Source organism: Ruegeria sp. K11, from assembly GCF_056531905.1.
Map to the genome: position 1 here is coordinate 223,414 of NZ_JBQFMP010000005.1, position 52,509 is coordinate 275,922.

Genomic DNA, 52,509 nt, shown 5'->3' on the forward strand with positions numbered 1-52,509 from the left:
TCAGTGGTGGACGATACCGAGATGGGCGTGACCGATGTGGTGCGCGGGTCGGACCATGTGACCAATACGGCAACGCAAATACAGATTATCGAGACTCTGGGCGGCACTTGCCCCCGCTTCGCACACCATTCGCTGCTGACCGGTCCGCAGGGCGAGGCTCTGTCTAAACGTCTGGGCACGCTGGCACTGCGGGATCTGCGGGAACAGGGTGTGCAGCCGCTGGCGCTGCTGAGCCTGATGGCGCGGTTGGGGTCGTCTGATCCGGTCGAATTGCGCTCGGACATGGCCGAACTGATCGATGGGTTTGACATCAACCGTTTTGGGGCGGCGCCGACCAAGTTCGACGTGCAGGACCTGTTCCCGCTCACGGCCAGGCATCTGCAGTCACTGCCGCTGGCAGAAGTGGCCGAAGCCGTCGCTGACGCAGGTGTTCCCGCCGATCTGGCCGAGCCGTTCTGGACTATGGCGCGCGAAAACATCACCACTTTGGCGGATCTCAAAGGCTGGTGGGAGCTGTGCCGCGATGGCGCAGAACCGCTGATTGCGGACGAGGATCGTGACTTCATCGCGGAGGCTATTGCGTTGCTGCCTGAGGGTCCCTTCGACGGCGAGACCTGGGGCAATTGGACCAAGGCGGTGAAAGAGGCGACGGGCCGAAAGGGCAAGGGCTTGTTCATGCCGCTGCGCAAGGCGCTGACCGGAATGGAGCGCGGGCCGGAGATGGCGGTTTTATTGCCGTTGTTGCAGGTCATCCGCGCGCGCGGATGACAGACGCGCCGTGCGGCGCGTGCCTCCGGCGGAGGTATTTTTGAACAGAAGAAGGGCAGCGGTGTCTCTGCCCATCCGTTATTCTGGCTGAATGATGCGGGTGGGCAACGTCTGCAAGCGGGCGTCGACAAAGCGACGCTCGGCGTCGGTTAACTGTTGGTGGCGTGGATAGCGGGGGTTGCTGCGGTCATTGATGATCGGTGTCTCCCAACCTTCGGTGGTGGCAAAAAACCGGTCTGCGCCATCCTCGCCGAACGCGTGCAGATAACCCTGGACCACCACGTCGAGATAGCTGAGCACCAGGGGGTGCCGATCTGTCGGCGAGGTGTGGCGCGCGGTTGGTACGGCGTAGACTGCGATTTCGACATCATGGGTCAGCGGGTGCGTGACCGACTGGGTCGCGGGGACCCGGTCATATGCCCATTCCCGTTCATCAAGCGCAGCCCAGTCGTTCTTTGGGACATGAGCAATCATGCCTTCGATTTCAGTGTCTTGGTCGGGGATCGCGGTCAGGAAGGCAACCGGGCGCAGGTCCGTGTGTCGCCAGGCACGCCGCCAGCCTTTCAGTTTGGCCGGTCGCGGGTCGGGAAAGTCGTGGGTCGCGAGGTTCACGAGGCTGCCGTAGCCAAAAAAGTAAGGGTCTGCCATAAGCCTCTGCGTCCTTTGATCACGATTGATGTATGTCAAACCGCTTTTTTGCCAAACATGCAATAAGATCGCATCTTGAAATTTGGGAGGTCATCATGCGGATCACCAAAAGGACGAATATAGCGGTGCGCCTGCTAATGTATTGTGCGGCGCATCAGGACCGGCTTGTCACCAAATCCGAAATTGCGGAAGTGTGCAACATCTCGGAAAACCATCTGGCGCAGGTGATCAACCAACTGAGTCAACTGGAGTATCTGAGCACGCAGCGGGGCCGCAATGGCGGTATGACTCTGGCGCGCGATGCGGATCAGATTCGCATCGGGTCTGTGTTCCGGCACGTGGAGGGCGCGCTGCCCATTGCCGAGTGTTTTGCGGACGCCGACAACACATGTCCACTGACAGATGCCTGCCGGTTGCGGCTGGCTCTGCAGGATGCGGCTGAGGTATTCTATGCCTCGCTGGACGAGATTACGCTGGACGCGTTGGTGTGCGACAACGACCAGTTGCTGCGGATTCTGCAACCGGTGGCTTGCGTGCGCTGAACTTAGTCGCTGGCCCGCAGAATCCGCGCCGGACGAACGGCCAGCGGGCGCAAGGCGAAAGCAAGTCCTGCGCCCAGCGTGACCAGAATGCCAGCCAACACAATTGTCACGGCCGATCGCCATATGATGGTGAAGTCAGTCTCGAAAATATTGGTCGCCACGGCCCAGCCGCCCAATATGCCCGTCAAAAGTGCGACACAACCCGCAGCGGCGCCCAGCAAGACAGCACGCAGCGCAAAGCTCAGCAGGATACGGGGACGGTTTGCGCCCAGTGTTTTCAGGATAGCTGCCTCGTACCGGCGGGCAGGTTCGCCTGCAGCGGCGGCGCCGATCAGCACCAGAAATCCGGTCAGCAGCGACACGCCCGCACCGTAGGAGGTGGCGGCCGCCACTCCGGCCAACAGGTCTGATACCCGGTCAATCGCGTCCCGCACCCGGATTGCTGTAATGTTTGGGTATTGCCCCGCCAAATCGCTTAGAATGGCGGCTTCGGCCTGTTCTTCGGCATAGACTGTCGCGATGAAGCTATGGGGGGCTCCGGCCAAGGCTGATGGGTTCATCGACATGACAAAGCCCATGCCTGCCGTGGAAAAATCGACCTCGCGGGTCGACGTCAGCGTGGCGGTGATGTCGCGGCCCAGAATGTTCACGGTTAGCTGGTCGCCGATGTTTAGACCCATCTCCTCGGCCTCTTCTGCGGCAAAGCTGACTTGCGGAGCGCCTGCGTAGTCCTGTGGCCACCATGTGCCATCGATGATGCGTGTTGTATCGGACGGCTGCGCGGAGTAGGTGACGCCCCGGTCGCCATCCAGAACCCAGTGATCCCCCGCCACGTCCCGGGCCGGCTGGTCGTTGATCCGGGTGATGATGCCCCGCAACATGGGTGCGCTTTCGATACGACTGACCTGGGGGTCCGTGCTCAGCCGTTCCATGAAGCCGGGCATCTGATCCTTCTGGATGTCGATGAAAAAATACGAGGGGGCCACATCGGGCAGGTTTCCCGAAATCGCGTTGCGCAAGGTGCCGTCAATCTGGCCGACCGCCGCCAGCACAGACAGGCCCAGACCAAGCGACAAAACGACAGATGCCGCGCCCTCGCGCGTGTCCGAGATCGCCACAAGCGCCCAGCGCAGGGCCGGGCGGCCCCGGGCCCACGGGGCGCAGGCGCGCGACAGGCGGCGAATACCGTAAGCCGAAAGTGCCAGCAGGATCAGGGCCCCCACCAACCCGCCGCTGGTCCACAGGGTCAATTTGACCGAGCCGCTGAACCAGGCCGCTGCCGCGATCAGGATCGAAAGACCGGCGGCAGTTGCCAGCAGATAAACGAACCGCGGCAGTGGGCTGGCCGTGGACAGCGCATCGCGGAACAGCGTTGCGGCGCGCACTTCTTCAGTTCTGGCCAGCGGCCAGAGGGTGAATAGAAAAGCGGTCAACAGACCATAAAGGGCGGCCTCGGCCAGAGGTTGAAGATACAGGGAAAACACCGCCGGAACCGGCAGGCGGCTTTCGATGACGGGGGCCAGCAGAAGCGGCAAAACTCCACCTAGCGCCAATCCGATGACAACCCCGATGACGGACAAGACACCGATCTGGATCACATAGGTCTGGAAGATGGTGATCCGGTCGGCGCCTATTGTGCGCAAAGTGGCGATGGTTTCGGTCTTTTGTGACAGGTAGGCGCGCACGGCTGCGGATACACCGATTCCACCAACGGCGAGACCTGACAGCCCCACCAGTACCAGAAAGGCGCTGAGGCGGGTTACGAACTCGGCGATACCAGGCGCACCATTGCGGGCATCCGTCCAGCGCATGCCGGTCCCGTCAAACGCCTGCGCTGCCCGGGCTGACAGCGCCGCCAGATCGGTGCCGGACGGCAGATCAAGCCGGTATTTGGTCGAAAACAGGGTGCCGGGTTCCAACAGGCCCGAGGTCCCAAGGTCCCGTGTGCGCACCAGCGTGCGGGGGCCAAGGCCGAAGCCATCGGCGGCCCCGTCGGGCTCATGCTCCAAGGCAGCCATCAGTACAAAGGTCTGTGCGCCAAGGGTAAAACGATCTCCGACCGACAGGCTCAGGCGGTCGATCAGGGCCTGATCCATCGCAGCGCCGGGCAAGCCTTCTGCTCCGGCAAACGTTGCGTCCAACCCGATATCGGGTGTCAGTTCTGCGGTGCCAAGTAACGGATAGGCGTCATCTACCGATTTCACCTGCGTCAGCGCGCGTTGGGCATCCGGACCTTCGCCCACAACGGCCATCGAGCGGAAATCGACCACCTCGGACACGTGTTGCGCAATCTGCGCCATCCACGCGCGTTCCTGATCGTCGGCGAACCGGTATGTGAATTCCAGCTGCGCGTCTCCGCCCAGCAAAGACGCGCCCTCCTGTGCAAGCCCGGTTTGGATCGCAAAGCGTACCGACCCGACGGCGGCGATGGCGGCGACACCCAAGGCGAGACAGGCCAGAAACACCCAAAACCCGCGCAAGCCGCCGCGCAGTTCGCGCCGGGCCAGCCGCCCTGCCAGGCGCAGGCTCATTCGGCGGCCTCGGCCCGGATCTCGTCGGCAATACGCCCGTCGCGCAGTCGCACGACGCGGTCACATTTCTGCGCCAGTGAATGGCTGTGAGTGACAAGCACAAGTGTCGCCCCGTGCTTGTCGCGCAGGCCAAACAACAGATCGACAATCGCTGCCCCGTTGGCCTCATCCAGATTGCCCGTTGGTTCATCGGCCAGCAGAATTCTGGGGCGCGGGGCCGAGGCGCGTGCCAGGGCGACACGCTGTTGTTCCCCGCCCGAAAGCTGCGCAGGATAATGGTCGCTGCGATGCGACAGGCCGACATTGGCCAGCTCGTCAGTTGCCCGATCAAACGCATCCTTGTGACCGGCCAGCTCAAGCGGAGTGGCAACGTTTTCCAACGCGGTCATGGTGGGGATCAGGTGGAAGTTCTGGAACACGACACCCATCGCGTCGCGCCGAAACCGGGCCAGCGCGTCCTCGTCCATCCGGGTCAGATCCTGACCCAATGCGCTGACGCTGCCGCCTGTGGCCTGTTCCAGCCCGCCCATCAACATCAGCAGGGACGATTTGCCGGACCCGGACGGCCCGACCAGTCCCAAACTCTCGCCTTCTTTTACCGTCAGCGAAATGTCGTGCAGAATATCCACCCGTCCGGCATTGCCATCCAGCGACAAAGCGGCATTCTCTAAGGTCAGAACAGAAGCTGTCATGTTTTGGTCCGAAAGGAGTACGGTCCCTTGGGATATGGCGCAGAAAGAAACGTGCGCAAGGCTTTGCTCTCTGGCGTGTTGATCTGTTGCGGTTTTGCCGCCACAGCCGAGCCGGTCGTGGTTGCCGCGCTGGGGGATTCGCTGACGCAAGGCTTTGGCTTGCCCGAACAGGATGGGTTTGTGCCCCAGCTGCAGCGCTGGCTTGAGGCCGAAGGTGCGGATGTCAGGCTGATCAATGCAGGCGTGTCCGGCGACTCCACGGCGGGTGGTGCCGCACGGGTGGACTGGACCCTGACGCCTGATGTGGACGGGATGATCGTGGCTCTGGGCGGCAATGACCTGTTGCGGGGGATCGATCCGGCGGTGTCGCGCGCCAACCTGGAATCGATCCTGACGGCGGCTGACGCGAAAAACGTCGATGTATTGCTGGTTGGCATGCAGGCGCCGGGCAATTACGGGGCCGACTACAAGCAGCGATTCGACGCCATGTATCCCGATCTGGCGCAGAGTTTCGGTACGCTCTATGCCCAGAGTTTCTTTTCCGGCCTGACTGCAGATGGTGATCCGCAAGCCGCGCAGACATACATGCAGCCGGATGGCATTCATCCCAATGCACAAGGGGTGGCGCTGATCGTCGAGGCGCTGGGCCCTCTGGTGTTATCGCTTGTCACGCAGGTCAACAATTAAGAGGACGCGATGCCCGGACGGTTATTCCTGACGAGACCCATAAAGGACATCGCAAAAATTCTGGGTGTTTCCGGTGAAGTTGCGCCGCAGCCACCCCGCAGGAACATCCAGCCGGGACAAGAGGTGATGGTTCTGAACCCGGACGGGCTAATACCGATGCGCTGGGGCATGATCCCGGTTGGGCGCGTCAACGCACGCGGGCGACCGGTGATGGAGACGATCATCAACGCCCGCTCGGAAACGCTGTTTGACAAAAGCGCGTTCGAAGGTGTTCGGCGCGCAATCATTCCCGTCGACGGCTGGTACGAATGGACAGGTGAAAAGCGCCGTAAAACGGCCTGGCGTATCCGCGCGTCGGATGGTTCGCCTTTGCTGTTTGCGGCGATCTCTGACACGTGGGCTGCTCCGGGTGGGCATCGGGTCGATCAGGTCGCGGCGGTGACTTGCGAGCCAAATTCCGACGTCCAGCCAATCCATCACCGCATGGGCGTGTTGCTGGAACGGGACGCCGTTCAGACTTGGCTGACGGGAACCGAGACCCAGGCAAAAGATGTGGTCCGCCCATGGCCCGACGGTCGCCTGACGATTGACAAGGCGGATGATGTGGATTGGGCCGCGCCCTAGACCACAGTCACAACGGTTCCGATAGGCACCCGGTTATAGAGGTCGATCACATGCTCGTTCAGCATCCGGATACACCCGTTCGATGCGGCACGCCCGATGGTCTGGGGTTGCGTGGTGCCATGAATACGGAAATAGGTATCAACCCCGTTTTGGAACAGATAAAGCGCCCGTGCGCCCAGTGGATTGTCTCCGCCTCCGGGCTGCACATAGTCATTGTCTTTGAAACGGGCATAGGTGACGGGTTCCCGTTCGATCATCTCATCTGTAGGCCGCCACGTTGGCCACTCTTTCTTGACGTCAATGGTCGCGGTTCCGGTGAACTCCAACCCGGCACGCCCGACGCCGCAGCCATATCGGACCGCTTTGCGCGGCTCGGTGACATAGTACAGGTAGAATGAACGCGGAACGACCAGCAGCTGACCCGGTTGGAACTGCTTCTTGATCCGCACGAATTGAGGTGTCGGATCGTATTCGACCGCCTTCTTGGCGCTGGCGATACCCGGTAACAGACTGGCAGCTGTTCCGGCCAGGAAAATACGCCGTGTGAACATGGGTTGGCTCCCCTAAAAGACCAAATAAATCATGACGCTAGTTTTGAAATGATAGCGGATTTGGTCAATCACCGGGGAAAGATAACCCAAAAGTGATGTATTCCCAATGTCACACAGTTGCTTTGGGTTTTGGGATAGGGCGGGAAAAATCCCGCCCTTTGAACAGCTTAGGCCAGCTGGATGTTGTCGGCGCTTTCGCGGCCGTCACGACCGGCGCGCAGCTCGTACGTGACTTTCTGGTTGTCGGCCAGACCGGTGAGGCCCGAACGCTCGACAGCCGAGATGTGCACGAACACGTCTTTGCCGCCTTCTTCCGGTGCAATAAAGCCGAAGCCTTTGGTGGTGTTAAACCATTTTACGGTGCCTGCGGGCATATCCGTTTCTCCTGTTTAAGTGCTGCCCACGGTGTTGCGGCAGCCCGGCGTCGTTGTCTGGATCGATAGACTGAGCGCCGTAATAGGAGACAGTAGGTCGAAAAAGAATAACGTAAGCAAGCCCGGTATGGCACCGCGCACTCGCTGTGACAAGAGAGATGCGCGCTCTTTCAAGTGGTTTTGAGCGTGTTCACGCCGTCCACCTCACTGATTTTGGGCCGCTTTGCCGAGCCCCCTCGGGGCCCGGCCGCTGCTTTGTGCGCACTGTCAGCCGAACACCCGACCCAGCGCACCGTCAACCGCGTCAGTGATCTGGTCGATATCATCCGCCGTTGCGATCAATGCGGGCGAGAAGCACAATGTGTTGTTCTTGCCCGGGACCGAGCGGTTGGTCACGCCGATGATTACGCCTTGCGCCATGCAATCGGCTACGACCGCCTGCGCCTGCTTCTCGTGTACCGGATCACGGGTCTCACGATCCGATACCAGCTCGGCACCCAGAAACAGGCCCTTGCCGCGTACATCGCCGATGACCTTGTGCTTTTCCATCAGCGCATGAAGATTGCCCATCATGCGCGCGCCCATGTCGGTGCAGTTCTGCAGCAGGTTTTCGTCCTCGATGATGCGCATATTCTCAATCGCGGCCGCCGGACCGGCGGTGCAGCCGCCAAAGGTCGAGATATCACGGAAATAATTCATCGGGTCGTCTGCGTTGTCCTTGAACATGTCAAAGATTTCCTCGGTCGTGACCAGACAGGCAATCGCCGCATAGCCCGAGGCGACACCCTTTGCCATGGTCACAAAGTCTGGCTTCACACCGTATTGCTGATAGCCAAACCATGTGCCGGTGCGGCCAACCCCGCAGACGACCTCGTCAATGTGCAGAAGGATATCGTATTTCTTGCAGATCTCCTGCACGCGCTGCCAATAGCCCTCGGGCGCTTCAATGACGCCGCCACCTGCCGTGACCGGCTCAAGGCACAGGGCGCCAACAGTATCGGGGCCTTCGCGCAGGATGACCTCTTCGATCTGATCGGCGGCCCATTCGCCGAAATTCTCTTCGGGTGCGCCATCCAGCTCATGTTTGCGGTATTCCATGCAATGGGGCACGCGCACGAAATCCGGCGCGAAGGGGCCGTATTGCGCGTTGCGTTCCTCCTGACCGCCCGCCGACATCGCCGCCAGAGTCGAGCCGTGATAGTCGCGGTCGCGGTACAGGATCTTGGTCTTCTTGCCGCCGTATTTCTTGTGGGCAATCTGGCGGACCATCTTGAAGGCTTTCTCATTCGCCTCAGAGCCGGAGTTCATGTAGTAGACCCGGCTCATCCCCGGCATCTTGCTGATCAGTTTTTCGGCAAAGATCGACCCGGGGATCGAGCCCGCCGACTGGGCGAAATAGCACAGTTTCATCAGTTGGTCATAGACGGCCTTGCAGATCGATTCGCGGCCATAGCCCACATTCACCGTCCAGACCCCGCCAGAAACGGCATCCAGATGCTCTTTGCCTTTCTGATCCCAGACGCGCATGCCCTTGCCTTCGACAATGATGCGCGGGTCGTTGGTTTCAAAAGGTTTATGCTGGATCAGGTGGTGCCAGATATGGGCGCGGTCGGCTTCGACCACGCGGGATAGATCGTTTTCGTTGAACGTGCCGTCCATGACATGTCCTTTCAGAATTTTGCGGTGTTCGGGCGTAAATGCCGCGCCGTCCGGCCAGTGATTTCGATGGCACAGATCACCGCGAATGATTGGTCGGAGATAGGGCCAGATTGCACTATCGCATAGCACCAGTCCACGGAAAAACAGTTCGAGAAAGACGCTGCTGCCGGGGCTGCGGGCACAAGGTCGTACGGGATATCTGCGGTGCAGAGAAGTCGCTCAACTGTCCGGTTTGTCGAATATTGTGAGGTCAAGATCCAGCATCTCGCCCATCCAGATCGCCCGATCACGGTGATCTGCCAGATGATCTCCTGTCTCGGGGTGGGTGAAGATCGTCAGGGCCTGCCGGTTCAGCATCAGCCAGGGGATCACCTGATCGAACGCCTCGGGTGCAAAGGCCAACTGACAGCTCCAGCGTGGATGCGGTCCGACGTTCCGGGCATGCATCCGCCCCATCTCGACCGCGAACAGCTGTGCCGCTTGCTCGCATATCTGTTGCGCCAAATTCTGAGTGTCGGCATCGAAGTAGACGTGTGCATGGTAGCCGGTGATCTGGATCATCTAAAACCTCGCTGCTGTTTCCGGCAGCTTAGACCAGGATCGAACCCTCATAAATACGCAGCCAGTCACAGAGCTTGTGCGATGGCTCAGGCCGGAGCGTGCAAATCCGGATGCGCAGCCTGAAAGGCCGGGTGAGCAGTGCAAGTTATTTCGACCTTCTGAATACGCGGCAAACCATCCAGATCGACCCCCCAGCGGCGCGCATTGTATAGCTGGGGCATGAGGCAAAGATCAGCGAGCCCGGGCTGGCCTCCGGCGCAGAACGGGGCTGGTTCAAAACCGTCAAGCAACGCTTCGAAAGCCAGAAGGCCAGGGCGGATGAAATGGCGCATCCAGTCGCCCGGCATGTCGCCTGCCCCTTGTGCCAAGGCCGTGGCGTGCCTGGCGACCGAAAGGTTGCAGACCGGATGCACATCCACAGCGACGCTGTGCGCCAGCGCCTGAACCGCGGCCCGTTTTGCCGGATCATCAGGCAAAAGGCCCATCTGTCTGGTCTGATCCAGATACTCCAGAATCGCCAGCGATTGAGTCAGTCGCAGCCCATCTATGTCCAGGACCGGAACCAGTCCTTGCGGGTTGCGTGACAAGTGGTCGGCCGTGCGATGGGTGCCGGCAACCAGATCGACCGAGACGGGGCGATAGGCGATGCCCGCAAGGTTCAGCGCGATCCTTACGCGGTAGCTGGCAGAGGATCGCCAATAGTCATAAAGAACCACATCCGACATTTGAGGCTCAGCCTGCATCGTCGGACAAGGCGGCTGCTTTCAGCGCCTGTTTCAGAACGTTGCCGTCGCCAATATGGTTGGCAAGAACCAGCAGAAGCCGGGCGTTCAACGCATCACCCAGAGCTTTGTCCAGCCCTTCATGCGCCGCCAGCAGGTCAGCATAGAAATCATCGGCGTTGTCCAGGTTTGGTGTAAGGATCAGATCGGCCATGGTGCTTACTCCTTGCCCGTGGCCCGGCGGACCGCGTGACGGAATGCGTTTTCTTCATATGTATCGCGGCGGGCGGCCACATGCTGGTCGGGGCGGATCAGATAAACCGCGCTGGTGGCATTGCCGAGATAGCGATGCTTCAGTTCCAGCGTCGGGTCGTCTTTCACCGACAAGGCGACGCGGTTGACCGTGATCCCGTCCACTTCGATCTCGTCCGGCGCATCGGCGTCAATGGTCAACAACGTGAACTTGCCCGACAGATTGGGCAACAGGAACCCGTCACCCACCGGCGCATCCGGGCAGGCCGAGCCCGGGCGGGTGATTGCTGGCCCGTCCAGCGCATCGGCAGAGTTCAGCACCGAGCCATCATAGGTGCAAGGTACGCTCAGCCGTCCGGAATTGACCAGAGGACGGGCGAAATCATAATGCTCGCTGAGGTCCAGAACCGCGTCGCGCAGAAGACGGGACATTTCCGATTTCGGCGTTATGAAATCAGTGGAACGGGTAGAGTTCAGAATATTCTCGTCCGCGCCCACGATCCGCTCGGCATTGTAGCTGTCCAGCAGGGTTTCGGGGGCTTTTCCATCCAGAACGAGTTTCAGTTTCCAGCACAGATTATCCGTGTCCTGCAGGCCGGAATTCGCCCCGCGCGCGCCAAAGGGGCTGACCTGATGGGCGCTGTCGCCTGCAAACAGGACCCGGCCGTGGCGAAAATCCTCCATCCGGCGGCATTGGAAAGTGTAGATGCTGACCCACTCAAGCTCGAACTCGACATCGTCGCCCAGCATCGCCTTGAGGCGGGGGATCACGTTTTCGGGGCGCTTTTCACGCTCTTTGTCGATGTCCCAGCCCAACTGCAGGTCAATACGCCAGATATTGTCGGGCTGTTTGTGCAGCAGCGCCGATTGCCCCTTGTTGAAAGGCGGATCGAACCAGAACCAGCGTTCGGTCGGAAAATCGGCCTCCATGATGACATCGGCGATCAGGAAATTGTCTTCGAACACGCGGCCCACGAAATCCAGACCCAGCATGCGGCGGGTTGGCGAGTTCGCCCCGTCGCAGGCGATCAGCCAATCAGCCTCGATCGTGTACGAGCCTTCGGGCGTTTCGACTTCGAGCTTGACGTGATCGTCATGAGTGCCGATCGCCTCGACCTTGTTGCGCCCCCGGATTTCCAACGGCGCGCCTGCGTCCTGCAATGCGCGAATGCGGTCGACCAGAACCTGTTCGAAATAATATTGCTGAAGGTTGATGAAAGCGGGGTTCGCATAGCCGTCATCGGGTTGTAGGTTGAACTGATAGACATCGCGGTCGTCAAAGAACACCTTGCCCACATTCCACTGAACGCCTTTTTCGACCATCGGCTGGCCCGCGCCCAAACGGTCGGCAATATCAAGCGTGCGTTGCGAGAAGCAGATCGCGCGGCTGCCGAAGCTGACTTTGTCATTGTCATCGAGAACAACCACTTCGACCCCCTGCTGCGCCAGATCGATGGCTGCAGCCAGACCAACCGGACCTGCACCAATGACGATAACCTTGTGTCGGACGGGGGTCGGTGCATCCTGATCCGGGCTACGTGTGTAGCTATAGAGTGGCACTTCGAAAATCTTGTTCATGGGCTCTCTCCCCAATTCTGATGCGCACGCGGCGCAGACATCCGATCCCCGACCAGTGATAGCCGCAGGTTCAACCTTATGGTTTCATCGATTTCAGGCGGGCAAAACGATCTGGATCAAATCCGCCCGCTTTTCCTTAGTCTTGCAGGGCCTCCCACATCTCAAGATCGCGCTGCGCGGTCCAGATGCGAGGGGTGTCGATGCCGCGCGCCTCGTCATAGGCGCGGGCGACGTTGAAGGGCAAACAGTGTTCGTAAATCGCGTAGTCGGCAAATTTCGGATCGCATTCGGCGCGTACTGCGTCCCAGGCTTCCTTCAGGCTGCCACCGCGCGCCGCGACTTTTGCTGCCGGCCGGTAGGTGCTTTCCACGAAATCGCGGGTGTTTTCGATGGCCGCGTTGACCATGTCCTTGCCGATCAGAGCGTCTCCGCGCCCCGGCGCGATGGCGTCCACGTCGAACCATTTGATCTCGTCCAGCGTGTCCCCCCAGTCACTGAAATGCCCGTCGCCGCAATAGCAGGCCGAGTGGTATTCGACGATGTCACCGGTGAACATGACGTTCTGATCGGGCACATAAATCACGATATCGCCTGCGGTGTGGGCACGACCCAGATGCATCAGGTCGATCCGGCGGTTGCCCAGATAAACGGTCATCGTGTCGCTGAATGTGGTGGTGGGCCATGTAAGGCCCGGGATGCTTTCATGTCCTTGGAACAGACGAGGGAAACGCTGGAATTCACTGTCCCAATCCTCTTGTCCGCGTTCGACCACCATCGCGCGGGCCATGTCCGACATCAGAATCTGTTGCGCGCCAAACGCGCTGGCGCCCAGCACACGGACGGCGTGGTAATGGGTCAGCGCCACGTGCGTGATCGGCTTGTCCGTCACCGATCGGACACATTCGATCACCTTGTTGGCCAGACGCGGTGTTGCCTGCGCTTCGACAATCATCACGCTATCATCACCGATAATGACGCCCGAGTTCGGGTCGCCTTCGGCGGTGAAGGCGTAAAGGCCCTCGCCCACCTCGGTGAAGCTGATGTTTTTTTCTGACATGTCCCCCTGGGACGCGAATGCCTTGGCCATGTTGGGTCCGTCCTTGTTTGGTTGCGCCGGTGGTACGTGCGGGACGCCTCCGGCGGGAGTATTTGGGAAAAGATGAAGGGCTGGTTCTATCTTTCGTAAGGGTTTTCGAGAGCGGGCAGGACCGAGCCGGTGCAATCGCCGAAGCCGATCGTGTAGCCATCGCCATATGCGGCGCCCTGCAGGGTCAGTGTGTCGCCATCTTCGATGAAGCTGCGGCTTTCGCCGGTATCGAGCATCAGTGGTTCTTTGCCGCCCCAGCTGAGTTCCAGCAACGAGCCGCGTTCGGGTTTGGTCGGGCCGGAGATGGTGCCGGACCCGAGCAGGTCGCCTGTGTTCATCGGGCAGCCCGAGGTGGTGTGATGGGCCAGTTGCTGGGCCGCGGAATAGTACATCTCGCGGTAGTTTGTCTGTATGATTGTGCTGGCGGCTTTGCCGTCAGGTGCCATGGTGACCTTGAGGTCGATGTCATAGAGCATCGGGCCACAGTCTTTCAGATGGTCCAGCAACTCGAATTCGCGTGTGGGTGTGTCGCAGCGGAACGGCTCAAGCGCGGCTTTGGTCACGATCCACGGGCTGACGGATGTGGCTGTGGCCTTGGCCTGGAACGGGCCGAGGGGCTGGTATTCCCAGGCCTGAATGTCGCGGGCGGACCAGTCGTTCAGCAGGACATAGCCGAAGATGTTGTTATCCGCCTCTTGCACCGAGATTGGTCCGTCCGAGGGGGTTCCGACGATTGCGCCCATTTCCAGTTCGATGTCGAACCGGCGGCAGGGCAGAAAAGCCGGGCGATCGTAATCGGGGGATTTCAGCTGGCCCCAAGGGCGGCGAATGTCGGTGCCGGACACAACAACCGACGAAGCGCGACCGTTATAACCGATTGGGATATGCAACCAGTTCGGCGGCAACGCATTTTCCGGGCCGCGAAACATGGTGCCGACGTTCTGAGCATGATGTCGGCCAGCATAGAAATCTGTATATTCGCTGACAGCAAACGGCATGTGCAGCTCTGCTTCGTTTTGCGCGACCAGCAGTGGCTCGACCTTCTGTTGTTCGTCGGACCCGTCCGACAGCAGTGTCACCAGGCGGTCGCGCAGCGCGGCCCAGACTGCGGGGCCTTGCTCCATCAGCGGGTTCCAGAAGGGTATGTCGAACAAAGGCTCATCGGCCAGATCGATGAGGCCCTCGTGCTCGGCGCGGGTGACATCCAGGATCATGTCCCCGATGGCCACGCCGCAGCGCGGGTCGGTGTCGCCCGTTGAGAACACGCCGTAAGGAAGGTTGTTCAGCGGAAAGGGATGGCTGGCCGAATTGGCTGAAGCAACCCAGGATTTCATCAATGGCATATTTGGTCCTTGTTTTTCAAAACCGGATCATTGGGCGGAGCGCAGTGATTTCAGTCCCAGCATCACTGCGGCCAGGATCATGAAGCTGCCGCCAGCACGATCAAGCCAAAGCCGCGCCGGACCCTTGAGCCGTGCCGCCAACCAGCTGGCGCTGCCGCCGTACAGGGTCAGAGACACACCATCAAGGGTCAGATAGGTGATGGAGAGAATTGCGAATTGAGGCCAGAACGGCAGCGATCCGTCAATGAATAGGGGAAACAGCGCGGCAAAGAACACCACCGCCTTCGGGTTGGCGGCCGAGGTGACGAAACCCTGCATCCAGAGGGATTTTCGGCTGGCCCGCGTTGCGGCGTTTGGTGCATTTGGGCTGGCCTTCGATATCATGCGAAACCCGAGAAACAGCAGATAGGCGACGCCCAGCCATTTGATCACGGTCAGCGCTGTGCCCGATGCTGCAATGATGGCTGCCAGTCCCAGACCGGCCGCCAGCATTTGCATCATGTTGGCCGTCAGGTCTCCGGCAGCGGTAAACAGCCCGCGCCGCAGACCGTTCACCGCGGAATTCGAGAGCATCAGCAACTGGCTTGGGCCGGGTGTGCTCATCAACAGCAACACGGTGGCGACATAGGTTATCCAGACATCGATGCTCATGATTGCTCACTTCTTGCCGGGGGTTCCGTCGAACTTTTTCTCAAGCGAGGTCCAGCAGTCAATATAATCGTCCTGCAACGGGGCCTCGTTGGCGGCAAATTGTGTAAGATGCTGCGGGAAGCGGGTTTCCAGCATGAAGGACATGGTGTTATCCAGCTTGTCCGGGCCGAGATTGGAGGTGGACGCCTTTTCGAACGCTTCCTTGTCGGGTCCGTGCGGGATCATCATGTTGTGCAGGCTCAGCCCGCCGGGAACAAAGCCCTGCGGTTTGGCGTCGTACTGGCCGTAGATGTTGCCCATCAGCTCGGACATGATGTTCTTGTGATACCAGGGTGGGCGGAACGTGTCCTCCATCACCATCCAGCGTTCACGGAACAGGACAAAGTCGATATTGGCTGTACCCGGCTGGCCCGAAGGTGCGGTCAGGACAGTGAAGATCGACGGATCAGGGTGGTCGAACAGGATCGCGCCGACCGGGCAATAGGTGCGCAGATCGTATTTGTAAGGCGCGTAATTGCCGTGCCAGGCCACCACGTCGAGTGGACTTTGGTCGATCTGAGTGGTGTGGAACTGCCCGCACCATTTGATCGTCAGGGCCGAGGGCACCTCGCGGTCCTCGAATGCCGCCACAGGTGCCTTGAAATCGCGCGGATTGGCCATGCAGTTGGCGCCGATCGGGCCGCGCCCGGGCAGCTCGAATTTCTGGCCGTAATTTTCGCAGACAAAACCGCGGGCTGGGCCTTCCAGCACTTCGACCCGGTAGACCAGCCCCCGCGGGATGATGGCGATTTCCTTGGGCTCCAGATCAATGATCCCCAGCTCGGTCGCAAATCGCAGGCGGCCTTCCTGTGGCACCACCAGCATTTCGGAATCGGCCGAGAAGAAATAGGCATCCTGCATCGACTCGGTGACCAGATAGACGTGGCTGGCCATGCCGACCTGCGTGTTGACGTCGCCTGCGGTGGTCATCGTGCGCATGCCGGTCAGCCATGTCAGGCCTTCATCTGCATGTTGCACTGCATCCCAGCGATACTGGCCCAGGCTGATCACATCGGGATCAACGCAGGGGGCAGATTTCCAATACGGCAGATCGATCTTTTCATAGCGGTGCGAATGCTTGACCGATGGGCGAATGCGGTAACACCATGTCCGCTCGGGCGGGTTGGCGGTAAAGGCAGTGCCGCTAAGCTGTTCACCATAAAGGCCATAGTTGCAGCGTTGCGGGCTATTCATGCCCTGAGGCAGCGCGCCGGGCAGGGCCTCGGTTTCGAAATCATTGCCAAAACCGGGCATATAGCCTGCATGTGTGCCAACGGGGGTACTGGCCTGAGTCAGTGCGTGCGGATCAGTCGGACGGTTCATCCTGTGCTCCTTTCATTTGCTGCTTGTCGGATAATAGTTGATTTTGTAACTAACAACCATGAGCAACACTGAATCCACAAAAAATGATGACTTTGATTTGCGGAATTTCCTGCCGTACCTGCTAAACCGGGCGGCGGAAGAAAGTTCGCTTGAATTTCAGCGGGTTTACAAAGACCGATACGGCATGTTGCGCACCGAATGGCGGGTGCTGTTTCATCTGGGCAATCATGGCGAGATGACCGCGAAGGCGATCGGGGAACAGGCTAAAATCCACAAGACCAAGATCAGCCGGGCCGTCAGCAAGCTGGAACAGCGCCGATTCCTGATCCGCACCCGCAGCCAGAATGACCGCCGGGTCGAACTGCTGTCGCTGACGCCGCACGGTCACGCGGCTTATCGGGACCTGAGGGGTGTCGCGGCGCAATATGATGCTAAGCTGGCCGGGTTGTTTGATCAGAACGAGGTCGAGCTGCTGCGCCATATGCTTCGGCGGTTGTCGCATATGGGGTGATCTATGGTAAATTCGGCTGTTCATCCCCAGATGACACACAGGACGAACACAGGAACGTGAGATGACAGCCCCCAACCCTAACGCGGCAAAGTCCGGTGACCTGATCAACTGGATTGTCGACCGTAGCCTGAAGGGCGCGGACAAGGAAGAATTGCTGGATGGCTACTGCACCCGGCTGGTTGAGATGGGTGTCCCGTTGATGCGGTTTCACGCCGCGCAATCAGCGCTACATCCGGTGTATGGCGGCACGGGCTATAGCTGGTATCAGGGGCGTGGCGGTGACTATCAGAAGTTCGAGTATTCGGAAGAAGTTGGCGAGGACTGGCAGAACAGCCCTCTGTACGCGATTCTCAACAGCGACACAGAAGTTGTGCATGAACGTATGTACGAGCGCAACGAACCCAGCCGCTATCCGCTGATCAACGAGCTGCGGGAAATCGGTGCCACCGAGTATTACGCAACCGGTGTGACGTTCGATTTGCCATCCAACAGTTTGCCGAAAGACGCCAAAAGGCCGGTGGACGGGGTTTTGCTGTCCTGGACCTCAGATGCGCCTGAGGGCTTTGCCGAGGGCGATCTGAAACTGATCGACACCGCGCTGCCGCATCTGGGTCTTGCGTTGAAATCCGCCTCAAATGCGCGGATTTCAAAGGATCTGATGCGTGTGTATCTGGGCCGCGATGCGGGGCGGCGCGTGTTGTCCGGCGAGATTCGTCGCGGGTCGTTGCAGCAGATTGATGCGGTGATCTGGAACTTTGATCTGGAAGGATTCACCAGCCTGTCCGAGGAACTGCCGGGCAACGAGATTATCGACATGCTGAACGACTATCTGGCCGTCGTCGTGGGCGTTGTGCATGACAATGGTGGCAATATCCTGAAATTCATGGGCGACGGGCTGATGGCCATGTTCGATGTCGGCGATATTGACGAAGATGCCCGCGCGGCGCTGGCAGCCGTGCCGGATCTGCGAACTCGCATGGCCGCGTTGAATACCCGACGCACAGAGGCCGGGTTGCCCGTCGCGAATTTCACGCTGGCGCTGCATTCCGGTGAGATTTTGTACGGCAATATCGGGTCCGAGACACGGCTGGATTTCACAGTGATTGGCCCTGCTGTCAACCAGACCGCGCGGATTGCCGGCATGCACCGGTCGCTGGGGCAACGCATCCTGATCTCGGACGATGTGGCGCAGGCGGCGCAGCCCTGCAATCAGGACCTGATCTCGGTCGGGCGTTATATGCTGCGCGGGGTGCCTGAACCCAAAGAGCTGTTTACCGTCTATAACGGCACCAAATAGCTTTCGTATGCCGCGTTTGCGCGGCTCAGGTTCAGCCCGGTGGCGGGCACACAACCTCGATCAGAGAGGGGCCGTCGCTGCTCAGACCATCGGACAGGGCCTTTACGAACTGGTCGATATCCTCGGCGCGGGTTCCGGGAACGCCATGTCCCTTTGCCAACGCCACCCAGTCCAGCACTGGGTTTTCGACATCAAACATGGCCTGCGCGTTGCTGCCATATTTTTCAACGCCGACATTTGTCAGCTCATCACGCAGAATCTGATAGCCGCGATTGGCAAAGACCACGACGGTCACATCGAGGTTTTCGCGTGCCATGGTCCACAGGGACTGCAGCGTATACATCGCCGACCCGTCGCCGGTCAGGGCGATGACTTTGCGGTCAGGGCAGGCGATGGCTGCTCCTGTGGCGCAAGGCAGGCACAGGCCGATGGCGCCTCCGGTCCCGGACAACACCTCATGGGGGCGGGCGGTTGCCATTGGTGGAATCACGTGGAACCCGGATGTAACCGATTCATTACACACAATCGCGCCTTCCGGGATCAGCGCCGCCAAAGCCTGCCCGACCTTATCCAGGGACATCTGCCCGCTCGGCACATCCGGCAGGTTCAAGGGCACGAGGGCGGCTTGGGTTTGTTCGGTGACCCCGACCGCATCCGCCAGCGCCTGCAGGGTCCAGTCGATGTCATCCGTTGGCAGGCACAGGCTGGTGACCGGGCATCCGGGCGGTTCGGGCAAGCTGGGTTTGCCGGGGTAGGCAAAGAAGGCCACAGGCCTGTCACTGCCGATCAGAGTGATCGAGGACGTGCCCTCCAACTGTTCGATTTTGGGCGTGATCGGATAGACAAGCTGTTCCAGACGGGCGGTCCCGGCCCCCTTCGAGATACGCGGGATCAAGGTGTCGGCCAACAACCGGCAACCGGTGGCGGCTGCGATCCGACCTGCCAATTGCCGCTGTGCGCCAAAAAGCGCCGCGCCTCCGATCAGCAAAGCCGCGCCCGGCGACCTTAACCGTTTGGCGGCAGCTTCAATCTCATCCGTTGACGGGCGCGTCAAAGGTGGTTGCCCGGCGGCTTGGCGCGGCGTCGTATCGGCACTGTCCCATGCGGCATCCGCAGGCAGAACCAGCGTGGCGATCTGCCCGTTCCGGGACCGCGCCGCCTGAATGGCGGCCGCCCCGTCAGCGGCAACATCACCGGCCGCGCCAGAGATGCGCGTCCAATGACTGACAGACTGGCTGACGCCCGGAATGTCGCCCTTCAGTGGACTTTCATACCTCAGATGGTGAGAAGCATGATCGCCCACCACATTCACGATCCCGGACCCGGCCTTGCGGGCATTGTGCAGGTTGGCAAAGGCATTCCCGAAGCCTGGGGCCAGATGCAGAAGGGTCCCGGCCACATCGCGTTTCATTCGGTAATACCCGTCCGCTGCACCTGTCGTGCCGCCTTCGAACAGGCACAGCACGCAATTCATCTCGGGGTGATCGTCCAGCGCGGCGACAAAGTGCATCTCGGATGTGCCGGGATTGGCAAAGACCGTATCCAGACCATTGTGCAGGAAGGTCTTTACCAGAGAATATGCACCGTTCATGTGATCACCTTCGTTCAGCTATGGGGCTGACCATAGGCGAACGCGGCCCGCATGGTAATCCGAATTACGGCTGAGGTCCGGGACAGGCAGCTTGGTCGCTAGAAATCAATCTCGACGCCGGGCAGGTTCAGCTCTTTCATCATGTCGCGCAATTCCTGGCGCGCGGCGATGTTCGAGATATTAAGCTGTTTGACACCGATATCCTTGAGATCCAGCAGAGTCAGTCCGCGCGGGAACAGCTCGCGAAAGATAACCCGTTCCGAGAAGCCCGAGGCCACGCGGAAGCCGATGCGCTGCGACAGCATCTCGATGGCGCGCTGCATCTTTTCCTTGTTGACCATGCGCTGGGTGCCGACGCGGTTGCGCACCACCACCCAGTCAATAGGTTTCAGTCCCGCCTGCGCACGCAACTGGCGCGCGTTCCACACCATTTCGGAATAAACCGACGGCCCAAGGATTTTCTCGCCCTTTGAATCGATCCGTGCCAGCAGGTCGAAATCGATGAAACTGTCATTGAGCGGCGTAACCAATGTATCGGCCAGCGAATGTGCGACCTGACTGAGGCGCGTGTGCGAACCGGGACAGTCGATCAGGATAAAGTCGCTGTCACTTTCCAACTCGGCCACAGCGGCGGACAGGCGATGGTCATAGATGTTTTCGCCGGGTTTCAGAGTGGTCGCATCGATCTCGGGCAGATCGTGATGGCGCGGGCTGGGCAGGTGCAGATCCGAGCCGTTGACGAAGTTCAGCCGGTTTTCAAAGTACCGTCCAAGACTGCGCTGCCGCAAATCCAGATCCAGTGTGCTGACCTTGTGCCCCAACCGGGCCAAAGCGGTGGCCACATGCATCGAGACGGTCGATTTCCCGGCGCCGCCCTTTTCGTTTCCGACCACAATAATATGTGCCATGCCTGTATTCCCACGTCCCGCAGTGTTTGCCACCGGTTGTTGGCCGCTACTATATGTTGTGTCAGCGGGGAAGGGAAGAACCTCGCGTGGGCTCAGTCGGGAATTACAGAGACTAATTTGAAAAAATGATTGCTGGGCACGGGTTATATATGATGCGATGCCAAGGCAGATGCCTCGTATAGCGGTCTCAGCAACGGATATGGGGAAAAGGCTTCGAGTGGGTCATCTGTTTTTGAATGCTCTGACCATAGTTTTGCACATCCTGACCTGTGCCGGATTCGGGTGCGCACAGGTGGTATTCAAGCGCCGTTTCACAAGGTCTTGGGTGGCATGTCATCGCGGAAAGGCTATCCAACGCTGATCACCCCTCACCTGTCTACGTCCAGCGCCACAGATGCCGTTTTCGTGATTTGAAAATCGATGGTGGCTGCGTGAGTGTGCGCCGAACTCTGACATCTGCCCGGAAAAGGATAATCTCATGATCGGATACGTAACCATCGGTGTTTCGGATATGGAACGCGCCAAGGAGTTTTATACTTCGCTGTTTGCCGACAAGGGGGCGAAGGTTCAGATGGATGCGGGCCGCATTGCTTTCATTGGCGCGGAACCGGGGACGCCGATGGTGGCAGTCTGCAATCCTTACGATGGCAATACGTGTGCGCCGGGCAATGGCAACATGATTGCTTTTGCGGCCGAGGACAAAGATGCCGTTTCAACCATGTATCAAAAAGCTCTGAGCCTTGGTGCCACCGACGAAGGCGAGCCGGGCCAGCGGGTCCCTGATGTGTTTTACGGCGCATATGCGCGCGACCCCGATGGCAACAAGTTGTGCTTTTACGTTTTTGGCTAAGATCCGAGATCGATGAAAGAAAAAGGCCGCCCCGTTTGGGCGGCCTTTCGCGTTCGAACCGGGGTCGGGATTAAAAGCCCAGACCTTCGTATTTCTTCTTGAACTTCGACACACGGCCGCCGGCGTCCATCAGACGCGCGCCGCCACCGGTCCATGCGGGGTGCACGGAGGGGTCGATTTCCAGAGCCAGCTGGTCGCCCTCGGCGCCCCAGGTGGATTTCATCTGAACCACGGTGCCATCGGTCAATTTGACGTCGATGACGTGATAATCGGGATGGATGTCTTTTTTCATCTTTCCGCTCCTTACGCCTCGGCGCCAGCCTTGGGCTTGTAGTTGGTGACCTCTGCGATACGTGCGGATTTACCGCGACGGGTGCGCAGATAGTACAGTTTGGCGCGACGGACGCGGCCACGGCGGACAACGGTGATGCTGTCGATGTTGGTCGAATGCAGCGGGAATACACGCTCTACGCCTTCGCCAAACGAAATCTTACGGACGGTGAACGAACCGGCGATGCCGCTGCCACCTTTGCGCGCGATGCAGACACCTTCGTAGTTCTGCACACGGGTGCGCGACCCTTCGGTCACTTTAAAGCCGACACGGATGGTGTCACCGGCTTTGAAATCGGGGATGTCCTTCCCCAGGGCGGCAATCTGTTCCGCCTCAAGCTGTGCGATCAGGTCCATCGCATTTACTCCTATATGCTCGTGGTTGGTCCACGAAGTTTGGGCACGGCCTGAGAGCTCTTGGTCTTCACCGGGTCCTGCGTACAGCCCGCCAGAGGTCAGATCGAATGTTCCTTTGGTCCGGTTCGCCCTGTCGCGCCGTGGGCTGAAGAAAGCCAGGCGTCACGACATGGACAAAGCCAAAACACCGGAGTCGCATCTCGCGGCACCGGATTGCGCTGCTTTACGGGCTTTGTGGGCGGGGATCAAGCCTCAATTGCCTTTATTCTGGTGTTTCGGTGGTGACTTTCTGCCGCCCGCGAAACCAGCTGTTGCCTTATGCCCCCGTTCAGGCATTCTGGATGCAATTATACGAGCAGACATTTACCACAGGACCAGATCATGCGCATCGCCGTTACTCTGGCCGTTCTGGCCTTGATCCTCACATCCTGCGGTCGCGGCGGCCCGCGTCCCCAGACCCTTGATCCACAGTCCTTTGTCGACCGGCGCAGCCCGTCGGTGATCTACCCTGCCTTTGGCGATGCTGACCCGCATGACTGGGATGGCCGGCATCCGGGGCACTACCCTGTGCACGGGCTGGATGTTTCCCGCTGGCAGGGGCCGATCGACTGGCAGCAGGCCAAGGCCTCGGGTGTGAGTTTCGTGTTCATCAAAGCGACTGAGGGTGGTGACGTCTTCGATCCAATGTTCGAGGATCACAGCCGGGGTGCGCGGGCGGCAGGCGTGCCCTGGGGGGCATATCACTATTATTACTTCTGTCGCTCGGCACGTGAACAGGCACAATGGTTCATCCAGAACGTGCCCAAAGGCGCAGATCTGCCGCATGTGCTGGATATGGAATGGACGCCACATTCCAGAACCTGCACGCTGCGTCCTGATGGTAAAACCGTCCGGGCCGAGGCGCAGCGGTTTCTCGACATACTGGAGCGCCACTATGGGCGGCGTCCCATCGTTTACACGACCGTTGATTTCTATGGGGATACCGAGATCGGGCGTTTGCCCAAGACCGAATTCTGGTTGCGGTCCGTCGCGGGGCATCCACGCAATGTCTATCCGCGGGCGATCTGGCGATTCTGGCAATATACGGGAACCGGTCTGGTGCCGGGCGTGCAAGGGCCGGTGGATATCAACACCTTCAATGGAACGCCGGAAACCTGGGCCTTATGGAAGTCAAAGGGTTAGCCTGACCCGTCGTTGCGCGCCTTGCGATAGGCATCCCACAGATCGGGCCGCCGTTCGCGGGTGATCTGTTCAGATTGTTCATGACGCCACGCGGCCACGCGACCATGGTGCCCTGACATCAGCACATCCGGGATCGCGCGGTCTTTCCACTCGGCCGGGCGCGTGTATTGGGGGTGCTCCAGTAAGCCCGATGAAAAGCTCTCCTCTTCCGCCGAGGCCTGATTGCCCAATACGCCGGGGATCAGACGCACGGTGGCGTCGATCAGCGCCTGCGCGGCGATCTCGCCGCCGGTCATGACGAAATCTCCCAAGCTGACTTCCTGAACGCCGTAATGTTCCAGCACGCGTTCATCGACACCTTCGAAGCGGCCACACAGCAAGGTCATGCCATCGCAGCGTGCAAGGTTCTGCATCATGCGCTGGTTCATCCGGCGGCCACGCGGGCTGAGATAGATCAGCGGCCAATTGCCCTGCACCCCAGCCATTGTGTGTTCGATAGCCTTGCCCAACACATCGGCACGCAGCACCATGCCTGCGCCGCCGCCAGCAGGCGTGTCATCCACGTTTCGATGCTTGCCGACGCCGAATTGGCGCAGATCGACAGTTTCCAGCTGCCACAACCCCTCTTGCAGGGCCTTGCCCGTCAGGCTTTCGCCCAGCACGCCGGGAAAGGCGGATGGAAACAGGGTGATGATCTTTGCCTTCCACACCCCATGCAGGTCGGGTGTCGGGGTCAGCAGTTCTCGGGGTTTCAGGGTTGGGCGGATGGCTTTGCGGCCATGGGATTTACCGGGTTTGTCCGTCATGAGGTGCCGACCAGCGCGTTTTGGGTTTTCTCTACAAGTGCCGTCTTGTGACGGGCCAGCTCCACATCGTCCAGTGCAGAGCGGTTGAGGTCAAGCAGAGCTTTCAGCACATCCTCGGGCATGCGTGGATTGACGCGCTTGGGACCGACCAGCTGTTGCGCCTTGTCCTGTGGCAAGTCCAGAAACTCCGCAAAGGGCGTGCCGGGGCCGTAGGCGTGGGCCTGCACATCCTCCAGCCACTCGGTGCGGACCGAGACCGAAGGCAGGCGTTCCCGTATGGTGTCAGCTGCGGTCTGAGGCGAGGACACAGGGTCCAGCCGGGTGCGGTAGGTGTCAAAATCCTGCACCAGCCGTGACCGCTGCAGATCATGCGCCCACAACGAGCGAATCCAGCCGCCGCGCTGGCGCAATGACAGGTAGATGGTAATGTGCGTTTCCTGCCCTTTGAACCGTTCGCGGATCAAACCCACCAGACAGGCCGCAAGCTCTGGCGCGGCCTCGTATCCGACGGCCACATTCCGACTGGGACGCAGGCCCGAGAAATTCTCTTCACTCAGGATCAGCCCGCGCTTTTCGCCAAAGTCCAGCGTGCTCAGAAAACCGCGCATCTGGTCTTCGAAGTCCGCCATCGTGCCCGGAGTGCCATATACCGAATACCGTGTGGCTGCTTCGGACAAGCCGGATTTCCGGGTGCGAAAGGGCAAAACCAGCGCATGCTGAGGCCAGATCAGTGCGCGGTTTTCAAACAGAAAAGACTGTGCTGCCGTCGTCCCGGTCTTGTGCAGGCCCAGATGCAACAACACGCGGCGCATTACAGCAAGCCTTCGGGCGGGTCGGCGATAATGCGGCCCTTGTCCAGATCGACTGTCGGCACGGCCTCAAGAGTAAACGGCAGCAGCACGGTGGCCTTCAGCCCCGGCCCGTGCAGCTCTAACAAGTCTGCAGCACCGTGGTTCTGTACGGATTTCACCCGGCCCAGCAGAGCGCCGCCGGTATCGTAGACCTCAAGCCCGATCAGATCGGTGTGGTAGAATTCATCGTCGGGCAACGAAGGCAACTGGTCCCGCCGCGCATAAAGCCGCAGACCATTGAGCGCATCGGCCTCTTCCTTGGTTTCGACCCCGCCCAACCTTGCGGCGAAACCGTTCTTGATGGCGCGGGTCAAAACCACCGGATAGCGGTTCTTGCCCGCTTCGTCGGTCAGGGGGGAATAGGCTTCGATGTCTTCCGGAACAGCGCAGAAGCTTTTCAGCCGTACTTCGCCGCGCACGCCGTAGGATCCCGCAATACTGCCGACACAGATCAGATCACTCATTTGAGCCTTCCGTCACACATAGTCCGTCCCGCCATTGCCCGATGACCTCGCAGGCCTCGCGCTGGTTGCTGCGTTCAAAGAACACGCCGACAATAAAGGCGATTGCCAGGAGTATGGGAAGCCGTAACAGGCCGAACATATCTATCTTACCTCAATCGGCAGGGTACTAGCCCGGTCTTCCCAGCCGACCTTTTCCAGCTCGGGCGTGTCCGAAATCTCTTCGGGCCAGCCGACACAGAAATAACCGATCAGCCGCCAGTCATCGGGTACATCCAGATCGCGCACCATCTGGTCTGGGTCCAGAATGGACACCCAGCCCAGCCCCAGCCCCTCGGCCCGCAGGGCCAGCCAAAACAGGGTGATGGCCGAAACCACCGAATAGCGCCGCATCTCGGGCATCGTGCCCGCGCCCAGCCCCTGCCCCTTGTCGGTGGCGTCGTCGCAGAATACGGCCAGTTGCACCGGGGCCTCTTGCATCCCCGACAGTTTCAAGTCGCTGTAAAGCTGCGCCTTTTCGCCGGAATACCCTTTCAGGGCTTCGGCATTGGCCGTCTTGAAATTCTCAAGCGCTGCGGCGCGCGCGGTCGCACTTTCGACGCGGATCACGCGCCAGGGTTCGCTGAGCCCCACCGAAGGAGCCAATTGAAGCGCGTCGAGGCAGCGCGTCAACACTGCCTCGTCCACGGCGTCGGTGCGGAACCGGCGCACATCGCGCCGGAGCCGCAGCAACAGATCGAACTGCGTGCGAAAATCGTCATTGAAGGCCTGATCCCGCACGCGCCCGCCTGCTTATTCTTCTGCAGCCGCTTCTTCAGCAGGCGCAGCAGCAGCTTCGGCGGCCTCAGCAGCCTTGGCCGCTTTCTCTTCCGCGCGTTCCTGAGCTTTCTTGCCCGGGGTACCCTTGTTGGGGTTGTTGCGCTCGGCCTTATCACGGGTGCCGGCAGCTTCCAGCATACGCGCGATCCGGTCGGTGGGCTGGGCACCCTGATCCAGCCAGTACTGGATGCGCTCCATGTTCATTTTCACGCGCTCTTCGCTGTCTTTCGGCAGCAGCGGGTTGTAGGTGCCCAGCTTCTCGATGAAACGGCCATCGCGCGGCATACGGCTGTCAGCCGCAACAATGCGATAGAAGGGACGCTTTTTCGAGCCGCCGCGGGCGAGACGAATTTTCATTGCCATGGTGGTATCTCCTTTGAATGGCGAGACTGGGAAGGCCCCAGTTATTCTTGGTGTTTGTTGAACCGGAGGTTCACTCTTGATGTTTCCGGTGGTGTCGGATGACTTCCTGAATGATGAAATTCAGAAAAGCCTTGGCGAAGTCGGGGTCCAGATCGGCCTCTTTCGCCAGGTCTTCAAGCCGTGCGATCTGCGCAGCCTCGCGCGTAGGATCGGACGGGGGAAGGTCGTGTGTCGCCTTGAGCTTGCCAACGGCCTGCGTGTGCTTGAACCGCTCGCCCAGCGTGTAGACAAGGATCGCGTCCAGCCGGTCGATGCTTTCGCGATGCTCTTTCAGCAGCGCGGCGGCCTGTGTCACAGGGTCGGTCATTGGCCGGTCCTTTCAGCGGTCAGGTCAATTTGCGGATGACGCCAAAGCTGTGCGTGCTGGCCCAGCAGTTCGGCTCTTTCAAGTTCCAGCGTCGCGCCGAGGCGTTGGGCCAAAGCGCGCGAACGGTCGTTGGCGTGCGCGATATACGAGATCACGCCGTTCAGGCCCTGATGCCGCGCGGCATAGTCGCGTGCGGCCTGTGCGGCCTCGAACGCAAGTCCTTTGCCCTCGGCCTCAGCCATCAGCGCCCAGCCAAGTTCAGGCTCGGCCCAGCCGGGGACATCGATGATGCCCGCCCAACCCGAAAACGCGCCGCTGGATTTCTCGGTCAGGTGCCACAGGCCATAGCCGCGTAGGGCCCAGTGCCCCAAACGGCTGGCCAGCGAGGACCAACTGCCCAGCTCATCCTTGGGCCCGCCAACCATATGGCTGCGCTCGGAGGCGTAGAACGCGATCATCGCGGGCAGGTCATCCAGATGCGGCGCGCGCAGGATCAGGCGGTCGGTCTCGACCGAGGGGATGGTGAATGAGGTCATGCGTAAGCCTCCATCCCGCCGTTTTCCAGATCGGCAGGCGACGGGTGCCGCCAGATTTCGGATTTGCCGAATTTGGGGTGGTCATAGTGATATTCGAACTGTGCACCCAGACGTTTGGCCACGGCCTTGCTGGCGGTATTGTCCAGATCGATCAGCGAGATCGCCGTCTCCCAGCCCAGCACGTCATAGGCGTGGCTACGTGCGGCCAGCGCCGCCTCGGTCGCATAACCCTTGCCGGTGGCATGGGTCATCAGGGTCCAGCCGACCTCGGGTTCGGGCCAGCCTTCGGGGAACCACAGACCGATGCGCCCGACATAAGCGCCGGTGTCCTTTTCATCGACACTCCAATACCCGTAACCGCGTACGGCCCAGTGTCCCAGAAGCGAGGCAAAGACCCGCCATACCTCGTCCCGGCGCAACGGGCCGCCGACAAATTTCGCCGCCTCACTGGCAAAGAACGCGGTGTCCGCGTCCAGATCGGCCTCGGACGGTGCGCGCAGGATCAGGCGCTCGGTCTCAAGCCGGGGGATATGATCGGCGATCAGGTTCACTTTTTCTTACCAAACCCGCTGAGGCCCGGAGGCAGGCCCATGCCACCGCCCAGACCGGGCAAACCGCCGGGCATCTTGCCCATGGCTTTCGCGGCTTGTTCCAGCGCCTTGGGGTCCATGCCGGCGGCCATCTCCTCGGGGCTGGGGCCGCCTTTGCCGAACATGCCTTTCATGGCCTGTTTCAGCATCTTGCCTTTGCCCATCTTGCCCATCTTCTTCATCATGTCCGACATCTGCCGGTGCATCTTGAGCAGCTTGTTGAGGTCGCTGACCTCCATCCCCGAACCCGCCGCAATCCGTTTCTTACGGCTTGCCTGCAGCAGTTGCGGGTTGGCGCGCTCGCGTTTGGTCATCGACTGGATCAGGGCGATCTGCTGGCGCAGGATTTTGTCGTCCAGCCCGGCCTGATCCATCTGCTTGGCCATTTTGCCCATGCCCGGCATCATACCCATCATGCCCTGCATGCCGCCCATCTGGATCATCTGTTCCAGCTGCATTTTCAGGTCGTTCATGTTGAACTGACCTTTGACCATGCGCTTCATCATGCGCTCGGTCTGTTCCATCTCCATCGTTTCCTGGGCTTTTTCGACCAGGGCAACGATGTCGCCCATGCCCAGAATACGACCGGCGATCCGGTCCGGCTCGAAGGTTTCGAGCGCGTCCATCTTCTCGCCCAAGCCCACAAAGCGGATCGGCTTGCCGGTAACGGCGCGCATCGACAGCGCCGCGCCACCACGCCCGTCACCGTCCATCCGGGTCAGGACCACGCCCGAGATGCCGACTTTGGCGTCAAACTCCTCGGCCACTTCAACGGCGACCTGACCGGTCAGGCCGTCGACGACCAGCAGGGTCTCGCGCGGGTCGACCGCGTTGCGGACCTGCTCGACCTCGTCCATCAGGACTTCGTCGATATGCAGACGGCCAGCAGTATCGAGCATATAGACGTCATAGCCGCCCAGCGTCGCCTGCTGCTTGGCGCGTTTGGCGATATCTACAGGCGACTGGCCCGGAACGATCGGCAGGGTATCCACGCCAACCTGCGTACCCAGCACCGCCAGCTGATCCATCGCCGCCGGGCGATAGATGTCCAGCGAGGCCATAAGGACCTTCTTGCCCTCTTTCTCTTTCAGGCGTTTCGCCAGCTTGCCGGTGGTGGTCGTCTTACCCGAGCCCTGCAGACCGACCATCAGGATCGGGGCGGGCGGGTTGTCGATCTTCAGCTTACCGGGGTCTTCCTCGCCGCGCAGAGTATCAACCAGCGCGTCATGCACGATCTTGACGACCTGCTGGCCGGGGGTGATCGACTTGGTGACAGCCTGACCGGTCGCCTGTTCCTGCACCTTCTTGACGAATTCGCGGGCCACGGGCAGCGAGACATCGGCCTCAAGCAGGGCCACGCGAACCTCGCGCAGGGCGGTTTTGACGTCTTCTTCGGACAGGGCACCCTGTTTGGTCAGCCGGTCAAAGACGCCGGAAAGGCGTTCGGATAGATTTTCAAACATGCCTTCGGCCTCCTTAGCCGGTTATCTGGTGGCGTGCCCTAGATAGGACGCGTCGGTTAAATGCACAAACGCCCCCACGGGCGAAACTCGCTGGTGGGGGGCGATCCCTGAACGACTCAAGGGACCGGAAGATCATACGCTTCCGGATGATTGCGCGGGTGTTACCCGAGACACCCATGGGTGTCAACCGAGACACCTTTGCGCGCTGGAAGCCAGCCATTGACCGCGTCGACCAGTTGATGCGCGCCGCGCCCGTTCGAGAAGGCCTCGACAATGGGATGCCGTCCGGCGCTCATCCCCTGATGCAGGACAAGGACCGGACGATAGAGGGTCGAGCTTCCCTTGTCGCTGCGCGATGTGGTGCTTTCGATTTCGGCGTGGGACAGGTTTGCAAGCTCGTGCTCGACGGCTTGATAGCCAAAGACCGATTGCCTGCGGATGGTGATGCAGTTGTTGCTGCGGTCCAGAATGACCTGCACGCGACGCACAAAGGCGCAGAAGGCCCCGACCCCCATGCCACCGCCGAAAAGCGCGAAGAAGATGCCAAAGAAGATACTCTCACCGCCTTCGCTGGCCATGAACACGCCCGCGCCGACAAAGGCCAGAATAAAGAACACAAGCGTAATGCCGATGAACCACGGCGTATCGGACAGGATCAGTTGGTTCGGAGTATTGCGCGTGACTTTCATGGCGGCACGCTAGCATCGAACGTCACGCCTGTCGTGGCTTGAATTCGCACGGTCATTGCGCAATGACCGCCTCACAAAAGGAGGTTCCCATGGACGCATCATCTGCCTTTCAGGATACATTGCCGCTCAGCTCCGACGCGCTGTTGGCGCAGTTGGATGAATGGGGGCTGGCCTATCGGTTGCACAGCCATGTCCCGCTGCGCACGGTTGAGGATGCCAAGGGGGTCGAGGACCAGTTCATGGTGCCGGGCGAGAATGCGCTGCGGCTCAAGAACCTCTATCTCCGCGACAAGAAAAAGCGGAACTATCTGGTGACGCTGGAGCAAAGCCGCGAGATCGACCTCAAGGCGCTGGGGGCTGAGTTGGGGATCGGCAACCTGTCCTTTGGCTCGGCGGATCGGTTGTTTCAGAATCTGGGGATCCGGCCCGGGGCAGTCAGCCCTCTGGCGATGATCAACGGGGTGGGGAAGGACGTTCGGTTCTTTATGGATGCCGCCGCGCAGCAGGCGGATGTCATCTATATGCACCCGTTGGTCAATGACCGGACCGTTGCGATGGCGCGCGAGGATCTGATGGGGTTCTTTGAACGGATCGGGTGCGAGGTGGCTTGGTTGGCGTGACGGGACGCGCCTTGCGGCGCGTGCCTCCGGCGGAAGTATTTTTGAACAGAAGAAGGGGCGGGCGCTTTATTGCGTGTCCAGAGCTTCTTTGAGTGCGGCCGCGACATGGGCGGCTGAGGGGTTGATGAAGAGGTGGCCGTTGGCCTCGAACACCGGGTCGTCGAGATGGTCGGGGAAGGCCAGGGGGAGTTCCGTGCAGGCCAGCAGGATGGCGGTGCCGGGTGTGGCGTGTTTGTTGCAGAAGGCCAGCAGGCGGGCATGGGCAGTCTCGGAGGCGCCACCGTAGAAGTCGCTGTCGATCATCGCCTGCATCTCGGTGATATCGGGGTCGGGCAGGCTGGTGTTGGCGGTGATGCCCTCGGCGGCGAGGCGGTCGGCGTAGTCGGTGGCCTGCATCGTGACCGTGGTGCCGAGGACCAGCGCGTTTGATGCGCCGGTCTGGGCCGTGACCTCAGCCGTGGCGTCAAAGATGCTGAGGATCGGCATCGACACGCCCTGCCGGATAGCGTGCAGCCGGGCGTGGGGCGTGTTCGAGGCGATGATGCCGAAATCGCAGTCTGCGCGTTCCAGCGTCAGCAGCGCCTCGCGGAACACGGCGTCGAAACCGGCCCAGCTGGCCTCGTCTCCGGCGGTGCCGCGCAGGGCGCGTGTCTTGGCCTGCGTTACAGACTCGATGGTCATGGGCGGGACCGGCAGCGGTGAACCGTGGCCACGCTCAGCGAAGTGGCGACCTGCGCCTTCGGCAATCGCCCGATAGTAGTCGACGGTCGAGGCCCAGCCCACACCGCCCAGAATTCCGATCTTTTTCATGGTAAACGCCCAGCCTGCAGTTCCCGTTCGGGGGCAGACTGGGCGGTTCAGGGGGTGCAGGTCAATCAGGCCGCCAGTTCAGTGACCGCTTTCTGCGCGTTGGCCAAAGTGGCCTCGGGGTCCAGCGCCATGCGGTCGGCGGCGATGACCTCGACGTCTTGGATGCCGATGAAGCCCAGTACGTGACGGGCATAGGTGGTGGCAAAGTCGATCTCGGAGCCCACCGCCGTGCCGCCCGAGGCCACCGCGAGTATGGCCCGTTTGCCCTCCAGCAGGCCTTTGGGGCCGTTCTCGGAATAGGCGAAGGTCACGCCTGCGCGGGCGACCAGATCGATCCAGGCCTTGAACGCGGCGGGGACCGAGAAGTTGTAGATCGGCAGGCCGATGACGATGGTGTCGGCCTTTTGAAGCTCGGTCACCAACTCATCGGACAGGGCCAGCAGGTCTTGCTGCGCCGCGTCGCGCTGATCGGCGGGGGTGAAATTGGCACCGATCCAGTCCTCAGTCAGCAGGGGCAAGGGCGTGGCCAGATCGCGGCGGATGATGCGCCCGGCATTCAGGTGGCGGACCACGCGGCCCGAAAGATCGCGGGTGGTTGACCCGCTGCGGCGGGCCGAGGCGTCGATATGCAGGATGGTTTTGGTCATTTGAGGGCGTCCTTATGTTGCGGGTTCCCGTGTGCAGCCTCAATATGATTGTTGCGTTTGCGAACAAAACTCGGATACACCAACAGTCGTTGTGGGATTTTGCACATAGGCAAATACAATGGACAATTGGGACGAAGTCAGAACCGCCTATCAGGTGGCACGTATGGGAACAGTCAGCGGTGCGGCCGAGGTTCTGGGTGTGCACCATGCCACTGTCATCCGCCATATCGACGCGATCGAGGCGCGACTGGGTGTCAAACTGTTCCAGCGCCACGCGCGCGGCTATACACCGACCGAGGCCGGAGAGGACCTTCTGCGCGTGGCGCAGGCGACCGAGGATCAGTTCAATCAGCTTGTGGGCCGGATGAAAGGGCGCGGCGACGATGTGTCAGGCGAGTTGGTCGTGACATCGTTATCCTCGCTGGCACCTCTGGTTGTGCCGGTGCTCAGCGACTTTCAGCGCCTGCATCCCGGGTTGATCGTGCGGTATCTGACCGGTGACCGGCTGTTCCGCCTGGAATATGGCGAGGCGCATGTTGCCATTCGCGCCGGCTCGGCCCCTGATCAGCCGGATAACGTTGTGCAGCCGTTCATGACGCAAGAGGTCGGGCTTTATGCCAGCGCAACCTATATCGAGCGTCACGGCAAGCCCGACGGTGTGGTTGATTTCCCGAACCATTTCTTCGTCAGTACGGATGATGAAAACAGCCGCGCGCCGTTCTCGCGCTGGCTGCGTCAGACCGTTCCGGTCGACAGGATCACATTTCGCTGCACCAACAACTTCTGTATCCGCGAGGCTGTTTTGTCGGGCGCAGGCATCGGCTTTATGGCGCGGTGGGAGGCAGCCCGCGACCCGGATCTGATCGAGGTGATCGAGCCGGTGTCGGAATGGTTCGGTAACCTGTGGCTGGTGACGCATGTGGATCTGCATCGCACCACCAAGGTGCAGGCTTTTCTGAGCTTTCTGAAGGAACAGTCCAAAAGTTGGCTGACATGAGCCCACAGGCGCGTGGCCATCTGGCCATGCTGACGTTTTCGGCATTGGTCGCGGGCAGTTTCTCTTTAGGTTCGATCGTTGCAAACCAAATCGCGCCGTCCGCAATTACGGCCGCGCGTTTTGCAATAGCTGCCGTGGTGATCGGCGTGGCAGCGCTGGTCACAACCGGTCTGCCGCGGAGCGCGGCGCAGGCACCGTGGCGTTATCTGGTGCTGGGAGGGCTGTTTGGCGCCTATTTCGTGCTGATGTTCCAGGGTCTCAAAACCGCACCGCCCGTCAGTGCCGCTGCGGTTTTTACGCTGACCCCGGTCATGTCAGCGTTGGCTGGTTGGGTATTGTTGCGCCAGATCACTACGCCACGCATGGCGCTGGCGCTTTCGGTTGGTGCCTTGGGCGCGCTTTGGGTCATCTTTCGGGCGGATTGGCAGGCTTTCCTGGCATTCGAGATAGGAACCGGAGAGATCGTCTATTTCTGGGGGTGTATCGCGCATGCGGTCTATACTCCGATGGTTCGAAAGCTCAATCGCGGTGAGCCTGCAGTGGTCTTCACCTTTGGCACTCTGATCGCCGGAGGTTTGATCCTGACCGTCTATGGCTGGTCCGACATACAGGCGACCGACTGGGCCAATCTGCCGCTGATCGTCTGGGTTGGCCTTTTCTACGTCGCCATTTTCGCTACGGCGGCCAGTTTTGTTCTGGTTCAGTTTGCATCGCTGAATCTGCCATCTGCCAAAGTGATGGCCTATACCTATCTCACACCCAGCTGGGTCATTCTTTGGGAAATCGCGCTTGGCAATGGTGCACCTCGTGCGTTGATTATCGTGGGGGTTTTGATGACCTGCGTCGCATTGCTGTTATTGCTGCGCCCCGAAAACCGCGAAGGCGGTCCCGCCAAGACCATTGCAGGAAAGGCGTCCGGCAGAACACGCCATTGAGACAGATCAAAGTGTAAACATTCAAATTTCTCTATACTTTTTGATAAGGAGGAATTCACCATGTTCAAGCATATCATGATCCCAGTGGACCGGCATTTGCCGCCCGAAACCCGCAAGGCGGCGGATGTGGCCGCGCAGTTGTCGAAATGGCAGGGGGCCAGGATCACCGTCGTCAGTGTCACCGGAACACAATCAGACGCGTCGGTTCACGCCGATGAGATCAAGGCCTTTGTCGATCAGCTGGCCGAAGCAAGCGGCTCGGACGTCTCGGTAAAAACGATCGAATCTGTGGATGTGGCCGTCGAAATGGACGGCGATCTGACCCGTGCTGCGGATGAGGTCGGCGCAGACCTGATTGTCGTCGGGACCCATGCGCCTCGGATTACGGATTACATCTTCTCAAGCCATGCGGGCTATCTGGCCAAGCATGCGACGGTATCGGTCTTTGTGGTGCGTTGACGCTCAGGCGTCGTCCGAGGGCAGTTCGACTTCCAGAAATCGTTCAAACGCGTCCAGATTGATTGGCTCGAACTGTCCGAACCCCTGCATCCAGACGGACGCGGCCCGCAGCGCGTCGGGTTCCAGTTTGCACCATTTCACCCGTCCGCGTTTTTCCTGAGAGATCAGCCCCGCGCGGGTCAGGATCACCAGATGTTTGGAGATCGCGGCCAGCGACATCTCGAACGGCTCGGCCACATCCGTTACGGCCATGTCGTCCTCCAGCAGCATCGCAAGGATGGTGCGGCGGGTGGGGTCGGCGAGGGCCGCGAAAACGGTGTCGAGGTCGTTTGACATAAATCTGCAGAACCACAGCTGTCCAGGTTGGTCAACCACTTGGTTGAATATGCAGATTCAGGTCCATCAGCCTGCTCGGTCGCTTCCGTGCATTATTCCAGTTCTGCGAAGGCGATAAATTATTAATAAGAATCAGATGTTTGCTTGTATTTCGCCTGCGACTTCAATGGCGTTGACTCTGTGCCTTCGGCCCCTTAGCACCCTACCCAAGACTGTACGAGGGACCCGCCCGTGACCGATGACGACCAAAAGCAGCGTATGGCGCAGCTTGAGGCCAAGATCGAAGCGGCGAAAAAGGCCAAAGCGCCCAAACCCCGCGCAGATGCTGACGTGTCCGGGGGCGAGCTTGCCTGGAGGATGGTCATCGAAATGGTATCCGGTCTGGGGATCGGATTTGGCATCGGATACGGGCTGGACAGCCTGCTCGGGACGATCCCGATCTTTCTGGTGCTGTTCACATTGCTGGGCCTTGTCGCGGGTGTGAAGGTTATGCTCCGCAGCGCGAAAGAGGTTCAAGATAAACAAGCGGCTGCAAGCGCGGCCGAGAAGGACGAGAGGGACTGAACGTGGCGACCGAGACCACCGCAGCAGAAGGCAGCAGCCTGGTATTCCACCCGATGGACCAGTTCATCGTCAAGCCGCTCTTTGGCGACGGTGCGATTGCCTGGTACACGCCCACCAACGTGACCCTGTGGATGTTCCTGGCGATTGCCGCGATCTTCGGCCTGCTGGTGCTCAGCACCTCGAAGCGCGCGATTGTTCCGACCCGGATGCAGTCGGTGGCCGAACTGGCCTATGGCTTCATCTACAAGATGCTGGAAGACATCTGCGGCAAGGAAGGCGTCAAGTACTTCCCCTATGTCATGACCCTCTTCATGTTCATCGTCTGCGCGAACTTCCTGGGGATGATCCCGACATCGTTCACCACCACATCGCATTTCGCCGTGACCATCCCGCTGGCGCTGGCCGTGTTCCTGACCGTGACCGTTCTGGGTTTCGTTAAGAACGGTGCCGCGTTTCTGGGCCTGTTCTGGGTTTCCAGCGCGCCTCTGGCGCTGCGCCCGGTTCTGGCGATCATCGAGCTGATCTCGTACTTCGTACGCCCGGTCAGCCACTCCATTCGTCTTGCCGGTAACGTCATGGCTGGCCACGCGGTGATCAAGGTGTTCGCAGGCTTTGCCGCGATTGCCGTGATCTCGCCCGTGTCGGTTCTGGCGATCACCGCAATGTACGGCCTCGAGGTCCTCGTGTCCTTCATTCAGGCCTACGTATTCACCATTCTGACCTGTGTATACCTCAAGGATGCGCTGCATCCGTCGCACTAAGGTCCGAACACCCAACATCGAAACTTCCAATTCGTAAGGAGACACATCATGGAAGGCGATCTCGCACACATCGGCGCAGGCCTGGCAGCAATCGGTTCCGGCGCAGCCGCAATCGGGGTGGGCAACGTTGCAGGCAACTTCCTGGCCGGCGCCCTGCGCAACCCTTCGGCGGCTGCTTCGCAGACCGCAACCCTGTTCATCGGTATCGCGTTCGCAGAAGCGCTGGGCATCTTTGCATTCCTGGTCTCGCTGCTGCTGATGTTCGCCGTCTAATCTGCGGAACCTGATCCTTACGCGCAGGTGGGTCCAAGCCATAGCGGCCCACCTGTTGTAAAGACAACGTTCCGACGGAGGACATCATGGCGACTGAACCCATTAGCGAAGAAGTAGTTGGCTCGTGCGTCGACTCGCATGGCTCTGCCATCGGGATGCCGCAGCTCTGCTTCGATTGGTTCCCCAACCAGATTTTCTGGCTGGTCATTACGCTGGTCGTCATCTTTCTGGTCCTGTCCCGCGTGGCTCTGCCCCGCATCGCGGCAATCCTGGCTGAACGTCAGGGGACCATTACAAATGACCTGGCTGCGGCCGAAGATCTGAAGGCCAAGGCGGTCGAGGCCGAAGAGGCCTATAACAAGGCGCTGGCCGATGCCCGTTCTGAGGCACAGCGTATCGCAGCGGAAGCCCGCGCCGAAATCCAGTCTGGTCTGGATGACGCGATTGCCAAGGCGGATGCGGAAATCGCTGCAAAAGCGGCTGAATCGGAAAAGGCGATTGCCGATATCCGTGCTGGTGCGCTGGAAAGCATTCAAGTGGTTGCCAAGGACACGGCGGCTGAACTGGTCACAGCGCTGGGCGGCGAGGCGGATGCCAAAGCCATCAACAGCGCTGTAGACGCGCAGACGAAAGGATAAGTGACATGCGGAACACTCTTGCCTTTATCCTGACCGTCGGTGCCGCCAGCCCCGCGCTGGCTGCAAGCGGCCCGTTCTTCTCACTTGGCAACACCGACTTTGTCGTCCTTCTGGGCTTCATCGTCTTCATTGCGGTCCTGTTCTACTTCAAGGTCCCCGGCATGATCGGCGGGGCGCTGGACAATCGTGCCGAGGGCATCAAGTCCGAACTGGACGAAGCCCGCGCCCTGCATGAAGAAGCCCGCAGCCTGCTGGCCTCATACGAGCGTAAGCAGCGCGAAGTGCAGACCCAGGCTGACGCCATCGTCGAAGCGGCCAAACAGGACGCGGTTCTGGCGGCGGAACAAGCCAAGGTCGATCTGGAGAAATCCATCGCCCGCCGTCTGGCCGCTGCTCAGGATCAGATCGCATCGGCTGAAGCCTCGGCTGTGAAAGAGGTGCGCGATCAGGCCATCACCGTGGCCGTTTCGGCAGCCAACGCGGTTCTGGCCAAGCAGATGACTGCGACGCAGGCGAACAAGCTGATCGACGCAGCCATCGCGGATGTCGGTGAAAAGCTGCACTGATCTGTAAGCCAGATGATTTGAATGAACCCGAGGGCCTCAGGCGCTCGGGTTTTTTTGTGCGCTCAGGTTCTTCGCCAACTGAGAAACCAAACAAGCAATGCAATCAGCGTAATCACGATCTCGACCTTGAACGTCCAATGGTTGAGGAAGGACAATATCCAATGAGAATGGGTGGCCTGCACCACGATCAGCGGATGCGTTGCGTCTAAGAACGGCCAGAGCCACGCAACCTCCCCGGTGATCGAATCCAGCACCATGTGAACCAGCCCTCCGGCACCAAAGAAGGTCAGGAAGGTACCAGTTCTCAAGGCCCATTTACGTATCATGAACCCGGCGAGCAAAATGCCCGCCCAGATGATCGGGCGATGCGTCAGGTAGGAGTGGTGGTGGTGCCCCTGATCGTCGACAAGATAGAACCAGAGGATATCGATATCAGGGGCGACGGCCCCTACCATCGCCGCCGCGAAAGCAAGCCTGCCGAGACCTGGAGCTGCAATCCGAAAGGTCAGATACGCTCCGGGTAGGTGGCCGATAAACATCAGACTTCGCCGGTTTCATGCTTCAGGCGCTGCTGTGCAATGGCTTCGTTCCGGTTGGCCTTTTGCTGGTCGGACATGCAGCTTTCAACAAAGCTCAGATGATGGTCGATCGCCTTCCGTGCGCCCTCGGGGTCGCGCTGCTGCAGCGCCGAGTTGATGGCGCGGTGCTGATCCAGAATGGCCTCGCGCGTGGTGCGCTGCTGGAACATCAACTGGCGATTATAGAACACGCCCTGACGCAACAGGTCATACATTGATCGCATCATATGCAACATGATGACGTTATGGCTGGCCTCGATGATGGACATATGAAACTGCGCATCAAGATCAGCCTCATCCTGCGCCGCATTGCGGTTATGCGCGGCCTCCATCTTGTCGAAAATGGTCTGCACCACTTTCAGATCGCTTTCCGACCCCAGCCGCGCCGCGCGCTCGGCCGCCAACCCTTCCATGTCGCGGCGAAAAGACAGGTAATCGGACACGGCTTCGTCATGGCTGCCAAACAACCGGATCAGCGCCGGGGAAAAGGCAGAGCCCAGCACCTCGGCCACATATATGCCGGACCCGGCCCTTGCGGTCAGTAAACCCTGTTCCTGCAACTGCGAAATTGCGTCTCTCAGCGATGGGCGCGACACGCCCATGCGCTCGGCCAGATCCCGTTCCGGTGGCAGCCGCTCTCCGGGGCGCAGGATGCCACGCAGGATCAGAAGCTCGATTTGGCGCACTACGGCCAGAGACAGTTTTTCAGAGTGGATTTTTTGAAAGGGCATGTCGCTTCATTCGAAATCGGTCAAAACATATGACCACGTAATCCATAGGTGTTCAAGAAAAGCCGTCACATCTGCTGTCATATTAGGTCAGTATTATTGACTTTAAATTCTGATCCGCTAGCGTGCCTTTCAGGCACGAGGGTTTGGCCAATGGAAACAGGTTTTGCGACGCGCGCTGCACGAATGAAAGCGTCAGAAATCCGCGAGTTGCTCAAGGTGTTGGAGCAGCCGGGAATCATTTCTTTCGCAGGTGGCATTCCGGACGCCGATCTGTTCCCGGCCGAGGCTTTTGCCTCTGCATTCCAGTCTGCGTTGACGGCCCGGAACAAAGCGCAGGCGTTACAGTATTCCGTGAGCGAGGGGCATCCGCCTCTGCGCGAGTGGATTGTCGATTACATGAATCAGATCGGCGTGAGCTGCGGGATCGACAATGTGCTGATCACCTCGGGCTCGCAGCAAGCGCTCGACTATCTTGGTAAGCTGTATCTTTCCGCTGGTGATACTGCTCTGGTCGGCTGGCCGACCTACCTGGGAGCGTTGGCGGCGTTCAATGCTTACGAACCCCGGTTCGACCGGCTGAGCATCCACGGCAACCGCAGAGCTGAAGAATACAAGGCTGCTGCTGGCGAAGGTTCGGTGAAGTTCGCCTATCTCTCTCCCGACTTTGCCAACCCGACAGGTGAAACGGTCGACCGTCGCGGGCGTGAAACCTTGCTCGACCTCGCAGACGACCTGAATTGCGCCGTGATCGAGGATGGGGCCTATCAGTCATTGCGCTACGACGGCCCCGCCATTCCGCCGGTTCTGGCGTTGGAGGTCCAGCGAAAGGGTTCGATCGAGGCCTGCCGCACGATCTATTGCGGGAGTTTTTCCAAGACGCTGTCGCCGGGTCTGCGGGTGGGCTGGGTTGTTGCGGCCAGACCGATTATTTCTCAGTTGGTTCTGTTGAAACAGGCGGCCGATCTGCATTCGGCAACGATCAACCAGATGGCCATTGCACAGGTGGCGAACAGTTGTTTTGAAACCCATATACCAACGCTGCGGCGCGTCTATGGCGCGCGGCGGGATACGATGCTGCAAGCGCTGCGGGCGCATATGCCCGACGGAGTCGATTGGACCAGACCCGAGGGCGGTATGTTCATATGGGTGACGCTGCCCGCCGGAAAAGATGGTGCTGCTCTTTTGCGGCGGTCGCTGGATACAGTCAAAGTGGCATTTGTACCGGGGCAGGCATTTTTTCCGGACGGGTCCGGAGAAAATACCATCCGCCTGAGTTTCTCGAACTCCGATGAGCCGACAATCCGTGAAGGCATTCGTCGGTTGGGCGAAGTGTTGCGTGCCTGAGGCGCGAAAGGTTTCATTAACCATCGTGCGGCTAGAAAGGCGGCATGATCCGTCTGTTCGCATTTCTGTTGCTTGCCGCCTGCTCGGGCGCTTCGCCTCATTTCCGGGGCCTGCCCGCGACGCGGGTCGAGGTCAATGGCAGCGTTTTCGATGTCCGCGTGAATGATGCCTTGGCCGAGGCAGTGCGCGTGAACCCCCAATACGCTCCGCGTTTGGGCCCGATCCGCGACCGCGCCGTTTTGGCCATGGCGCAGGTTTCGGGCTGCCCTCTGCTGGACGTTCTGGGTGATGCCGCTGTGACCGTGGGGGTGTTGGGCTGCGATCAGGAACTTGGAGAGAAGTTGATTTTTGGCGCGCTCATGATGCGATCCTATGAATGCGTCAACTATGGCTATTCGGGCGGCTACGGCTATCAGGTTTTTGAATGCACGCCGTATTGAGTTTTGCAAATCCATGCGTGGAATTGCCAAGATGTTGTGGATAACTCGGGTGAATGATCCATATCCTGCGCAATCACGTTGACACCTCGCCCATCCCTTGCGCAGAATTTGTAATCAGAGGAATCATACCAAGAGCAGCCATTGCGCTTTAGCAAACTCAAACTGACCGGCTTCAAAAGCTTCGTGGACCCGACCGATCTGATCATCGCGGACGGGTTGACCGGTGTGGTGGGTCCCAATGGCTGCGGCAAGTCCAACTTGCTTGAGGCTCTGCGCTGGGTGATGGGCGAGAACCGCCCCAAATCCATGCGCGGTGGCGCGATGGAAGATGTTATTTTCGCCGGGGCCGCTACAAGGCCTGCCCGCAATTTTGCCGAGGTGGTCCTGACCATGGACAACTCGGAACGTCTGGCGCCTTCGGGTTTCAATGACAGCGACCAGTTGGAGATCGTGCGCCGCATCACCCGCGATGTGGGCAGCGCCTACAAGACCAACGGCAAGGATGTGCGGGCCCGCGATGTGCAGATGCTGTTCGCCGATGCCTCGACCGGGGCGCATTCGCCTGCGTTGGTGGGTCAGAACCGCATCGCCGAGCTGATCAACGCCAAACCCCGCGCCCGCCGCCGTATTCTGGAAGAGGCGGCCGGTATCTCGGGTCTCTATCAACGGCGGCACGAGGCCGAGTTGAAGCTGAAAGGCACTGAATCCAACCTGACCCGCGTTGATGACGTGCTGGAGCAGTTGGGCGGTCAATTGGCGCAATTAGCCCGTCAGGCCCGTCAGGCCGCCCGCTATCGCGAGATTGGCGAACAGTTGCGGCAGGCCGAAGGGATGCTGCTCTATCGCCGCTGGAAAGAGGCCGACATGGCCCGCCAACAGGCCGAGGAAAAGCTGCGCGAGCGTCTCACCGAAGCGTCACGCGCCGAAGCCGCCGCCCGCGAAGCTGCCGCCAAGCGCGCCCGGATCGAAGAGACCCTGCCACCCTTGCGTGAGGAAGAGGCCATCGCCGCCGCCGTTCTGCAGCGCCAGATGGTGCAGCGCGATCAGCTGAGCGATCAGGAAACCCGCGCCCGCCAGACCATTGAAACGCTGACCAACCGCATCCAGCAGCTTGGTAAGGATATCGAACGCGAATCCGGCCTCAATCGCGATGCGGGTGAGATGATCGAACGGCTGGAATGGGAAGCCCGCGAGCTTGCCAAAGCCGCCGAAGGTTATGACGAAAAGGTCACAGAGGCGGCCGAGATCGCCCGCGAGGCTGCGTCGGTCCTGCAGGACCGCGAGGATCACCTTTCGCAGCAGACCGAGGATATGGCCCGTCTGGTCGCCCGTCACCAATCGGCGCAGCGATTGGTTGAAGACAGCCGCAAGACACTGGCCCGGTCCGAGGGCGAAGAAGAAAAAGCCCGCGCCGCCGTGGATGAAGCGAAATCCGCCCTGACCCGCGCCAGCGAAGCCTTCCAGACGGCGCAGGAGGGTGAGGAAGAAGCCCGCGAGGCGGCTGAGGCCGCCGAAGAAGCGCTCGCCGCTGCCGATGAGTTGCGCAATGAAACGCAGGCGCGCGAGGCTGAGGCGCGCGCGAAACGGTCAGAGGCCGAGGGCGAACTGGGCGCGATCCGGGCCGAGACAACCGCACTGGCTAAGTTGGTCGAACGCGACACGGCTGAGGGCGGGCAGGTGCTGGACCTGCTGCGCGTGGCACCGGGATACGAAAAGGCGTTGGGCGCGGCTTTGGCCGATGACCTGCGCGCGCCTTTGGTCGAAGGCGACGGGCCATCGGGCTGGGTGCAGGTTGCAGGCTATGACGCCGATCAACCGCTGCCCGATGGGGCCGAACCGCTGGCCCTGCACATCTCCGGCCCCGACCGCCTCAGCCGCCGCATTGCGCAGATTGGTCTGGTCGACGCAGATCAGGGCGCACGCCTGCAAGCCTCGCTGAAACCCGGTCAACGTCTGGTCTCGCGCTCGGGCGACCTGTGGCGCTGGGACGGGTTCCGCGCCTGGGCCGAGGATGCCCCAAGCGCCGCCGCCCTGCGTTTGGAACAGCTCAACAAGCTGGAAACGCTGAAACAGGAACTCGCCCGCACCGAGGCGCAAGCTGACGGGGCCCGCGCTGCGCATGAGGCGCTGTCGCAGCAACTGGCCGACGTGACCGAAGCCGACCGCCGCGCGCGCGAGGCCCGCCGCGCCGCCGATCAGCGCATGGCCGACACCGCGCGCCAGCTGAGTCGGGCCGAGGCGGATCGCAATCTTGCGCAGGGCAAGCTGGAAACCCTGACCCTCGCCGTCGACCGCCACAAAGAAGACGCCATGTCTGCCCGCGCCCAACTGCGCGAGGCCGAAGGCGCGTTGACCGGTCTGGGCGATCTCGACAGCGCCCGCGCGCAGGTCGAAGACATCAAGCAGACGGTCGAGGCCGCGCGGATCACCATGCTGACCCACCGCTCGACCCATGACGAGCTGCGGCGTGAGGGCGAGGCCCGCACCCGGCGTAGCCAAGAAGTCACCAAAGACCTCAGCGGCTGGAAGCATCGTCTGGAAACCGCAGAGAAACGCATCGCGGAGCTGGCCGAACGCAAGGAAAGCTCGGAGGAGGAACTGCAAGAGGCCATGGCCGCCCCCGGCGAGATTGCCGAGGCACGCGAGGAACTGAATGAACTGATCGAAACAGCTGAGGCCCGCCGAGCCGAGGCCGCCGACAAGCTGGCCGAGGCCGAGACCGCGCAGCGCGAGGTGGTGCTGGCCGAACGCGAAGCGGAACGTCAGGCCTCGGAAGCGCGCGAAACCCGCGCGGCGGCTGAGGCGCGCTGTGACGCGGCCAAGGAAAGCGTGATGGCGGCGGCAGAACGCATCGCCGAGGATCAGCAACTGACGCCCAACCAGTTGCTGAACCAGTTGGACGTGAACCCCGATCAGATGCCTGCCGCCGATGCGCTTGAGTCCGAGGTAAACCGCCACAAACGTCAGCGCGACGCCATGGGTGCGGTGAACCTGCGCGCCGAAGAAGACAGCAAAGAAGTTCAGGAAGAATTCGACACCCTGAACGGCGAAAAGGCCGATCTGGAAGAGGCGATCAAAGCCCTGCGCAGCGGCATCGCCAGCCTCAACCGCGAAGGCCGCGAACGCCTGCTGACGGCGTTCGAACAGGTGAATTCCAACTTCGCCATGCTGTTCAAGCACCTCTTTGGCGGTGGTGAGGCTAATCTGGTCATGGTCGAAAGCGACGATCCGCTGGATGCGGGGCTTGAGATCATGTGCCAACCGCCGGGCAAGAAGCTCTCGACCCTCAGCCTGCTGTCGGGCGGCGAACAGACCCTGACCGCCACCGCTCTGATCTTTGGCGTCTTCCTCGCCAATCCGGCCCCGATCTGTGTGCTGGACGAGGTAGATGCGCCGCTGGACGATGCCAACGTCACCCGGTTCTGCGACCTGTTGGACGAGATGTGCCGCCAGACCGACACCCGCTTTCTCATCATCACCCACCACGCCGTGACCATGGCGCGGATGGACCGACTGTTTGGTGTGACCATGCAGGAACAGGGTGTCAGTCAACTGGTCTCGGTTGACCTCAAGAAAGCCGAGCAGATGGTCGCCTGACCGATAACCGCATCGTTATGCCTGTTGCAGGGCGCTTCGGGCTAGACTGCCCGCATGACCCGCTATCTGATCCTTGTTCTGCTGGCTGCCAGCCCCGCGATGGCCGCCGAATGGGCCACCAAACCCGGCGATATCCCGTTATCCGCCGAGGAACTGAACGGTCTGGCTGGCCGCACCCTGACCTTTTTCGACGACGGTCAGTCCAAATACTCGGCTGGAGGGGCCTATTCCTACACCTACGCCAGCGGAGAATCCGCCTTTGGCACCTATTCCATCGCTGAGGATGGCAGCATCTGCATCGCCTATCGCAACGGCTTCGAACGCTGCGACCTGTATGTGCGCAGTGGCGAGCGGTTGATCTTGATTGATGAGAAGGGGAACCGGTATCCGGTCAGGCCGGAGTGACGTCTCTTTCAAAAGCCTCGGGTTCTGCCGCCATGTGCAAGTATGGCGCATCCCAAATATGCCGACCTTCTCTGATTGCTTCTTAATTTAGCGTACAGTTACCAGAGCGCGGGAAGGTGCGGATTAACCTCACTCCGATTTGTTTCAGTGGCTGCGCTTCCTTTCGGAGTGTGGATTGAACAAAAGAGTGAATTTCTCCTTGTTCCAATTCGGATGCGTGCGCGAGATCAATTGCGTCTTTGATCTTTTGCCGGATCAGCGGAGTTGCAGCTTCGCGCCCTTTGGCATGATAAACTTCCAAATCCGCGATCCTCCAGACAACAAATACCGTAATGTTGCATCCATCAATCATTTCGGAGCTTTCTTCGCCTACGTATCTTTCAGGTATGGTTTCCTCAATAATTACGTTTTCCAGCAATGGGGTACAAAAGTGCGTTCCGGGTCCCAGCTTGCGCTTAATGCCGCCCTTGCGATCAAGCACAAGCGCTTCGCTCTGAGGTGGGACGTTCACGCGCCCACATCTGGACGTTGTAGTTTGGGCCAGTGTCAGATGTGGTAGCGACGACAGTAAGATAAATAGACCAGCAATGCGTAACAGTTTGAGTTCCTCAGAAAATGAATTCGCGACTATCGTAAAGGGTGTATGACTGCCTTTAGGGCACATGGCAAGACTGGCACCTTATTCCTGTTTTTTGTCCATTCTTTTCTGCTTTAACTGGTCTACGAATGCTCAGTTTTGTTTGGTCGTGCCAGAAACTCCCAATCTGTTACAACCGCCCCAACAACTCCACCGTCGGCCATGCATCCGCAGGTAGGCCCAGCCGCCCCTGCTCGGCCTGCACGGCAGCCCGCGTTCCTGCGCCCAGAATTCCGTCGATCTTGCCGACATCATGCCCGCGCGCCTGCAGCTTGCTTTGCAGCTGTGTCATCTGCGCACCCGACAGGCCCGGTGCCGGGTTACCTGCATCATAAATCTGTCCACCCTCCAGCCGCGTCCCGAAATAGGCGGCGGTCAGGACATAGACAAAGCTCTGGTTCCATTCGAAATAGACGTCGAAATTCGGATAGGCCAGAAACGCAGGCCCTTTGTGCCCCTGCGGCAGGATCAGCGAGGCGGGCAGGTTCGCCAGCGATCCGCTGCGCGCCTTGACGCCCATCGCCTGCCAGTCAGACACGGCGCGCGACTTGCCCGGACCGGACAGGGACCAGTCCATATCCGCAGGCACCGTCACCTCTTGGAGCCATGGCTGGCCCGGTTGCCAACCCAGATGCGACAGCATCTTTCCCCCCGACATCAGCGCATCAGGGGCCGAAGTTTTCAGCGAGACCTTGCCGTCCCCATCCCCGTCCACGCCGTTCTCCAGAATGTCCTGCGGCAGCATCTGAACCATTCCGATCTCACCGGCCCATGCGCCCGTGGTGCGGGCAGGGTCAAAATCGCCCTGATCGTACAGCTCGATGGCGGCGAAGATTTGCGGCCGGAACAACTCGGGGCGGCGGCAGTCATGGGCCAGAGTCACCAGCGCATTACGTGTGTTGAAGTCACCCTGAAACGCGCCGTAATCGGTTTCGAACGCCCAGAAGGCCAGCAGCACGCCGCGCGAGACGCCGTATTCCGCCTCGATCCGGTCAAACACCGCGTCGTATTTCTGCGCCATCGCCTTGCCCCGGTCGATCCGGTTTTGCGAGATCAGGCGGCGTGAAAAGTCGATGAAGGGTTTCTGAAACACCCCCTGCGCCCGGTCGGCTTTCAGCACCGCATTGTCCTGCTGGACGCCTTGGAAGAAGGCGTTGACGGTTGCGGCGTCATAACCACGATCGGCCGCCTCGGATTTCAGGCCCTTCACGAAGGCATTGAACCCGCCGCCGCATTGGGCGAAGGCGGGCGAGGCGAACAGGGCGGTGGCCACGAGGGCAGAGAGAAAGCGCATCCGGCGTCCTTCAAAAGATCAGGCTGACCCCAACCCACACCGAGATCAACCCAAGCGCAAGCCCCCAGACGCGCCACAGCATGTCACATGCGCGGAAAATCCCCGCCGCGCCGATGTCACGCGGGGCATCGCCGTTGACCCAGGCCAGCTCACGCATCTGCCCGTCATAGCTGCGCGGCCCGGCCAGCGCGACGTTGAGCGCCCGCGCCATGGCGGCCTCGGGCCAGCCTGCGTTTGGTGAGACGTGACGACGGGCATCCGCCACCATCTCGGCCCAGCGAGACCATTGGCCGGACAGCGCCACGATCAGCAGGAATGTCAGCCGCGCCGGGATCAGGTTCAGCAGATCGTCCAACCGTGCGGCGGCCCAGCCGAAGGCCGCGTATTTGTCATTGCGATAGCCGATCATGCTGTCTGCGGTGTTGACGGCCTTGTAGATCAGCAGCCCCGGCAGCCCCCCGATCAGAAACCAGAACGCCGGAGCAATCACCCCGTCACTGAGGTTTTCTGCTGCGCTTTCGATGGCGGATCGCGCGACCTGCGCCTCGCTCATGTCGCGCGTGTCGCGTGAGACGATCATTGCGACCTGCGCCCGCCCCTCGGCCAGCGTGCTGCGCAGGCCGTCGCCTACAGCGCGCACATGCTCGACAAGTGATTTCTGCGCCAGCAGGACTGCACAAATCACGATCTCGGCCACCGGTCCCAGCAGCGCAAGAACCCGACCCAGAGCAAACGCGCACAGCACCAGCAGCAAAACCACTGTGAACCCCTTCAGCCGCCGCTGCGTGCCTTGGTTCATGCGCTTATCCAACCAGCCAATAGTGTTTCCGATCATCACCGCCGGATGGCGAAGGCGCGACCACAGCCAGTCGGGTTCGCCCAAGGCGGCGTCCAGACACAGTGCGCAGATCAGGACGAAGGCGGTGCTCACAGCGCGGCCTCCAGCCGTGCCCAGCCATCGGCGGGCGGCAGGCCGAGGCGCAGATACGTTGTGGAATAGGGGAAGATGCGGCTCCAGATATGCGCGTGGGCAAGGCGATCCTGCCACGCGGCGGCGTCATCCACCTCATAGAGTCGGAACAGGCTGGTGCCGCCGACCAGATGCGCGCCCTTGGCCAGCACAAGCTGGTCCAATCGCGTCGCCTCATTCTCCAAATGCACCCGTGTGTCCTCGGCCCAGTGCACATCGCGCAACGCCTGCGCGCCGATCCGCAGGGCGGGGCCGGAGACCGCCCACGGCCCGGTCAGATCGTTCAACCGCGCGATCAGGTCGGGATGGCCAATGGCAAAGCCCAGCCGCAGACCTGCCAGCCCCCAGAATTTGCCAAAGCTTTTCAGCACGATCACGCCGGGCCGTTCGGCCAGCCGCACCAATGACGCCTCGGGCGCGACATCGCAGAAGCTTTCATCGATAACAGTGAGTGCGGCATTGGCATCTGCCTGTTGCCAGAGGCGGCCATCGGGATTGTTAGGATGCACGATCACGCGCGCCTCGGCCGGGCCGGTCTCCTGCACCTGCCAGCCCTGCGCCGCAAAGGCTGCCGCGTGTTCGTTATAGGTGGGCGGAGTGATCTGGACCCGGCCCGCCGCCGCCAGTGCCGGGATACGCGCAATCACTGCCGAAGCCCCAGGCACCGGCAGAATGGCCGCCCCGTCCGGCACGCCCCAGAAACTGCGCGCGGCATCCGACAGCCGTTCAAACGCGCCATGATCAGGCAGTTCCATCCAATCCGCAGGCTGCAGCCCCGCGACCGGGTAAGCGTGCGGGTTGATCCCGGTCGACAGGTCGATCCAGTCGCCCCGCGCGCCGCCAAAGCGCGCCATGGCTCCGTCCAACCCGCCGCCATGATCGCGTGCGCCCCGGGGATTCAATCTGTCTACCGTTTCCACCATCTGCCCCTGCCGGAATCGCCAAGTCTTGCTGCTTCAAGCGGATTTTTGCCGTTCGCACAAGCGAATCCGCCGGATCACCGTTCTGTGCGGCTGTCGTTAACACTTTGTTAAGGAAATCGCGTGATCACGGATCACAAGGGTCGGCACCTACTCACCCATATCACGTGCCGAGGTTGTTGCAAATGAAAGTACTGATTGTTGAGAGTAACCCCGATCTTGGTCGGGTCTGGCAGCGGCATCTGCAAAGGCAGGGCGCCGAGGTGACCTTGGTCGGAACGCAAGAGGCGGCGATCCTCGCGTTATATGGCACTGATTTTGAGATCATCGTGCTGGATCTGGTTCTGGAAACCGGCAGCGCGCTGGCGGTTGCCGATTTCGCCAGCTACCGCCGGCCCGACGCGCGGGTGATCTTTGTCACCAACACCACCTTCTTCTCGGACGGGTCCATCTTTGCCCACAGCGCCAATGCCTGCGCCTATGTCCAAAGCTCGACCCCGCCCGAGGATCTGGCGGCCATGGTGGAACATTACGCCGCCGGACGCTGATCCCTTCCGTGCGGTTCCGCGTAATCCAGCACCGGGTTCACCGGGATGATCCGGTGCGGATTGATGCTTTCGTGACTATAGTGGTAGTGGCGCACGATGTGGTTCATGTTGACTGTCTCGGCCACGCCCGGCCACTGGTACAGCTCTCGCGTATAGGCCCATAGGTTCGGATAATCGATCAACCGCCGCTTGTTGCATTTGAAATGCAGGTGGTAGACCGGATCGAACCGGATCAGCGTGGTGAACAGCCGCCAGTCGGCTTCGGTCACGCGATCGCCCATCAGATAGCGGTTGCGGGCCAGACGATCCTCAAGCCAATCCAGCGTGTCGAACAGCGGGTCGATGGCGGCGTCATAAGCCTGTTGCGAGGTGGCGAAACCGCATTTGTAGACCCCGTTATTGACGTCTGAATAGATGCGCGCGTTCACCTCTTCGATCGCGTCCCGCATCGCCTCGGGCCAGTAATCGTCTGAGTTTCCGGTGATCCCGTTGAAGGCCGAGTTGAACATGCGGATGATCTCGGAGCTTTCGTTCGAGACGATGGTCTTTTCCACCTTGTCCCACAGGATCGGCACCGTGACCCGACCCGAATAGTTGGGATCGGCGCGGGTATAGATCTGGTGGGCAAAATCATGTCCGAACAGCTTGTCGCCTGTGGCGCCATGAGTGTCCGTTTCAAACGTCCAGCCCTTATCCAGCATGTCAGGATGCACGACCGAGACCGAGATGTGATTGCTCAGCCCCTTCAGCGCTCGGAAAATCAGGGTGCGATGTGCCCAGGGGCACGCGTGAGACACATAGAGGTGATAGCGCCCCGATTCAGCCTCGAACCCGCCACGTCCCGAGGGGCCGGGCGCGCCATCGGCGGTGATCCAGTTGCGAAATTGCGCAGCCGAGCGTTTGAACGCCCCGCCGCTGGATTTGGTGTCATACCAGGTGTCATGCCAGACGCCCTCAACAAGCAGGCCCATCGTTTGTCCTTTCGCTTTGCGATTGGGGCAAAGATAGGACGTCGCAGCTGATGTTCCTATTTCACCGCGCGCGCATGTGGCCTGCACCCACGCACAATCCGGGATTGTTGCGCAACAGATCGCGCCTTGTCTGGATCACGTGACGCAGTTCACTGGATTTTTACAAATTCTGGTCCACAATAGAGAGTGTTAAGGGGGGAAGTTTGTTATGAGTACCTATGTTTCAAAGGAAATTCGCGCTGAATTGGATGCAGCCCGAATCGCGACCCTGAAGAAATCCAGCCGTTTGCGGGTGGAAATGGACGACAATACCTTCAAAATTTTGACATTGTGGAAGGATGGATTCACCGTCGAGGCTGAAACCACACCTCGCCTGCGCGGGTTGGTCGATATCTACGACGGCGCCAATCACATGTACCAATGTCTGATCATCGCGGATGAGGAAGCCGCCGGGGAGATGCGCTATGAATTCAAGCGCAGCACCGTGGCCGCCGACAAAGCTCCGCTGGATTTCTATCGCGCGCCGGATGCGCCGATCGCTTTGTTGGGGGTTGACGAGTAGGGCGCTGCCCGACGGTCAGGCCGCCGGACCAGTATTACTGCAAATCGCTGAACGCAGCTTTTAGTCGCCTGCAGGCCTCTTCCACGCGCGCGCGTTGCGTGGCCAGATTGAATCGTTCGAACGTTTCGCCCCCCGTGCCGAAGCCGGGTCCAGATGAGGTGGCGATGCGGGCGTCTTCGCGCAGGCGACGCACAAACTCGGCGTGATCCATCCCGGTGCCCGAGAAATCGACCCAAGCCAGAAAGGTCGCCTGCAGCGGCATCGACCACAAGCCCGGAATTTCGGCGATTGCGGCGTCGAACACGCTGCAGTTCTCGGCCAGATGCGCGACCTGCGTGTCGACCCATTCCGCACCTTCGGGGCTATAAGCGGCGGTAATCATCGCCACCCCCAGCGCGCTGGGGTCATAATCCAGCGTCTGCAACCGGTGCCGCATCTCAGCCCGCAGTTTGGCGTCGGGGATGATCAAGTTGCCGGTGCGCTGGCCTGCGATGTTGAATGTCTTCGATGCCGCCGTCAGCGTCACGGTCCACGCCCGCGCATCCGGTACGGCCACATCCATCGGCACGAAGCTATGGCCGGGATAGACCAGATCGTGGTGAACCTCGTCGGACACAAGGATCAACCCGTTGCGTTCGGCAAACGCCGCCACCGCGCGCAACTCCTCTGGTGTCCACACCCGACCCGAGGGGTTCTGTGGCGAGCACCACAGCAGCAGTTTCTCGGACCCGTCCAGCCGCGACTGCGCATCGTCCAGATCCAGCGCATAGGTCTCGCCGTCCCGCACCAGCGGGCATTCCACCACGCGGCGGCCCGCCTTGTTCACCTTATGCGCAAACTCGTGGTAAACGGGCGAGAAGATCACGATCCCGTCCCCGGGCTCGCTCCAGACATCCAGACACAGCGCAATCGCATTGCCCAGACCCTGCGAAGTCAGAATCCAGTCGGTGTCGATCTCCCAATTATGGCGAGTCTTCATCCACCACTGGATTGCGTTCAGATAGTCCGGGTGCGCCCATGAATAGCCAAACGCCCCATGATCCGCCACCTTGCGCACCGCCTCGATCACGCAAGGCGCGGTGGCATAGTCGGAATCGGCGGTCCACATCGCCAGCCCATTCTCGGGCGAGACGCCGTACAGACGCTCCATCTTGTCCCATTTCGAAGACTGTGTGCCCCGGCGGTCGATCAGGTCGTTGAAAGTCATGTCATCTCCATCTGTCGAGGCGAAAGCTAACCTCAATTCCGCCATGTGCAAGGGGGCCGTTGCGGTGGCGGGCGCGATGGCCTAAATCAGCCCCAT

At 60.4% G+C, this 52,509-nt stretch carries 63 protein-coding genes (2 of these 63 cut by a window edge); 24 read left to right on the forward strand and 39 right to left on the reverse strand.

Features of this window, described 5'->3' with window-relative positions; all coding sequences use genetic code 11:
* A protein-coding gene (gltX, locus tag ACR0K4_RS10075; protein WP_480518412.1) for a glutamate--tRNA ligase crosses the window boundary here: on the forward strand, window positions 1-768 show its 3' portion. Its footprint begins 558 nt before the window's first position; 768 of the gene's 1,326 nt are visible here — the last part of the coding sequence; its start codon lies off the left edge, out of view; its stop codon occupies window positions 766-768.
* A 78-nt stretch (window positions 769-846) separates the two neighbouring features.
* Here gltX and ACR0K4_RS10080 read toward each other — a convergent pair whose 3' ends face one another.
* The gene (locus ACR0K4_RS10080) at window positions 847-1,416 is read right to left on the reverse strand and encodes a gamma-glutamylcyclotransferase family protein (RefSeq protein WP_480853854.1); all 570 of its coding nucleotides are present in this window, start codon (window positions 1,414-1,416) and stop codon (window positions 847-849) included.
* 95 nt (window positions 1,417-1,511) lie between these two features.
* Between ACR0K4_RS10080 and ACR0K4_RS10085 the strand changes: the two genes are divergently transcribed.
* Window positions 1,512-1,958 (forward strand): RrF2 family transcriptional regulator, encoded by a 447-nt coding sequence (locus ACR0K4_RS10085; RefSeq protein WP_480853855.1) that lies wholly within the window; start codon window positions 1,512-1,514, stop codon window positions 1,956-1,958.
* A gap of 2 nt (window positions 1,959-1,960) precedes the next feature.
* On the opposite strand, the gene ACR0K4_RS10090 is transcribed toward ACR0K4_RS10085, so the two are convergent.
* Both ACR0K4_RS10090 and ACR0K4_RS10095 read right to left on the reverse strand, forming a co-directional pair.
* On the reverse strand, window positions 1,961-4,489 hold the full coding sequence (locus ACR0K4_RS10090; protein WP_480853856.1) for an ABC transporter permease: 2,529 nt from the start codon (window positions 4,487-4,489) through the stop codon (window positions 1,961-1,963).
* The gene (locus tag ACR0K4_RS10095) at window positions 4,486-5,181 is read right to left on the reverse strand and encodes an ABC transporter ATP-binding protein (protein WP_480853857.1); all 696 of its coding nucleotides are present in this window, start codon (window positions 5,179-5,181) and stop codon (window positions 4,486-4,488) included. Before ACR0K4_RS10095 ends, ACR0K4_RS10090 begins: the two co-directional genes overlap by 4 nt.
* A 27-nt stretch (window positions 5,182-5,208) precedes the next feature.
* Here ACR0K4_RS10095 and ACR0K4_RS10100 point away from each other — a divergent pair, with 27 nt between their 5' ends.
* A complete protein-coding gene (locus ACR0K4_RS10100) occupies window positions 5,209-5,868 on the forward strand; it encodes an arylesterase (protein ID WP_480853858.1) in 660 nt (219 codons plus the stop codon).
* 9 nt (window positions 5,869-5,877) lie between these two features.
* On the forward strand, window positions 5,878-6,492 hold the full coding sequence (locus tag ACR0K4_RS10105; RefSeq protein WP_480853859.1) for an SOS response-associated peptidase: 615 nt from the start codon (window positions 5,878-5,880) through the stop codon (window positions 6,490-6,492).
* Here ACR0K4_RS10105 and ACR0K4_RS10110 read toward each other — a convergent pair.
* From ACR0K4_RS10110 to hmgA, 11 genes are all read right to left on the reverse strand, one after another.
* The gene (locus tag ACR0K4_RS10110) at window positions 6,489-7,043 is read right to left on the reverse strand and encodes a L,D-transpeptidase (RefSeq protein WP_480853860.1); all 555 of its coding nucleotides are present in this window, start codon (window positions 7,041-7,043) and stop codon (window positions 6,489-6,491) included. The genes ACR0K4_RS10105 and ACR0K4_RS10110 overlap by 4 nt on opposite strands.
* 167 nt (window positions 7,044-7,210) lie before the next feature.
* Complete coding sequence (locus ACR0K4_RS10115; protein WP_298850459.1) at window positions 7,211-7,417, reverse strand: cold-shock protein; 207 nt, start codon at window positions 7,415-7,417, stop codon at window positions 7,211-7,213.
* 267 nt (window positions 7,418-7,684) lie between these two features.
* Entirely contained in the window at window positions 7,685-9,076 is a 1,392-nt protein-coding gene (locus tag ACR0K4_RS10120; protein WP_480518428.1) for an aminotransferase family protein, read from the reverse strand.
* A gap of 219 nt (window positions 9,077-9,295) precedes the next feature.
* Complete coding sequence (locus ACR0K4_RS10125) at window positions 9,296-9,637, reverse strand: DOPA 4,5-dioxygenase family protein (protein ID WP_480853861.1); 342 nt, start codon at window positions 9,635-9,637, stop codon at window positions 9,296-9,298.
* A gap of 86 nt (window positions 9,638-9,723) precedes the next feature.
* Complete coding sequence (maiA, locus tag ACR0K4_RS10130; RefSeq protein WP_480518432.1) at window positions 9,724-10,362, reverse strand: maleylacetoacetate isomerase; 639 nt, start codon at window positions 10,360-10,362, stop codon at window positions 9,724-9,726.
* Window positions 10,363-10,369: 7 nt separating this feature from the next.
* Window positions 10,370-10,573: a DUF2783 domain-containing protein gene (locus ACR0K4_RS10135; RefSeq protein ID WP_480518434.1), complete on the reverse strand. Its 204-nt coding sequence runs from the start codon at window positions 10,571-10,573 to the stop codon at window positions 10,370-10,372.
* 5 nt (window positions 10,574-10,578) lie between these two features.
* Window positions 10,579-12,189: an FAD-dependent oxidoreductase gene (locus tag ACR0K4_RS10140; protein WP_480853862.1), complete on the reverse strand. Its 1,611-nt coding sequence runs from the start codon at window positions 12,187-12,189 to the stop codon at window positions 10,579-10,581.
* A gap of 136 nt (window positions 12,190-12,325) precedes the next feature.
* A complete protein-coding gene (locus tag ACR0K4_RS10145; protein WP_480853863.1) occupies window positions 12,326-13,276 on the reverse strand; it encodes an MBL fold metallo-hydrolase in 951 nt (316 codons plus the stop codon).
* An 86-nt stretch (window positions 13,277-13,362) separates the two neighbouring features.
* Complete coding sequence (gene fahA / locus ACR0K4_RS10150) at window positions 13,363-14,619, reverse strand: fumarylacetoacetase (RefSeq protein ID WP_480853864.1); 1,257 nt, start codon at window positions 14,617-14,619, stop codon at window positions 13,363-13,365.
* 27 nt (window positions 14,620-14,646) lie between these two features.
* Window positions 14,647-15,270 (reverse strand): LysE family translocator, encoded by a 624-nt coding sequence (locus tag ACR0K4_RS10155; RefSeq protein WP_480853866.1) that lies wholly within the window; start codon window positions 15,268-15,270, stop codon window positions 14,647-14,649.
* Between the two features lie 6 nt (window positions 15,271-15,276).
* Window positions 15,277-16,632, reverse strand: a complete 1,356-nt coding sequence (hmgA, locus tag ACR0K4_RS10160) for a homogentisate 1,2-dioxygenase (RefSeq protein ID WP_480853867.1) — start codon at window positions 16,630-16,632, stop codon at window positions 15,277-15,279.
* 58 nt (window positions 16,633-16,690) lie between these two features.
* On the opposite strand from hmgA, the gene ACR0K4_RS10165 reads away from it, so the two are divergent.
* Window positions 16,691-17,143: a MarR family winged helix-turn-helix transcriptional regulator gene (locus ACR0K4_RS10165; protein WP_480853868.1), complete on the forward strand. Its 453-nt coding sequence runs from the start codon at window positions 16,691-16,693 to the stop codon at window positions 17,141-17,143.
* A 61-nt stretch (window positions 17,144-17,204) separates the two neighbouring features.
* A complete protein-coding gene (locus tag ACR0K4_RS10170; protein ID WP_480853870.1) occupies window positions 17,205-18,440 on the forward strand; it encodes an adenylate/guanylate cyclase domain-containing protein in 1,236 nt (411 codons plus the stop codon).
* A gap of 31 nt (window positions 18,441-18,471) precedes the next feature.
* Here ACR0K4_RS10170 and ACR0K4_RS10175 read toward each other — a convergent pair whose 3' ends face one another.
* The gene (locus tag ACR0K4_RS10175) at window positions 18,472-20,031 is read right to left on the reverse strand and encodes an acetolactate synthase large subunit (protein ID WP_480853871.1); all 1,560 of its coding nucleotides are present in this window, start codon (window positions 20,029-20,031) and stop codon (window positions 18,472-18,474) included.
* A 98-nt stretch (window positions 20,032-20,129) separates the two neighbouring features.
* Window positions 20,130-20,939, reverse strand: a complete 810-nt coding sequence (locus ACR0K4_RS10180) for a division plane positioning ATPase MipZ (RefSeq protein WP_480518452.1) — start codon at window positions 20,937-20,939, stop codon at window positions 20,130-20,132.
* 478 nt (window positions 20,940-21,417) lie between these two features.
* On the opposite strand from ACR0K4_RS10180, the gene ACR0K4_RS10185 reads away from it, so the two are divergent.
* A complete protein-coding gene (locus tag ACR0K4_RS10185) occupies window positions 21,418-21,789 on the forward strand; it encodes a VOC family protein (RefSeq protein WP_480853872.1) in 372 nt (123 codons plus the stop codon).
* Window positions 21,790-21,859: 70 nt separating this feature from the next.
* Here ACR0K4_RS10185 and rpmE read toward each other — a convergent pair whose 3' ends face one another.
* Window positions 21,860-22,081 (reverse strand): 50S ribosomal protein L31, encoded by a 222-nt coding sequence (gene rpmE, locus ACR0K4_RS10190; RefSeq protein ID WP_420586214.1) that lies wholly within the window; start codon window positions 22,079-22,081, stop codon window positions 21,860-21,862.
* Between the two features lie 11 nt (window positions 22,082-22,092).
* The gene (gene rplS, locus ACR0K4_RS10195; protein ID WP_039541573.1) at window positions 22,093-22,476 is read right to left on the reverse strand and encodes a 50S ribosomal protein L19; all 384 of its coding nucleotides are present in this window, start codon (window positions 22,474-22,476) and stop codon (window positions 22,093-22,095) included.
* A gap of 381 nt (window positions 22,477-22,857) precedes the next feature.
* Between rplS and ACR0K4_RS10200 the strand changes: the two genes are divergently transcribed.
* On the forward strand, window positions 22,858-23,658 hold the full coding sequence (locus ACR0K4_RS10200; RefSeq protein WP_480853873.1) for a glycoside hydrolase family 25 protein: 801 nt from the start codon (window positions 22,858-22,860) through the stop codon (window positions 23,656-23,658).
* Here ACR0K4_RS10200 and trmD read toward each other — a convergent pair.
* The 10 genes from trmD to ACR0K4_RS10250 all read right to left on the reverse strand — a co-directional run bounded on the left by trmD (window position 23,655) and on the right by ACR0K4_RS10250 (window position 30,603).
* Window positions 23,655-24,464: a tRNA (guanosine(37)-N1)-methyltransferase TrmD gene (trmD, locus tag ACR0K4_RS10205; protein WP_480853874.1), complete on the reverse strand. Its 810-nt coding sequence runs from the start codon at window positions 24,462-24,464 to the stop codon at window positions 23,655-23,657. The two genes, ACR0K4_RS10200 and trmD, sit on opposite strands and share 4 nt — an antisense overlap.
* Window positions 24,461-25,276: a hypothetical protein gene (locus ACR0K4_RS10210; protein WP_480853876.1), complete on the reverse strand. Its 816-nt coding sequence runs from the start codon at window positions 25,274-25,276 to the stop codon at window positions 24,461-24,463. The genes trmD and ACR0K4_RS10210 overlap by 4 nt, the downstream gene beginning before the upstream one ends.
* Window positions 25,276-25,779, reverse strand: coding sequence for a ribosome maturation factor RimM (gene rimM, locus ACR0K4_RS10215; RefSeq protein ID WP_480853877.1), 504 nt, complete (start codon window positions 25,777-25,779; stop codon window positions 25,276-25,278). Before rimM ends, ACR0K4_RS10210 begins: the two co-directional genes overlap by 1 nt.
* 141 nt (window positions 25,780-25,920) lie before the next feature.
* Entirely contained in the window at window positions 25,921-26,556 is a 636-nt protein-coding gene (gene bluB / locus ACR0K4_RS10220; protein ID WP_480518464.1) for a 5,6-dimethylbenzimidazole synthase, read from the reverse strand.
* 12 nt (window positions 26,557-26,568) lie between these two features.
* Window positions 26,569-26,958, reverse strand: coding sequence for a 30S ribosomal protein S16 (gene rpsP, locus ACR0K4_RS10225; RefSeq protein ID WP_170350323.1), 390 nt, complete (start codon window positions 26,956-26,958; stop codon window positions 26,569-26,571).
* A 70-nt stretch (window positions 26,959-27,028) separates the two neighbouring features.
* On the reverse strand, window positions 27,029-27,325 hold the full coding sequence (locus tag ACR0K4_RS10230) for a chorismate mutase (protein WP_480853878.1): 297 nt from the start codon (window positions 27,323-27,325) through the stop codon (window positions 27,029-27,031).
* Window positions 27,322-27,861 (reverse strand): GNAT family N-acetyltransferase, encoded by a 540-nt coding sequence (locus tag ACR0K4_RS10235; protein WP_480853879.1) that lies wholly within the window; start codon window positions 27,859-27,861, stop codon window positions 27,322-27,324. The genes ACR0K4_RS10230 and ACR0K4_RS10235 overlap by 4 nt, the downstream gene beginning before the upstream one ends.
* The gene (locus ACR0K4_RS10240; RefSeq protein ID WP_480853880.1) at window positions 27,858-28,412 is read right to left on the reverse strand and encodes a GNAT family N-acetyltransferase; all 555 of its coding nucleotides are present in this window, start codon (window positions 28,410-28,412) and stop codon (window positions 27,858-27,860) included. Before ACR0K4_RS10240 ends, ACR0K4_RS10235 begins: the two co-directional genes overlap by 4 nt.
* The gene (gene ffh / locus ACR0K4_RS10245) at window positions 28,409-29,914 is read right to left on the reverse strand and encodes a signal recognition particle protein (protein WP_480853881.1); all 1,506 of its coding nucleotides are present in this window, start codon (window positions 29,912-29,914) and stop codon (window positions 28,409-28,411) included. Before ffh ends, ACR0K4_RS10240 begins: the two co-directional genes overlap by 4 nt.
* 161 nt (window positions 29,915-30,075) lie before the next feature.
* Window positions 30,076-30,603, reverse strand: coding sequence for a hypothetical protein (locus tag ACR0K4_RS10250; RefSeq protein ID WP_480853882.1), 528 nt, complete (start codon window positions 30,601-30,603; stop codon window positions 30,076-30,078).
* 89 nt (window positions 30,604-30,692) lie between these two features.
* Between ACR0K4_RS10250 and ACR0K4_RS10255 the strand changes: the two genes are divergently transcribed.
* Complete coding sequence (locus ACR0K4_RS10255; RefSeq protein ID WP_480853883.1) at window positions 30,693-31,223, forward strand: prolyl-tRNA synthetase associated domain-containing protein; 531 nt, start codon at window positions 30,693-30,695, stop codon at window positions 31,221-31,223.
* A gap of 66 nt (window positions 31,224-31,289) precedes the next feature.
* On the opposite strand, the gene ACR0K4_RS10260 is transcribed toward ACR0K4_RS10255, so the two are convergent.
* Together ACR0K4_RS10260 and ACR0K4_RS10265 are read right to left on the reverse strand one after the other, a co-directional pair.
* The gene (locus tag ACR0K4_RS10260) at window positions 31,290-32,033 is read right to left on the reverse strand and encodes an aspartate/glutamate racemase family protein (RefSeq protein WP_480853884.1); all 744 of its coding nucleotides are present in this window, start codon (window positions 32,031-32,033) and stop codon (window positions 31,290-31,292) included.
* 65 nt (window positions 32,034-32,098) lie between these two features.
* Complete coding sequence (locus ACR0K4_RS10265; RefSeq protein ID WP_480518480.1) at window positions 32,099-32,680, reverse strand: FMN-dependent NADH-azoreductase; 582 nt, start codon at window positions 32,678-32,680, stop codon at window positions 32,099-32,101.
* A gap of 118 nt (window positions 32,681-32,798) precedes the next feature.
* Between ACR0K4_RS10265 and ACR0K4_RS10270 the strand changes: the two genes are divergently transcribed.
* The 3 genes from ACR0K4_RS10270 to ACR0K4_RS10280 are packed head-to-tail and all read left to right on the forward strand — an operon-like array spanning window position 32,799 to window position 35,071.
* A complete protein-coding gene (locus ACR0K4_RS10270; protein ID WP_480518482.1) occupies window positions 32,799-33,677 on the forward strand; it encodes a LysR family transcriptional regulator in 879 nt (292 codons plus the stop codon).
* Entirely contained in the window at window positions 33,674-34,612 is a 939-nt protein-coding gene (locus ACR0K4_RS10275; RefSeq protein WP_480518484.1) for a DMT family transporter, read from the forward strand. The genes ACR0K4_RS10270 and ACR0K4_RS10275 overlap by 4 nt, the downstream gene beginning before the upstream one ends.
* Before the next feature lie 60 nt (window positions 34,613-34,672).
* Window positions 34,673-35,071, forward strand: coding sequence for a universal stress protein (locus ACR0K4_RS10280; RefSeq protein WP_480853885.1), 399 nt, complete (start codon window positions 34,673-34,675; stop codon window positions 35,069-35,071).
* A 3-nt stretch (window positions 35,072-35,074) separates the two neighbouring features.
* On the opposite strand, the gene ACR0K4_RS10285 is transcribed toward ACR0K4_RS10280, so the two are convergent.
* A complete protein-coding gene (locus ACR0K4_RS10285; protein ID WP_480518488.1) occupies window positions 35,075-35,407 on the reverse strand; it encodes an ArsR/SmtB family transcription factor in 333 nt (110 codons plus the stop codon).
* 231 nt (window positions 35,408-35,638) lie between these two features.
* Here ACR0K4_RS10285 and ACR0K4_RS10290 point away from each other — a divergent pair, with 231 nt between their 5' ends.
* From ACR0K4_RS10290 to ACR0K4_RS10310, 5 genes are all read left to right on the forward strand, one after another.
* Window positions 35,639-35,971 carry an AtpZ/AtpI family protein gene (locus ACR0K4_RS10290; RefSeq protein ID WP_480518490.1) on the forward strand — a complete coding sequence of 111 codons (333 nt, stop codon included), beginning with the start codon at window positions 35,639-35,641 and terminating at the stop codon, window positions 35,969-35,971.
* Between the two features lie 2 nt (window positions 35,972-35,973).
* Complete coding sequence (locus tag ACR0K4_RS10295; protein WP_170587982.1) at window positions 35,974-36,732, forward strand: F0F1 ATP synthase subunit A; 759 nt, start codon at window positions 35,974-35,976, stop codon at window positions 36,730-36,732.
* Between the two features lie 48 nt (window positions 36,733-36,780).
* Window positions 36,781-37,005: a F0F1 ATP synthase subunit C gene (locus tag ACR0K4_RS10300; RefSeq protein WP_005981269.1), complete on the forward strand. Its 225-nt coding sequence runs from the start codon at window positions 36,781-36,783 to the stop codon at window positions 37,003-37,005.
* A gap of 86 nt (window positions 37,006-37,091) precedes the next feature.
* The gene (locus tag ACR0K4_RS10305) at window positions 37,092-37,643 is read left to right on the forward strand and encodes a F0F1 ATP synthase subunit B' (protein WP_170694642.1); all 552 of its coding nucleotides are present in this window, start codon (window positions 37,092-37,094) and stop codon (window positions 37,641-37,643) included.
* Window positions 37,644-37,648: 5 nt separating this feature from the next.
* The gene (locus ACR0K4_RS10310; RefSeq protein ID WP_480853886.1) at window positions 37,649-38,209 is read left to right on the forward strand and encodes a F0F1 ATP synthase subunit B; all 561 of its coding nucleotides are present in this window, start codon (window positions 37,649-37,651) and stop codon (window positions 38,207-38,209) included.
* 62 nt (window positions 38,210-38,271) lie between these two features.
* Here the strand turns inward: ACR0K4_RS10310 and ACR0K4_RS10315 are convergent, their stop codons facing one another.
* Both ACR0K4_RS10315 and ACR0K4_RS10320 read right to left on the reverse strand, forming a co-directional pair.
* Window positions 38,272-38,748 carry a metal-dependent hydrolase gene (locus tag ACR0K4_RS10315; protein ID WP_480853887.1) on the reverse strand — a complete coding sequence of 159 codons (477 nt, stop codon included), beginning with the start codon at window positions 38,746-38,748 and terminating at the stop codon, window positions 38,272-38,274.
* Window positions 38,748-39,518 (reverse strand): FadR/GntR family transcriptional regulator, encoded by a 771-nt coding sequence (locus tag ACR0K4_RS10320; protein WP_480518498.1) that lies wholly within the window; start codon window positions 39,516-39,518, stop codon window positions 38,748-38,750. Before ACR0K4_RS10320 ends, ACR0K4_RS10315 begins: the two co-directional genes overlap by 1 nt.
* 150 nt (window positions 39,519-39,668) lie before the next feature.
* Here ACR0K4_RS10320 and ACR0K4_RS10325 point away from each other — a divergent pair, with 150 nt between their 5' ends.
* The 4 genes from ACR0K4_RS10325 to ACR0K4_RS10340 all read left to right on the forward strand — a co-directional run bounded on the left by ACR0K4_RS10325 (window position 39,669) and on the right by ACR0K4_RS10340 (window position 45,304).
* The gene (locus ACR0K4_RS10325) at window positions 39,669-40,862 is read left to right on the forward strand and encodes an aminotransferase-like domain-containing protein (protein ID WP_480853888.1); all 1,194 of its coding nucleotides are present in this window, start codon (window positions 39,669-39,671) and stop codon (window positions 40,860-40,862) included.
* 44 nt (window positions 40,863-40,906) lie between these two features.
* A complete protein-coding gene (locus ACR0K4_RS10330; RefSeq protein ID WP_480518502.1) occupies window positions 40,907-41,302 on the forward strand; it encodes a hypothetical protein in 396 nt (131 codons plus the stop codon).
* Window positions 41,303-41,443: 141 nt separating this feature from the next.
* Window positions 41,444-44,899, forward strand: a complete 3,456-nt coding sequence (locus tag ACR0K4_RS10335) for a chromosome segregation SMC family protein (RefSeq protein ID WP_480853890.1) — start codon at window positions 41,444-41,446, stop codon at window positions 44,897-44,899.
* A gap of 54 nt (window positions 44,900-44,953) precedes the next feature.
* Window positions 44,954-45,304, forward strand: coding sequence for a hypothetical protein (locus ACR0K4_RS10340; protein ID WP_480853891.1), 351 nt, complete (start codon window positions 44,954-44,956; stop codon window positions 45,302-45,304).
* Window positions 45,305-45,386: 82 nt separating this feature from the next.
* On the opposite strand, the gene ACR0K4_RS10345 is transcribed toward ACR0K4_RS10340, so the two are convergent.
* From ACR0K4_RS10345 to cobD, 4 genes are all read right to left on the reverse strand, one after another.
* Window positions 45,387-45,815: an SPFH domain-containing protein gene (locus ACR0K4_RS10345; protein ID WP_480853892.1), complete on the reverse strand. Its 429-nt coding sequence runs from the start codon at window positions 45,813-45,815 to the stop codon at window positions 45,387-45,389.
* A 256-nt stretch (window positions 45,816-46,071) separates the two neighbouring features.
* Window positions 46,072-47,235, reverse strand: a complete 1,164-nt coding sequence (locus ACR0K4_RS10350) for a lytic murein transglycosylase (RefSeq protein WP_480853893.1) — start codon at window positions 47,233-47,235, stop codon at window positions 46,072-46,074.
* A 10-nt stretch (window positions 47,236-47,245) separates the two neighbouring features.
* Entirely contained in the window at window positions 47,246-48,166 is a 921-nt protein-coding gene (gene cbiB, locus ACR0K4_RS10355) for an adenosylcobinamide-phosphate synthase CbiB (protein ID WP_480518512.1), read from the reverse strand.
* Window positions 48,163-49,128, reverse strand: coding sequence for a threonine-phosphate decarboxylase CobD (gene cobD / locus ACR0K4_RS10360; protein WP_480518514.1), 966 nt, complete (start codon window positions 49,126-49,128; stop codon window positions 48,163-48,165). Before cobD ends, cbiB begins: the two co-directional genes overlap by 4 nt.
* 182 nt (window positions 49,129-49,310) lie before the next feature.
* Here cobD and ACR0K4_RS10365 point away from each other — a divergent pair, with 182 nt between their 5' ends.
* Complete coding sequence (locus ACR0K4_RS10365) at window positions 49,311-49,673, forward strand: response regulator transcription factor (protein ID WP_480518516.1); 363 nt, start codon at window positions 49,311-49,313, stop codon at window positions 49,671-49,673.
* On the opposite strand, the gene ACR0K4_RS10370 is transcribed toward ACR0K4_RS10365, so the two are convergent.
* Window positions 49,655-50,644: a glutathione S-transferase family protein gene (locus ACR0K4_RS10370; RefSeq protein WP_480853894.1), complete on the reverse strand. Its 990-nt coding sequence runs from the start codon at window positions 50,642-50,644 to the stop codon at window positions 49,655-49,657. The two genes, ACR0K4_RS10365 and ACR0K4_RS10370, sit on opposite strands and share 19 nt — an antisense overlap.
* Window positions 50,645-50,852: 208 nt before the next feature.
* Here ACR0K4_RS10370 and ACR0K4_RS10375 point away from each other — a divergent pair, with 208 nt between their 5' ends.
* Window positions 50,853-51,206, forward strand: a complete 354-nt coding sequence (locus ACR0K4_RS10375) for a hypothetical protein (protein ID WP_480853895.1) — start codon at window positions 50,853-50,855, stop codon at window positions 51,204-51,206.
* A 34-nt stretch (window positions 51,207-51,240) separates the two neighbouring features.
* On the opposite strand, the gene ACR0K4_RS10380 is transcribed toward ACR0K4_RS10375, so the two are convergent.
* Window positions 51,241-52,413: a MalY/PatB family protein gene (locus ACR0K4_RS10380; RefSeq protein ID WP_480853896.1), complete on the reverse strand. Its 1,173-nt coding sequence runs from the start codon at window positions 52,411-52,413 to the stop codon at window positions 51,241-51,243.
* Between the two features lie 94 nt (window positions 52,414-52,507).
* Here ACR0K4_RS10380 and def point away from each other — a divergent pair, with 94 nt between their 5' ends.
* Window positions 52,508-52,509, forward strand: a 2-nt sliver of a protein-coding gene (gene def, locus ACR0K4_RS10385; protein ID WP_170392632.1) for a peptide deformylase. The gene runs 517 nt beyond the window's last position; a 2-nt sliver of its 519-nt coding sequence is all that appears in the window; only part of the start codon is in view: it crosses the right edge, with 2 bases visible at window positions 52,508-52,509; the stop codon falls past the right edge of the window.

What these genes read in the sequence shown, in the direction of transcription:
- ACR0K4_RS10250 (WP_480853882.1), bottom strand. Translation starts at nt 30,603, where the DNA reads ATGAAAGTCACGCGCAATACTCCGAACCAACTGATCCTGTCCGATACG.
- ACR0K4_RS10145 (WP_480853863.1), bottom strand. Translation starts at nt 13,276, where the DNA reads ATGGCCAAGGCATTCGCGTCCCAGGGGGACATGTCAGAAAAAAACATC.
- ACR0K4_RS10185 (WP_480853872.1), top strand. Translation starts at nt 21,418, where the DNA reads ATGATCGGATACGTAACCATCGGTGTTTCGGATATGGAACGCGCCAAG.
- ACR0K4_RS10115 (WP_298850459.1), bottom strand. Translation starts at nt 7,417, where the DNA reads ATGCCCGCAGGCACCGTAAAATGGTTTAACACCACCAAAGGCTTCGGC.
- ACR0K4_RS10170 (WP_480853870.1), top strand. Translation starts at nt 17,205, where the DNA reads ATGACAGCCCCCAACCCTAACGCGGCAAAGTCCGGTGACCTGATCAAC.
- ACR0K4_RS10165 (WP_480853868.1), top strand. Translation starts at nt 16,691, where the DNA reads ATGAGCAACACTGAATCCACAAAAAATGATGACTTTGATTTGCGGAAT.
- ACR0K4_RS10110 (WP_480853860.1), bottom strand. Translation starts at nt 7,043, where the DNA reads ATGTTCACACGGCGTATTTTCCTGGCCGGAACAGCTGCCAGTCTGTTA.
- ACR0K4_RS10315 (WP_480853887.1), bottom strand. Translation starts at nt 38,748, where the DNA reads ATGTTTATCGGCCACCTACCCGGAGCGTATCTGACCTTTCGGATTGCA.
- cobD (WP_480518514.1), bottom strand. Translation starts at nt 49,128, where the DNA reads ATGGTGGAAACGGTAGACAGATTGAATCCCCGGGGCGCACGCGATCAT.
- hmgA (WP_480853867.1), bottom strand. Translation starts at nt 16,632, where the DNA reads ATGAACCGTCCGACTGATCCGCACGCACTGACTCAGGCCAGTACCCCC.
- ACR0K4_RS10085 (WP_480853855.1), top strand. Translation starts at nt 1,512, where the DNA reads ATGCGGATCACCAAAAGGACGAATATAGCGGTGCGCCTGCTAATGTAT.
- fahA (WP_480853864.1), bottom strand. Translation starts at nt 14,619, where the DNA reads ATGCCATTGATGAAATCCTGGGTTGCTTCAGCCAATTCGGCCAGCCAT.
- ACR0K4_RS10090 (WP_480853856.1), bottom strand. Translation starts at nt 4,489, where the DNA reads ATGAGCCTGCGCCTGGCAGGGCGGCTGGCCCGGCGCGAACTGCGCGGC.
- ACR0K4_RS10330 (WP_480518502.1), top strand. Translation starts at nt 40,907, where the DNA reads ATGATCCGTCTGTTCGCATTTCTGTTGCTTGCCGCCTGCTCGGGCGCT.
- ACR0K4_RS10280 (WP_480853885.1), top strand. Translation starts at nt 34,673, where the DNA reads ATGTTCAAGCATATCATGATCCCAGTGGACCGGCATTTGCCGCCCGAA.
- ACR0K4_RS10175 (WP_480853871.1), bottom strand. Translation starts at nt 20,031, where the DNA reads ATGAACGGTGCATATTCTCTGGTAAAGACCTTCCTGCACAATGGTCTG.
- ACR0K4_RS10235 (WP_480853879.1), bottom strand. Translation starts at nt 27,861, where the DNA reads ATGACCTCATTCACCATCCCCTCGGTCGAGACCGACCGCCTGATCCTG.
- ACR0K4_RS10210 (WP_480853876.1), bottom strand. Translation starts at nt 25,276, where the DNA reads ATGCGCCGCGTGTTGTTGCATCTGGGCCTGCACAAGACCGGGACGACG.
- ACR0K4_RS10325 (WP_480853888.1), top strand. Translation starts at nt 39,669, where the DNA reads ATGGAAACAGGTTTTGCGACGCGCGCTGCACGAATGAAAGCGTCAGAA.
- trmD (WP_480853874.1), bottom strand. Translation starts at nt 24,464, where the DNA reads ATGACGGACAAACCCGGTAAATCCCATGGCCGCAAAGCCATCCGCCCA.
- rplS (WP_039541573.1), bottom strand. Translation starts at nt 22,476, where the DNA reads ATGGACCTGATCGCACAGCTTGAGGCGGAACAGATTGCCGCCCTGGGG.
- ACR0K4_RS10230 (WP_480853878.1), bottom strand. Translation starts at nt 27,325, where the DNA reads ATGACCGACCCTGTGACACAGGCCGCCGCGCTGCTGAAAGAGCATCGC.
- ACR0K4_RS10095 (WP_480853857.1), bottom strand. Translation starts at nt 5,181, where the DNA reads ATGACAGCTTCTGTTCTGACCTTAGAGAATGCCGCTTTGTCGCTGGAT.
- ACR0K4_RS10140 (WP_480853862.1), bottom strand. Translation starts at nt 12,189, where the DNA reads ATGAACAAGATTTTCGAAGTGCCACTCTATAGCTACACACGTAGCCCG.
- ACR0K4_RS10275 (WP_480518484.1), top strand. Translation starts at nt 33,674, where the DNA reads ATGAGCCCACAGGCGCGTGGCCATCTGGCCATGCTGACGTTTTCGGCA.
- rpmE (WP_420586214.1), bottom strand. Translation starts at nt 22,081, where the DNA reads ATGAAAAAAGACATCCATCCCGATTATCACGTCATCGACGTCAAATTG.
- ACR0K4_RS10125 (WP_480853861.1), bottom strand. Translation starts at nt 9,637, where the DNA reads ATGATCCAGATCACCGGCTACCATGCACACGTCTACTTCGATGCCGAC.
- ACR0K4_RS10380 (WP_480853896.1), bottom strand. Translation starts at nt 52,413, where the DNA reads ATGACTTTCAACGACCTGATCGACCGCCGGGGCACACAGTCTTCGAAA.
- rpsP (WP_170350323.1), bottom strand. Translation starts at nt 26,958, where the DNA reads ATGGCAATGAAAATTCGTCTCGCCCGCGGCGGCTCGAAAAAGCGTCCC.
- rimM (WP_480853877.1), bottom strand. Translation starts at nt 25,779, where the DNA reads ATGAGTGATCTGATCTGTGTCGGCAGTATTGCGGGATCCTACGGCGTG.
- ACR0K4_RS10255 (WP_480853883.1), top strand. Translation starts at nt 30,693, where the DNA reads ATGGACGCATCATCTGCCTTTCAGGATACATTGCCGCTCAGCTCCGAC.
- ACR0K4_RS10340 (WP_480853891.1), top strand. Translation starts at nt 44,954, where the DNA reads ATGACCCGCTATCTGATCCTTGTTCTGCTGGCTGCCAGCCCCGCGATG.
- ACR0K4_RS10285 (WP_480518488.1), bottom strand. Translation starts at nt 35,407, where the DNA reads ATGTCAAACGACCTCGACACCGTTTTCGCGGCCCTCGCCGACCCCACC.
- ACR0K4_RS10270 (WP_480518482.1), top strand. Translation starts at nt 32,799, where the DNA reads ATGGACAATTGGGACGAAGTCAGAACCGCCTATCAGGTGGCACGTATG.
- ffh (WP_480853881.1), bottom strand. Translation starts at nt 29,914, where the DNA reads ATGTTTGAAAATCTATCCGAACGCCTTTCCGGCGTCTTTGACCGGCTG.
- ACR0K4_RS10155 (WP_480853866.1), bottom strand. Translation starts at nt 15,270, where the DNA reads ATGAGCATCGATGTCTGGATAACCTATGTCGCCACCGTGTTGCTGTTG.
- ACR0K4_RS10375 (WP_480853895.1), top strand. Translation starts at nt 50,853, where the DNA reads ATGAGTACCTATGTTTCAAAGGAAATTCGCGCTGAATTGGATGCAGCC.
- ACR0K4_RS10135 (WP_480518434.1), bottom strand. Translation starts at nt 10,573, where the DNA reads ATGGCCGATCTGATCCTTACACCAAACCTGGACAACGCCGATGATTTC.
- ACR0K4_RS10350 (WP_480853893.1), bottom strand. Translation starts at nt 47,235, where the DNA reads ATGCGCTTTCTCTCTGCCCTCGTGGCCACCGCCCTGTTCGCCTCGCCC.
- ACR0K4_RS10305 (WP_170694642.1), top strand. Translation starts at nt 37,092, where the DNA reads ATGGCGACTGAACCCATTAGCGAAGAAGTAGTTGGCTCGTGCGTCGAC.
- ACR0K4_RS10365 (WP_480518516.1), top strand. Translation starts at nt 49,311, where the DNA reads ATGAAAGTACTGATTGTTGAGAGTAACCCCGATCTTGGTCGGGTCTGG.
- ACR0K4_RS10310 (WP_480853886.1), top strand. Translation starts at nt 37,649, where the DNA reads ATGCGGAACACTCTTGCCTTTATCCTGACCGTCGGTGCCGCCAGCCCC.
- ACR0K4_RS10120 (WP_480518428.1), bottom strand. Translation starts at nt 9,076, where the DNA reads ATGGACGGCACGTTCAACGAAAACGATCTATCCCGCGTGGTCGAAGCC.
- ACR0K4_RS10180 (WP_480518452.1), bottom strand. Translation starts at nt 20,939, where the DNA reads ATGGCACATATTATTGTGGTCGGAAACGAAAAGGGCGGCGCCGGGAAA.
- ACR0K4_RS10265 (WP_480518480.1), bottom strand. Translation starts at nt 32,680, where the DNA reads ATGACCAAAACCATCCTGCATATCGACGCCTCGGCCCGCCGCAGCGGG.
- ACR0K4_RS10300 (WP_005981269.1), top strand. Translation starts at nt 36,781, where the DNA reads ATGGAAGGCGATCTCGCACACATCGGCGCAGGCCTGGCAGCAATCGGT.
- ACR0K4_RS10370 (WP_480853894.1), bottom strand. Translation starts at nt 50,644, where the DNA reads ATGGGCCTGCTTGTTGAGGGCGTCTGGCATGACACCTGGTATGACACC.
- ACR0K4_RS10080 (WP_480853854.1), bottom strand. Translation starts at nt 1,416, where the DNA reads ATGGCAGACCCTTACTTTTTTGGCTACGGCAGCCTCGTGAACCTCGCG.
- maiA (WP_480518432.1), bottom strand. Translation starts at nt 10,362, where the DNA reads ATGTCGGATGTGGTTCTTTATGACTATTGGCGATCCTCTGCCAGCTAC.
- ACR0K4_RS10320 (WP_480518498.1), bottom strand. Translation starts at nt 39,518, where the DNA reads ATGCCCTTTCAAAAAATCCACTCTGAAAAACTGTCTCTGGCCGTAGTG.
- ACR0K4_RS10200 (WP_480853873.1), top strand. Translation starts at nt 22,858, where the DNA reads ATGCGCATCGCCGTTACTCTGGCCGTTCTGGCCTTGATCCTCACATCC.
- ACR0K4_RS10260 (WP_480853884.1), bottom strand. Translation starts at nt 32,033, where the DNA reads ATGAAAAAGATCGGAATTCTGGGCGGTGTGGGCTGGGCCTCGACCGTC.
- ACR0K4_RS10105 (WP_480853859.1), top strand. Translation starts at nt 5,878, where the DNA reads ATGCCCGGACGGTTATTCCTGACGAGACCCATAAAGGACATCGCAAAA.